52 protein-coding genes (2 of these 52 only partly in view) are annotated in these 57671 nt (G+C 56.7%); 43 read left to right on the top strand and 9 right to left on the bottom strand.

Going from position 1 to position 57671, the window contains the following annotated elements:
- From gyrA to AC07SI_RS15600, 10 genes are all read left to right on the top strand, one after another.
- Positions 1-1731 carry the 3' portion of a DNA gyrase subunit A gene (gene gyrA / locus AC07SI_RS15645; protein ID WP_028619469.1) on the top strand. It extends 924 nt beyond the left edge of the window, so only the last 1731 of its 2655 coding nucleotides appear in the window; its start codon lies beyond the left edge, outside the window; the stop codon is at positions 1729-1731.
- 243 nt (positions 1732-1974) lie between these two features.
- On the top strand, positions 1975-3060 hold the full coding sequence (gene serC / locus AC07SI_RS15640) for a 3-phosphoserine/phosphohydroxythreonine transaminase (RefSeq protein ID WP_065901837.1): 1086 nt from the start codon (positions 1975-1977) through the stop codon (positions 3058-3060).
- Positions 3060-4154, top strand: coding sequence for a prephenate dehydratase (gene pheA / locus AC07SI_RS15635; RefSeq protein WP_034096534.1), 1095 nt, complete (start codon positions 3060-3062; stop codon positions 4152-4154). The genes serC and pheA overlap by 1 nt, the downstream gene beginning before the upstream one ends.
- 9 nt (positions 4155-4163) lie before the next feature.
- Positions 4164-5276: a histidinol-phosphate transaminase gene (gene hisC / locus AC07SI_RS15630; protein WP_106804783.1), complete on the top strand. Its 1113-nt coding sequence runs from the start codon at positions 4164-4166 to the stop codon at positions 5274-5276.
- Between the two features lie 28 nt (positions 5277-5304).
- Positions 5305-7515 (top strand): bifunctional prephenate dehydrogenase/3-phosphoshikimate 1-carboxyvinyltransferase, encoded by a 2211-nt coding sequence (locus tag AC07SI_RS15625; protein WP_495006026.1) that lies wholly within the window; start codon positions 5305-5307, stop codon positions 7513-7515.
- Positions 7512-8201, top strand: a complete 690-nt coding sequence (gene cmk / locus AC07SI_RS15620; RefSeq protein WP_003172653.1) for a (d)CMP kinase — start codon at positions 7512-7514, stop codon at positions 8199-8201. The genes AC07SI_RS15625 and cmk overlap by 4 nt, the downstream gene beginning before the upstream one ends.
- Positions 8202-8320: 119 nt before the next feature.
- On the top strand, positions 8321-10012 hold the full coding sequence (gene rpsA, locus AC07SI_RS15615; protein ID WP_065901832.1) for a 30S ribosomal protein S1: 1692 nt from the start codon (positions 8321-8323) through the stop codon (positions 10010-10012).
- A 160-nt stretch (positions 10013-10172) separates the two neighbouring features.
- The gene (locus AC07SI_RS15610; protein ID WP_065901830.1) at positions 10173-10460 is read left to right on the top strand and encodes a hypothetical protein; all 288 of its coding nucleotides are present in this window, start codon (positions 10173-10175) and stop codon (positions 10458-10460) included.
- 132 nt (positions 10461-10592) lie between these two features.
- Positions 10593-10889, top strand: coding sequence for an integration host factor subunit beta (gene ihfB / locus AC07SI_RS15605; RefSeq protein WP_008437689.1), 297 nt, complete (start codon positions 10593-10595; stop codon positions 10887-10889).
- Between the two features lie 29 nt (positions 10890-10918).
- Entirely contained in the window at positions 10919-11161 is a 243-nt protein-coding gene (locus tag AC07SI_RS15600; RefSeq protein WP_495006025.1) for a LapA family protein, read from the top strand.
- Here the strand turns inward: AC07SI_RS15600 and AC07SI_RS15595 are convergent.
- On the bottom strand, positions 11076-11405 hold the full coding sequence (locus AC07SI_RS15595; RefSeq protein WP_495006079.1) for a hypothetical protein: 330 nt from the start codon (positions 11403-11405) through the stop codon (positions 11076-11078). The two genes, AC07SI_RS15600 and AC07SI_RS15595, sit on opposite strands and share 86 nt — an antisense overlap.
- A gap of 834 nt (positions 11406-12239) precedes the next feature.
- Between AC07SI_RS15595 and wbpA the strand changes: the two genes are divergently transcribed.
- The 19 genes from wbpA to AC07SI_RS15500 all read left to right on the top strand — a co-directional run bounded on the left by wbpA (position 12240) and on the right by AC07SI_RS15500 (position 34321).
- Positions 12240-13553, top strand: a complete 1314-nt coding sequence (wbpA, locus tag AC07SI_RS15590) for a UDP-N-acetyl-D-glucosamine 6-dehydrogenase (RefSeq protein ID WP_495006024.1) — start codon at positions 12240-12242, stop codon at positions 13551-13553.
- A gap of 80 nt (positions 13554-13633) precedes the next feature.
- Positions 13634-14584: a Gfo/Idh/MocA family protein gene (locus AC07SI_RS15585; protein ID WP_201143774.1), complete on the top strand. Its 951-nt coding sequence runs from the start codon at positions 13634-13636 to the stop codon at positions 14582-14584.
- Positions 14585-14651: 67 nt separating this feature from the next.
- Positions 14652-16538 carry an acyltransferase family protein gene (locus tag AC07SI_RS15580; RefSeq protein WP_495006023.1) on the top strand — a complete coding sequence of 629 codons (1887 nt, stop codon included), beginning with the start codon at positions 14652-14654 and terminating at the stop codon, positions 16536-16538.
- Positions 16539-16699: 161 nt separating this feature from the next.
- Positions 16700-17317, top strand: a complete 618-nt coding sequence (locus AC07SI_RS15575; protein ID WP_495006022.1) for an acetyltransferase — start codon at positions 16700-16702, stop codon at positions 17315-17317.
- Positions 17318-17371: 54 nt separating this feature from the next.
- Positions 17372-18550 (top strand): DegT/DnrJ/EryC1/StrS family aminotransferase, encoded by a 1179-nt coding sequence (locus tag AC07SI_RS15570; RefSeq protein ID WP_495006021.1) that lies wholly within the window; start codon positions 17372-17374, stop codon positions 18548-18550.
- A 125-nt stretch (positions 18551-18675) separates the two neighbouring features.
- Positions 18676-20670: a polysaccharide biosynthesis protein gene (locus AC07SI_RS15565; protein ID WP_495006076.1), complete on the top strand. Its 1995-nt coding sequence runs from the start codon at positions 18676-18678 to the stop codon at positions 20668-20670.
- A 123-nt stretch (positions 20671-20793) separates the two neighbouring features.
- Entirely contained in the window at positions 20794-21876 is a 1083-nt protein-coding gene (locus AC07SI_RS15560) for a glycosyltransferase family 4 protein (protein WP_495006075.1), read from the top strand.
- A 13-nt stretch (positions 21877-21889) separates the two neighbouring features.
- Complete coding sequence (gene wecB / locus AC07SI_RS15555; RefSeq protein WP_495006020.1) at positions 21890-22954, top strand: non-hydrolyzing UDP-N-acetylglucosamine 2-epimerase; 1065 nt, start codon at positions 21890-21892, stop codon at positions 22952-22954.
- 361 nt (positions 22955-23315) lie between these two features.
- Positions 23316-23897, top strand: coding sequence for an acyltransferase (locus AC07SI_RS15550; RefSeq protein ID WP_201143779.1), 582 nt, complete (start codon positions 23316-23318; stop codon positions 23895-23897).
- Positions 23898-24980, top strand: coding sequence for a DegT/DnrJ/EryC1/StrS family aminotransferase (locus AC07SI_RS15545; protein WP_495006019.1), 1083 nt, complete (start codon positions 23898-23900; stop codon positions 24978-24980).
- Between the two features lie 105 nt (positions 24981-25085).
- Positions 25086-26333, top strand: a complete 1248-nt coding sequence (locus tag AC07SI_RS15540; protein ID WP_495006018.1) for a lipopolysaccharide biosynthesis protein — start codon at positions 25086-25088, stop codon at positions 26331-26333.
- A complete protein-coding gene (hisH, locus tag AC07SI_RS15535) occupies positions 26330-26941 on the top strand; it encodes an imidazole glycerol phosphate synthase subunit HisH (RefSeq protein ID WP_495006017.1) in 612 nt (203 codons plus the stop codon). Before AC07SI_RS15540 ends, hisH begins: the two co-directional genes overlap by 4 nt.
- Positions 26942-27688 (top strand): AglZ/HisF2 family acetamidino modification protein, encoded by a 747-nt coding sequence (locus tag AC07SI_RS15530; protein ID WP_495006016.1) that lies wholly within the window; start codon positions 26942-26944, stop codon positions 27686-27688. It abuts the gene before it with no gap.
- Positions 27689-27690: 2 nt separating this feature from the next.
- Positions 27691-28971, top strand: coding sequence for a hypothetical protein (locus AC07SI_RS15525; protein WP_495006015.1), 1281 nt, complete (start codon positions 27691-27693; stop codon positions 28969-28971).
- The gene (locus tag AC07SI_RS15520) at positions 28964-30115 is read left to right on the top strand and encodes an N-acetyl sugar amidotransferase (RefSeq protein WP_201143785.1); all 1152 of its coding nucleotides are present in this window, start codon (positions 28964-28966) and stop codon (positions 30113-30115) included. Before AC07SI_RS15525 ends, AC07SI_RS15520 begins: the two co-directional genes overlap by 8 nt.
- 79 nt (positions 30116-30194) lie before the next feature.
- The gene (locus AC07SI_RS15515) at positions 30195-32018 is read left to right on the top strand and encodes a hypothetical protein (protein WP_495006014.1); all 1824 of its coding nucleotides are present in this window, start codon (positions 30195-30197) and stop codon (positions 32016-32018) included.
- Positions 32019-32038: 20 nt separating this feature from the next.
- On the top strand, positions 32039-33268 hold the full coding sequence (locus AC07SI_RS15510; protein WP_495006013.1) for a glycosyltransferase family 4 protein: 1230 nt from the start codon (positions 32039-32041) through the stop codon (positions 33266-33268).
- 8 nt (positions 33269-33276) lie between these two features.
- Positions 33277-33870 carry a sugar transferase gene (locus AC07SI_RS15505; protein ID WP_495006074.1) on the top strand — a complete coding sequence of 198 codons (594 nt, stop codon included), beginning with the start codon at positions 33277-33279 and terminating at the stop codon, positions 33868-33870.
- Between the two features lie 118 nt (positions 33871-33988).
- Positions 33989-34321: a ComEA family DNA-binding protein gene (locus tag AC07SI_RS15500; RefSeq protein WP_495006012.1), complete on the top strand. Its 333-nt coding sequence runs from the start codon at positions 33989-33991 to the stop codon at positions 34319-34321.
- Between the two features lie 16 nt (positions 34322-34337).
- On the opposite strand, the gene AC07SI_RS15495 is transcribed toward AC07SI_RS15500, so the two are convergent.
- Positions 34338-34916: a TetR/AcrR family transcriptional regulator gene (locus AC07SI_RS15495; protein ID WP_495006011.1), complete on the bottom strand. Its 579-nt coding sequence runs from the start codon at positions 34914-34916 to the stop codon at positions 34338-34340.
- 132 nt (positions 34917-35048) lie between these two features.
- Here AC07SI_RS15495 and AC07SI_RS15490 point away from each other — a divergent pair, with 132 nt between their 5' ends.
- Together AC07SI_RS15490 and AC07SI_RS15485 are read left to right on the top strand one after the other, a co-directional pair.
- Entirely contained in the window at positions 35049-35693 is a 645-nt protein-coding gene (locus tag AC07SI_RS15490) for a GntR family transcriptional regulator (RefSeq protein ID WP_495006073.1), read from the top strand.
- Between the two features lie 15 nt (positions 35694-35708).
- Positions 35709-36557 carry an urea carboxylase-associated family protein gene (locus AC07SI_RS15485; RefSeq protein ID WP_495006010.1) on the top strand — a complete coding sequence of 283 codons (849 nt, stop codon included), beginning with the start codon at positions 35709-35711 and terminating at the stop codon, positions 36555-36557.
- Between the two features lie 9 nt (positions 36558-36566).
- Here AC07SI_RS15485 and AC07SI_RS15480 read toward each other — a convergent pair whose 3' ends face one another.
- Both AC07SI_RS15480 and eat read right to left on the bottom strand, forming a co-directional pair.
- Positions 36567-36734 carry a DUF2897 family protein gene (locus tag AC07SI_RS15480; protein WP_012722955.1) on the bottom strand — a complete coding sequence of 56 codons (168 nt, stop codon included), beginning with the start codon at positions 36732-36734 and terminating at the stop codon, positions 36567-36569.
- A 111-nt stretch (positions 36735-36845) separates the two neighbouring features.
- Positions 36846-38210: an ethanolamine permease gene (gene eat / locus AC07SI_RS15475; RefSeq protein WP_495006009.1), complete on the bottom strand. Its 1365-nt coding sequence runs from the start codon at positions 38208-38210 to the stop codon at positions 36846-36848.
- A 442-nt stretch (positions 38211-38652) separates the two neighbouring features.
- Here eat and kdpF point away from each other — a divergent pair, with 442 nt between their 5' ends.
- From kdpF to AC07SI_RS15445, 6 genes are all read left to right on the top strand, one after another.
- On the top strand, positions 38653-38742 hold the full coding sequence (gene kdpF, locus AC07SI_RS15470; RefSeq protein WP_003218754.1) for a K(+)-transporting ATPase subunit F: 90 nt from the start codon (positions 38653-38655) through the stop codon (positions 38740-38742).
- A 10-nt stretch (positions 38743-38752) separates the two neighbouring features.
- Positions 38753-40447 (top strand): potassium-transporting ATPase subunit KdpA, encoded by a 1695-nt coding sequence (gene kdpA / locus AC07SI_RS15465; protein WP_106804759.1) that lies wholly within the window; start codon positions 38753-38755, stop codon positions 40445-40447.
- Positions 40448-40459: 12 nt separating this feature from the next.
- Complete coding sequence (kdpB, locus tag AC07SI_RS15460) at positions 40460-42517, top strand: potassium-transporting ATPase subunit KdpB (RefSeq protein WP_371920680.1); 2058 nt, start codon at positions 40460-40462, stop codon at positions 42515-42517.
- A gap of 133 nt (positions 42518-42650) precedes the next feature.
- Complete coding sequence (kdpC, locus tag AC07SI_RS15455) at positions 42651-43196, top strand: potassium-transporting ATPase subunit KdpC (protein WP_065901764.1); 546 nt, start codon at positions 42651-42653, stop codon at positions 43194-43196.
- Positions 43197-43321: 125 nt separating this feature from the next.
- Positions 43322-45973: a DUF4118 domain-containing protein gene (locus AC07SI_RS15450; protein ID WP_065901761.1), complete on the top strand. Its 2652-nt coding sequence runs from the start codon at positions 43322-43324 to the stop codon at positions 45971-45973.
- Between the two features lie 37 nt (positions 45974-46010).
- A complete protein-coding gene (locus tag AC07SI_RS15445) occupies positions 46011-46700 on the top strand; it encodes a response regulator (RefSeq protein WP_106805704.1) in 690 nt (229 codons plus the stop codon).
- Between the two features lie 232 nt (positions 46701-46932).
- On the opposite strand, the gene AC07SI_RS15440 is transcribed toward AC07SI_RS15445, so the two are convergent.
- On the bottom strand, positions 46933-47970 hold the full coding sequence (locus AC07SI_RS15440; RefSeq protein WP_065901760.1) for a patatin-like phospholipase family protein: 1038 nt from the start codon (positions 47968-47970) through the stop codon (positions 46933-46935).
- Positions 47971-48187: 217 nt separating this feature from the next.
- Between AC07SI_RS15440 and AC07SI_RS15435 the strand changes: the two genes are divergently transcribed.
- The 3 genes from AC07SI_RS15435 to AC07SI_RS15425 all read left to right on the top strand — a co-directional run bounded on the left by AC07SI_RS15435 (position 48188) and on the right by AC07SI_RS15425 (position 50169).
- Positions 48188-48466, top strand: coding sequence for a hypothetical protein (locus AC07SI_RS15435; protein ID WP_010176194.1), 279 nt, complete (start codon positions 48188-48190; stop codon positions 48464-48466).
- A gap of 53 nt (positions 48467-48519) precedes the next feature.
- Complete coding sequence (locus AC07SI_RS15430) at positions 48520-49281, top strand: CHAD domain-containing protein (protein ID WP_495006008.1); 762 nt, start codon at positions 48520-48522, stop codon at positions 49279-49281.
- Between the two features lie 90 nt (positions 49282-49371).
- Complete coding sequence (locus tag AC07SI_RS15425; RefSeq protein ID WP_495006007.1) at positions 49372-50169, top strand: acyl-CoA thioesterase; 798 nt, start codon at positions 49372-49374, stop codon at positions 50167-50169.
- Positions 50170-50171: 2 nt separating this feature from the next.
- Here the strand turns inward: AC07SI_RS15425 and AC07SI_RS15420 are convergent, their stop codons facing one another.
- The 3 genes from AC07SI_RS15420 to AC07SI_RS15410 form a co-directional block, all read right to left on the bottom strand.
- Complete coding sequence (locus AC07SI_RS15420; RefSeq protein ID WP_065901754.1) at positions 50172-50534, bottom strand: Mpo1-like protein; 363 nt, start codon at positions 50532-50534, stop codon at positions 50172-50174.
- 271 nt (positions 50535-50805) lie between these two features.
- Positions 50806-52287 (bottom strand): methyl-accepting chemotaxis protein, encoded by a 1482-nt coding sequence (locus AC07SI_RS15415; protein ID WP_495006006.1) that lies wholly within the window; start codon positions 52285-52287, stop codon positions 50806-50808.
- A gap of 96 nt (positions 52288-52383) precedes the next feature.
- On the bottom strand, positions 52384-53190 hold the full coding sequence (locus AC07SI_RS15410) for a TatD family hydrolase (protein ID WP_495006005.1): 807 nt from the start codon (positions 53188-53190) through the stop codon (positions 52384-52386).
- A 236-nt stretch (positions 53191-53426) separates the two neighbouring features.
- On the opposite strand from AC07SI_RS15410, the gene AC07SI_RS15405 reads away from it, so the two are divergent.
- The 3 genes from AC07SI_RS15405 (at position 53427) to AC07SI_RS15395 (ending at position 55956) form a co-directional block, all read left to right on the top strand.
- The gene (locus AC07SI_RS15405) at positions 53427-54848 is read left to right on the top strand and encodes a transglycosylase SLT domain-containing protein (RefSeq protein ID WP_213550959.1); all 1422 of its coding nucleotides are present in this window, start codon (positions 53427-53429) and stop codon (positions 54846-54848) included.
- Positions 54849-54951: 103 nt separating this feature from the next.
- Entirely contained in the window at positions 54952-55386 is a 435-nt protein-coding gene (locus AC07SI_RS15400) for a DoxX family protein (protein WP_065901747.1), read from the top strand.
- A 261-nt stretch (positions 55387-55647) separates the two neighbouring features.
- On the top strand, positions 55648-55956 hold the full coding sequence (locus tag AC07SI_RS15395; protein WP_065901740.1) for a hypothetical protein: 309 nt from the start codon (positions 55648-55650) through the stop codon (positions 55954-55956).
- 3 nt (positions 55957-55959) lie between these two features.
- On the opposite strand, the gene AC07SI_RS15390 is transcribed toward AC07SI_RS15395, so the two are convergent.
- Positions 55960-57671 carry the 3' portion of a Gldg family protein gene (locus AC07SI_RS15390; protein WP_495006004.1) on the bottom strand. The gene runs 34 nt beyond the window's last position, so only the last 1712 of its 1746 coding nucleotides appear in the window; its start codon lies beyond the right edge, outside the window; it ends in the stop codon at positions 55960-55962.

The raw sequence follows: 57671 nt of genomic DNA, 5'->3' as shown, positions 1-57671 counted from the left end.
CGTCGTGGCGAAGTGCCTGAGGTTATCCTCAACAACCTCTACGCCCAGACCCAGCTGCAAAGCGTGTTTGGTATCAACGTGGTAGCACTGATCGACGGCCGCCCGCGCATCCTGAACCTCAAGGATCTGCTCGAAGCCTTCGTTCGTCACCGCCGCGAAGTGGTTACCCGCCGTACCGTATTCGAGCTGCGCAAGGCCCGCGAGCGCGGCCACATCCTGGAAGGCCAGGCAGTTGCGCTGTCGAATATCGACCCGGTGATCGCCCTGATCAAGGCCTCGCCAACCCCGTCGGAAGCCAAGGAAGCGCTGATCAGCACCCCTTGGGAATCCAGCGCCGTGGTGGCCATGGTTGAACGCGCCGGCGCCGACTCGTGCCGTCCGGAGACCCTGGACCCGCAATACGGTCTGCGCGAAGGCAAGTACTTCCTGTCGCCGGAACAGGCCCAGGCCATCCTGGAGCTGCGCCTGCACCGCCTGACCGGCCTGGAGCACGAGAAGCTGCTGGCCGAGTACCAGGAGATCCTCAACCAGATCGGTGAGTTGATCCGCATCCTCAGCAGCGCCGTGCGCCTGATGGAAGTGATCCGCGAAGAACTGGAAGTGATCCGCGCCGAATATGGCGACGTGCGCCGCACCGAAATCCTCGATGCGCGTCTCGACCTGACCCTGGGTGACATGATCCCGGAAGAAGAGCGCGTCGTGACCATTTCCCACGGTGGTTATGCCAAGACCCAGCCCCTGGCTGCGTACCAGGCCCAGCGTCGTGGTGGTAAAGGTAAATCGGCTACCGGCGTGAAGGATGAGGACTACATCGCTCACCTGCTGGTCGCCAACAGCCACACCACGCTGCTGCTGTTCTCCAGCAAGGGCAAGGTGTACTGGCTCAAGACCTACGAGATCCCGGAAGCCTCGCGTGCCGCCCGTGGTCGTCCGTTGGTCAACCTGCTGCCGCTGGACAGTGATGAGTACATCACCACCATGCTGCCGGTCGAGGAATACACCGAAGGTCACTTCATCTTCATGGCGACCGCCAAAGGCACCGTGAAGAAGACCCCGCTGGAATCCTTCAGCCGTCAACGCAGCGTGGGCCTGATCGCCCTGGAGCTGGACGAAGGCGACGTACTGATCTCCGCCGCCATTACCGATGGCGAGCGTGAAGTCATGCTGTTCTCCGACGGCGGCAAGGTCACGCGCTTCAAGGAATCCGACGTCCGCGCCATGGGCCGTACCGCCCGCGGTGTGCGTGGCATGCGCCTGCCGGAAGGGCAGAAGCTGATTTCGATGCTGATCCCGGAAGAAGGCAGCCAGATCCTCACGGCTTCCGAGCGTGGTTATGGCAAGCGCACCGCCATCAGCGAGTTCCCGGAGTACAAGCGTGGCGGCCAGGGCGTGATCGCCATGGTCAGCAACGATCGCAACGGCCGTCTGGTCGGCGCGGTCCAGGTGCTCGACGGCGAGGAGATCATGCTGATTTCCGACCAGGGCACACTGGTACGTACCCGTGTGGCTGAAGTGTCGAGCCTGGGCCGTAACACCCAGGGCGTGACGCTGATCAAGCTGGCCAAAGACGAAAAACTGGTGGGCCTGGAGCGTGTGCAGGAACCATCGGAAGTCGAAGGCGAAGAGCTGGAAGGTGAAGAATTCGACGGCGAGGTGATCGCAGCAGGCGATGACAACGTCGACGAGCCAACCCTCGATGCTGCCGCAGACGAAGAAGAACCGCAGGAATAAGCGGACACACAGGGGGCGGATGAAGATTCGCCCCCTTGTTGTTTGTCCCTTGTGAAATAACACGTCCTTTGGCTGGACGCGCTCAATGTGGGAGCTGGCTTGCCCGCGATGGCAGCGCCACGGTATCACTGCGCTACCGAGGTGCCCTTATCGCAGGCAAGCCAGCTCCCACAAGGGTTCGCTCCAGAGAAAGGTTGTTGCCGAACATGATTGCAGCCCCACCAGATCAGAGTGAGATTGGATGTGAGCAAGAGAGCCTATAACTTCTGTGCCGGTCCCGCGGCGCTTCCTGAAGCAGTCCTGCAGCGTGCGCAGGGTGAACTCCTCGACTGGCATGGAAAAGGCCTCTCCGTGATGGAAATGAGCCATCGCAGCGATGAGTTCGTGTCCATTGCCACCAAGGCCGAGCAGGATCTGCGCGACTTGCTGGACATCCCATCCAACTACAAAGTGTTGTTCCTGCAGGGCGGCGCCAGCCAGCAGTTCGCCCAGCTGCCCCTGAACCTGCTGCCGGAAGACGGCACCGCCGACTACATCGACACCGGTATCTGGGGCCAGAAGGCCATTGAAGAGGCTTCGCGCTACGGTCACGTCAACGTTGCCGGTACCGCCAAGCCCTACGACTACTTCGCCATTCCCGGCCAGAACGAGTGGAAGCTGTCGAAGGACGCGGCCTACGTGCACTACGTCGCGAACGAAACCATCGGCGGCCTGGAATTCGACTGGGTACCGGAAGTAGGCGACGTCCCGCTGGTGTGCGACATGTCCTCGGACATCCTCTCGCGCCCGATCGATGTGTCCAGGTACGGCATGATCTACGCCGGCGCGCAGAAGAACATCGGCCCGAGCGGCATCCTGGTCAACATCATCCGCGAAGACCTGCTGGGTCGTGCCCGTTCGCTGTGCCCGACCATGCTCAACTACAAGGTCGCGGCCGATAACGGCTCGATGTACAACACCCCGCCGGCGTTCGCCTGGTACCTGTCCGGCCTGGTCTTCGAGTGGCTCAAGGAGCAGGGCGGCGTGGCTGCCATGGGCAAGCTGAACGAAGAGAAGAAGCGCACCCTGTACGACTTCATCGACGCCAGCGGCCTGTACAGCAACCCGATCAACCTGACCGACCGCTCGTGGATGAACGTGCCGTTCCGCCTGGCCGATGACCGCCTGGACAAGCCGTTCCTGGCCGGTGCCGACGCGCGCGGCCTGCTGAACCTCAAGGGCCACCGTTCGGTCGGTGGCATGCGCGCCTCCATCTACAACGCTGTCGACATCCACGCCATCAACGCGTTGGTGGCCTACATGGCAGAGTTCGAAAAGGAACACGGCTAATGTCTGAGCAAGAACTCAAGGCCCTGCGCGTGCGCATTGACAGCCTGGACGAGAAAGTCCTGGAGCTGATCAGTGAGCGCGCGCGGTGCGCCCAGGAAGTGGCACGGGTAAAGATGGCCTCCCTGGCTGAAGGCGAAGTGCCAGTGTTCTACCGGCCTGAGCGTGAAGCCCAGGTGCTCAAGCGCGTGATGGAGCGCAACAAGGGCCCATTGGGCAATGAAGAGATGGCGCGGTTGTTCCGTGAAATCATGTCTTCCTGCCTGGCGCTGGAGCAGCCACTGAAAGTGGCTTACCTCGGGCCTGAAGGCACCTTCACCCAGGCGGCGGCCATGAAGCACTTCGGCCACGCGGTGATCAGCAAGCCAATGGCGGCGATCGACGAAGTGTTTCGTGAAGTGGCGGCCGGTGCCGTGAACTTTGGCGTGGTGCCGGTGGAAAACTCCACCGAAGGCGCGGTCAACCACACGCTGGACAGCTTCCTCGAGCACGACATGGTGATCTGTGGCGAAGTCGAGCTGCGCATCCACCATCACCTGCTGGTGGGCGAGAACACCAAGACCGACAGCATCAGCCGTATCTACTCCCACGCCCAGTCGCTGGCCCAGTGCCGCAAGTGGCTGGACGCGCATTATCCGAATGTCGAGCGCGTGGCGGTGTCCAGCAATGCCGAGGCGGCCAAGCGGGTCAAGGGTGAGTGGAATTCGGCGGCCATTGCCGGTGACATGGCGGCGGGCCTGTATGGCCTGACGCGCCTGGCCGAGAAAATCGAGGATCGCCCGGACAACTCCACGCGGTTCCTGATGATCGGCAACCAGGAAGTGCCGCCGACCGGCGACGACAAGACGTCGATCATCGTCTCCATGAGCAACAAGCCCGGCGCGCTGCATGAGCTGCTGGTGCCGTTCCACGACAACGGGATTGACCTGACGCGTATCGAGACTCGTCCTTCGCGCAGCGGTAAATGGACTTACGTGTTCTTTATCGACTTCGTCGGCCATCACCGCGACCCACTGGTCAAGGGTGTGCTCGAGAAAATCAGTCAGGAAGCCGTGGCACTCAAAGTGCTGGGCTCTTACCCGAAAGCGGTTTTGTGAGGCTTTAACATGAGTGGCAACTTCCTCGCCCTGGCTCAGCCGGGCGTGCAACAACTGTCGCCTTACGTTCCAGGCAAGCCTGTGGACGAGCTGGCGCGTGAGTTGAACCTGGATCCTTCGAAGATCGTCAAGTTGGCCAGTAACGAAAACCCGCTGGGCCCAAGCCCCAAGGTGTTGGCGGCCATTCGGGAGGAGCTGGCCGAGCTGACCCGCTACCCCGATGGCAACGGCTTTGCGCTCAAGTCCCTGCTGGCGCAGAAGTGCCGGGTCGAGCTGAGCCAGGTGACCTTGGGCAACGGTTCCAACGACATTCTCGAGCTGGTCGGCCGTGCCTACCTGGCGCCGGGCCTCAACGCGGTGTTCAGCGAACACGCGTTTGCGGTTTATCCGATCGTGACCCAGGCGGTCGGCGCTGATGCACGCATCATTCCTGCGAAGGAGTGGGGCCACGACCTGCCGGCCATGCTGGCAGCCATCGACGCCCAGACCCGTGTGGTGTTCATCGCCAACCCGAACAACCCGACGGGCACCTGGTTCGACGCGCAGGCGCTGAACGACTTCCTGCAGGATGTGCCGGAGCACGTGCTGGTGGTGCTGGACGAGGCCTACATCGAGTACGCCGAAGGCAGCGACCTGCCGGACGGCCTCGACTTCCTGGCGGCCTACCCGAACCTGCTGGTCTCGCGCACCTTTTCCAAGGCCTATGGCCTGGCGTCGTTGCGGGTGGGCTACGGCCTCTCCACGGCGGTCGTCGCGGACGTGCTGAACCGCGTGCGCCAACCGTTCAACGTCAACAGCCTCGCGCTGGCGGCGGCCTGTGCCGCCGTGCAGGATGCCGAATACCTGGAAGAGGGCCGGCGCATCAACGAAAGCGGCATGTTGCAGTTGCAGGCAGGCTTTCGCGAACTGGGCCTGGGCTGGATTCCGTCCAAGGGCAACTTCATCTGTGTCGACCTCGGCCAAGTGGCTGCGCCGGTATTCCAGGGCCTGCTGCGCGAAGGCGTGATCGTGCGTCCGGTGGCTAACTACGGTATGCCGAACCACCTGCGTATCACCATTGGCTTGCCGGCAGAAAACAGCCGCTTCCTGGAGGCGTTGGCCAAGGTTCTGGCTCGTGGTTGATGTCACTGCATTGCAACCTGTTGTGCCTATGATCGGTCGCCTGGTGGTGGTCGGTCTGGGGTTGATCGGCGGCTCCTTCGCCAAAGGCCTGCGTGAGAGTGGGTTGTGTGGCGAAGTGGTCGGTGTGGACCTGGACCCGCAATCGCGCAAGCTGGCGGTCGAGTTGGGCGTGGTGGATCGCTGCGAGGCGAACCTGGCACTCGCATGCCAGGGCGCTGACGTGATCCAGTTGGCGGTGCCGATCCTGGCCATGGAGAAATTGCTGGCGGTATTGGCGGGCATGGACCTGGGGCAGGCGATCCTGACGGACGTCGGCAGCGCCAAGGGCAACGTAGTGCGCGCGGCGCAACAGGCGTTTGGCGGCATGCCCGCGCGCTTCGTGCCGGGCCATCCGATTGCCGGTTCCGAGCAGAGTGGTGTGGAGGCATCGAATGCGCAGCTGTTCCGGCGCCATAAGGTGATCCTGACGCCGCTCGAGCAGACCGATCCTGCGGCGTTGGCCGTGGTTGACCGGCTGTGGCGTGAGCTGGGCGCTGACGTGGAGCATATGCAGGTCGAGCGCCACGACGAAGTGCTGGCGGCGACCAGTCACTTGCCGCATCTGCTGGCATTTGGCCTGGTGGACTCGCTGGCCAAGCGCAATGAAAACCTCGAGATTTTCCGTTACGCCGCCGGTGGCTTTCGCGATTTCACGCGGATTGCCGGCAGCGACCCCGTGATGTGGCACGACATCTTCCTCGCTAACCGCGAAGCGGTGTTGCGCACCCTGGACACCTTTCGCAGCGACCTCGACGCCCTGCGCGACGCGGTTGATGCCGGGGATGGCCATCAGTTGTTGGGCGTGTTCACCCGTGCGCGGGTGGCGCGTGAGCATTTCAGCAAGATCCTGGCGCGCCGGGCCTATATGGAAACTGCCGTGAACGCCGATGACCTGACCTTCCTCGCCAGCCCGGGCGGCCGCTTGAGCGGACGTATCCGGGTGCCGGGTGACAAGTCGATCTCGCATCGCTCGATCATGCTCGGCTCTTTGGCTGAGGGTGTGACAGAGGTCGAAGGTTTCCTCGAAGGTGAAGACGCCCTGGCGACGTTGCAGGCTTTTCGTGACATGGGGGTCGTCATCGAAGGTCCGCACCATGGGCGCGTGACCATTCATGGCGTGGGCTTGCATGGCTTGAAAGCCGCGCCGGGGCCGATCTACCTGGGTAACTCCGGCACATCCATGCGGCTGCTGTCGGGGTTGTTGGCGGCGCAAAGCTTCGACAGCGTGTTGACTGGCGATGCGTCCTTGTCCAAGCGCCCGATGAGCCGCGTGGCCAAGCCGCTGCGGGAAATGGGCGCGGTGATCGAGACCGGTCCGGAAGGGCGTCCGCCATTGACCATCCGCGGCGGCCAAGTGTTGAAAGGCCTGGCCTATTCGATGCCGATGGCCAGTGCACAGGTCAAATCCTGCCTGTTACTGGCCGGGTTGTACGCCGAGGGCGAGACTTCGGTGACCGAGCCCGCGCCGACCCGTGACCATACCGAGCGCATGTTGCGCGGTTTTGGCTACCCGGTGGCGGTGAGTGGCGCGACCGCGTCGGTGCAATCGGGTCATGCACTGACCGCTACCCATATAGAAGTGCCGGGGGATATTTCCTCGTCGGCGTTTTTCCTGGTGGCGGCGTCGATTGCCGAGGGTTCCGAATTGTTGCTGGAGCATGTCGGCGTCAACCCGACGCGGACCGGGGTGATCGATATCCTGCGGCTCATGGGCGCAGATATCACCTTGGAAAACCCGCGTGAAGTAGGCGGCGAGCCTGTCGCGGACCTGCGTGTGCGTGCTGCGGCCCTGAACGGTATCGAGATCCCCGAAGCTTTGGTGCCGTTGGCGATCGATGAGTTTCCGGTGCTGTTTGTCGCGGCGGCCTGTGCCAAGGGCCGCACTGTGTTGCGCGGGGCGCAGGAGCTGCGCGTGAAGGAATCCGACCGTATCCAGGTCATGGCCGACGGTCTGTTGGCGCTGGGCGTGAAGTGTGAACCGACTCCCGATGGGATTATCATTGACGGTGGCCTGATGGGCGGTGGTGAAGTGCACGCCCAGGGTGATCACCGGATTGCCATGGCGTTCAGTGTGGCTTCCCTGCGGGCGACGGCACCTATTCGTATCCGTGACTGCGCCAATGTTGCTACGTCTTTTCCGAACTTTCTTACACTGTGTGCCCACGTCGGCATCCGTGTTGCCCAAGAGGCTCAATTGTGAATATCAAAGCACCGGTGATTACCATCGACGGGCCAAGTGGCTCGGGCAAAGGCACGATCGCCGGCATCCTGGCCAAGCGCCTGGGCTGGTGTCTGCTCGATTCCGGCGCGCTGTACCGCCTGCTGGCGTTTGCCGCACGCAACCATGGCGTCGACCTGACCAACGAAGAATCGCTGAAGCTGCTGGCGGCGCATCTTGATGTGCAGTTTGTCGGGGCGACGGAAGGTCATCCCCAGCGCATCATCCTTGAAGGCGATGATGTGACCGATGACCTGCGCAATGAACAAGTCGGTTCCTGGGCCTCCCAGGTTGCCGCGCTGCCGGCCGTGCGCGATGCCTTGCTGCAGCGTCAGCGGGCGTTTCAGGAGCCGCCGGGCCTGGTCGCCGATGGTCGCGACATGGGCACGGTGGTGTTTCCGGAGGCGCCGCTGAAGATTTTCCTCACCGCCAGTGCCGAGGAGCGGGCGCGCCGCCGCTACTTGCAGTTGAAGGGCAAAGTCGATGGTGTTAGTCTGTCGAGTCTGCTAGATGAGATCCGTGCACGCGATGAGCGTGATACCCAGCGCGCAGTAGCCCCGCTAAAGCCGGCGGCTGATGCCATACAGCTGGATTCCACGGAGTTGTCCATCGAGCAGGTGCTGGAACGCATCTTGAGCGAAATCGCCATTCGCGATATCGCCGGGTGACCAAGAAGGCCGCAGGGGACCAGTCATAGTCCTGGGGCGCTTCTTCTAATTGAAACTAACCCACACCGTCTGGGGTGTGGAGATGGGCGTATTCTTCGCCCTTATCAACAGGAATTAAAATGAGCGAAAGCTTTGCGGAACTCTTTGAAGAAAGCCTAAAAACCCTGAACCTTCAGGCAGGCTCCATCATCACCGGTGTTATCGTTGATATCGATTACCAAGCTCGCTGGGTAACCGTTCACGCTGGTCTGAAGTCTGAAGCTCTGATCCCGCTGGAACAGTTCTACAACGATGCTGGCGACCTGACTATCAATGTCGGTGACGAAGTTCACGTTGCTCTGGACTCGGTTGAAGACGGTTTCGGTGAAACCAAGCTGTCCCGTGAAAAAGCCAAGCGCGCTGAATGCTGGATTGTTCTCGAAGCAGCCTTCGCAGCTGAAGAAGTGGTCAAGGGCGTTATCAACGGTAAGGTTAAAGGCGGCTTCACTGTCGACGTTAACGGCATCCGTGCGTTCCTGCCAGGTTCTTTGGTCGACGTTCGTCCAGTGCGCGACACCACGCACCTGGAAGGCAAAGAACTCGAATTCAAGGTCATCAAACTCGACCAGAAACGCAACAACGTTGTCGTTTCCCGTCGCAGCGTCCTGGAAGCAGAAAACTCCGCCGAGCGTGAAGCTCTGCTGGAATCCCTGCAGGAAGGCCAGCAAGTCAAAGGTATCGTCAAGAACCTCACCGATTACGGCGCATTCGTCGATCTGGGTGGCGTCGATGGCCTGCTGCACATTACCGACATGGCTTGGAAGCGTATCAAGCATCCTTCCGAAATCGTCAACGTTGGCGACGAGATCGATGTCAAGGTTCTGAAATACGATCGCGAGCGCAACCGTGTTTCCCTGGGCCTGAAGCAGCTGGGTGAAGATCCATGGGTTGCTATCAAAGCCCGTTACCCAGAAAGCACTCGCGTGACCGCGCGCGTTACCAACCTGACCGACTACGGCTGCTTCGCAGAGCTGGAAGAAGGCGTGGAAGGCCTGGTACACGTTTCCGAAATGGACTGGACCAACAAGAACATCCACCCTTCGAAAGTCGTACAAGTCGGCGACGAAGTGGAAGTTATGGTTCTGGACATCGACGAAGAGCGTCGTCGTATCTCCCTGGGCATCAAGCAGTGCAAATCTAACCCATGGGAAGATTTCTCTGGCCAGTTCAACAAGGGCGATAAAATCTCCGGCACCATCAAGTCGATCACCGATTTCGGTATCTTCATTGGTCTGGACGGCGGCATCGACGGCCTGGTTCACCTGTCCGATATCTCCTGGAACGAAGTGGGCGAAGAAGCTGTTCGTCGTTTCAAGAAGGGCGACGAGCTGGACACCGTTATCCTGTCGGTTGACCCAGAGCGCGAGCGTATCTCCCTGGGTATCAAGCAGCTGGAAAGCGATCCGTTCTCCGAGTACGTTCAAGAGAACGACAAAGGCGCAATCGTTAAGGGCACTGTGAAAGAAGTTGACGCTAAAGGCGCCATCATCACTCTGGCCGACGATATCGAAGCGACTCTGAAAGCCTCCGAAATCAGCCGTGACCGCGTTGAAGACGCGCGCAACGTTCTGAAAGAAGGCCAGGAAGTAGAAGCCAAGATCATCAGCGTTGACCGCAAGAGCCGCGTAATCCAACTCTCCATCAAGTCGAAAGACGAGATCGAAGAGAAAGAAGCCATCCAGAGCCTGCGCGACAAGCCAGCCTCGTCGGATGCTCCAGTTGACACCACTCTTGGTGCTCTGCTGCGTGCGCAAATGGAAAAACAGAACTAAGTTCTGTCAGACCATAGAAAAAGGGCGACTTCGGTCGCCCTTTTTTGTGCCTGAAATTCGTTGAATCAACATCGAGAACCAAGACGCGCAGCTCACTGTCAGAACTGACTATAGTCTTCATGAAAGCTGTTCCAGCGTGGTTGTTTTGATAAGGATTTAAATGAACAGGCTTATCGTGCTATTTGCAGTGCTAGTAGTGCTTGCAGGTTGCTCCAGTACCAGCGCCAAGACCCACGCCAAGCGTGGAGTCAGCGGCATCGAGATCGATTGCTCGGGCTTGGGCAACAAATGGGAGAAGTGCGAGAAGCGCGCCGCCCGCGAGTGCAAGATGCAGGGCTACAAGGTGATCACCCGTTCCAGTGATGCCAAGGACGAAGAGGGCGACTACCTGTTCGGCTGGAACCCTGCTGGCGCCGTAACCCGTACCATGCTGGTGATCTGCAATTGATGGCGTCGCGCCGGCCATAAAGGCTTCCATCTATCCCGCAGATAAGTTGCTGCGCGGGCTGTTCAAATTCATCAAGTCATGCTAAAACCTTCGAAGCGCTTTTCCTAGCTGCTTGAAAAAGAAGGGAAAAATATGACGAAGTCGGAGTTGATCGAACGAATTGTCACCCATCAAGGGCTGCTCTCATCCAAGGATGTCGAGCTGGCCATCAAGACCATGCTCGAGCAAATGTCCCAGTGCCTGGCTACCGGGGATCGGATTGAGATCCGTGGGTTTGGCAGCTTCTCCCTGCACTACCGCGCACCGCGTGTGGGGCGGAACCCCAAGACTGGGCAGTCGGTGAGTCTGGATGGGAAGTTTGTGCCTCATTTCAAGCCGGGGAAGGAGTTGCGGGATCGGGTGAATGAGGATGAGGAAGAAAGCGTCTGAGTGTTTTTAAGAGAGGGAGGGTCAAAAGTATGCGCGGAATTAAGCGTATTGTTGCGGTATTGACAGTGTTGCTCATAGCCTTGATGGTTTTGGCATTCATACTTGAGAACCAGCAGAAGACGACGCTTTCGGTGTTGGGCTGGTCCACATCGCAAATGCCTGTTTCAGTCTTTGTAGTATTAGCGCTTATCGTTGGTTTGCTTGCTGGTCCCGTATTGGTTTTATTGTTTCGCCGAAAATCGCATAAGCAGTCTTTTTCGTCCGCGAGTTAGTTGTGGGGCGTGTGTTGAAGGCGGCGTGGTCTGTCGCAAGGCGATATGCAGTCTGCCTGGTTTCCGGTGTGGTGCCGGTGTCAGTGTAGGTGTGATCATTGCCGGATAAGTAGCCTTCGACGAGAGTGGCTGTCCATCCAAAAAATGAATCTGATCTCGCTTTGCTTTCTGCAGGGCATTCAGGTTCTTCAGCTTTGATGAATAGGCTGGAGTTCATCAATTTATCAATGCCACTGTCTTGCATGCGCTATATTTTTAGCCGGGATGGTGAGTTGATTTAGATATAAAGCCCCTAGTCTGAGTTTCTATCGAGTGCGCGGCGCTTTCTTTCGGGAGAACTATGCTCTCGGTGTTGGCGATCGCCGAGTTCTCTTCGTCCTTCTCTGCATGTCATGAGGTTTGTTGCCGCGCTTTCCGTGAGGAAGAGATCTTTAGCTGTTGTTAGGGAGGGCTTGGTGTGTTTATTAGAGTGTGTATAAATATTAAAATGCCGCGTCTATATTAAGGGGTCACTGGCAAGTTATAGGTATTACAACTATTTCGGAGTGTGTTGGCCGTGTTCGTTCCTGTACGCGATGGATGTAGCGCCTTCATGTGATGAGGGGAGTTCAGTGGATGTATCGAAAAATGCGATAGGCTTTACAGTTCGCTCGATGCTGTCCATTTTCAGAATGGGAGCAGGTCAACTAGGAATGGATTGGCCGCAGATTTTTCTCGACCCCGAAAAGCACCTTCGGTGAACCCCGAAGCGAACCGGGGCAGGTGCTGCCGTGAGGGCGGCTGCCGGCATCGGTGAGTGAAGGCTCCGACATATCTATCACGGTGCCGGGCCCTCACGCCGGAATCTTTATGCGGATTTTGGGGCGAAGCTATGATTTAATTCGTGCCATGTCTGATACGAAGCGACTCGCTTTCGGAAAGCTACCCTTGGTACACCATGCACCATGATTGTCTGTCCGCAAAAAGGATAGGTGTGTATCCGGTCGCCGTCGGGCGGTGGACCGATTTGAGGGAGGTCGCCATTTGAAGGGCCACAAGCTGACTTTCAAATTTATATAGTTTAATTGGAGCGTTACTGATGCACCTGCAGAAGCTGGCCAGTGTTACCAAGTTCAAAAATAAGGAAGCGTTGATCGGGATTGTTGGCCTTGGGTATGTCGGTCTGCCTTTAATGCTTCGTTACAATGCGATTGGCTTTCGCGTGCTTGGCATTGATATCGACGTGGAGAAGGTCGACGACCTTAACGCCGGTAAGAGTTATATCGAACATATTTCTTCCGCCAAGATTGCCGCAGCGCGTAATTCGGGGTTTGAAGCAACAGTTGATTTTGCCCGAGTGGCAGAGTGTGATGCGTTGATCTTGTGCGTACCCACGCCCTTGAACAAGTATCGCGAACCTGACATGAGCTTCGTCATCAACACCACTGATGCGATCAAGCCTTATCTGCGTGCTGGTCAAATCGTATCGCTTGAGAGTACCACTTACCCGGGTACGACCGTTGAGGAGCTGCTGCCCCGCGTTCAGGAAGGCGGTCTTGTAGTGGGCGAGGATATCTTCCTGGTGTATTCACCAGAGCGCGAAGACCCGGGGAATCCAAATTTCGAAACCCGTACGATCCCGAAAATTATCGGCGGTGACACAGCAGCATGCCTGGAAGTTGGGACGGCGCTTTATGAGCAGGCGATCGATCAGGTTGTGCCTGTCAGCTCAACCAAGGCAGCAGAAATGACCAAGCTGCTGGAAAATATTCATCGCGCCGTCAACATTGGCCTTGTCAACGAGATGAAAGTCGTTGCCGACCGCATGGGGATCGACATTTTTGAAGTGGTGGATGCCGCAGCCACGAAGCCATTCGGCTTCACCGCTTATTACCCAGGCCCGGGCCTGGGGGGGCACTGCATTCCGATCGACCCGTTTTATCTGACGTGGAAGGCGCGTGAGTATGGCTTGCATACCCGCTTCATTGAGCTGTCCGGGGAAGTCAACCAGGCAATGCCTGAGTATGTTGTCAGTAAGCTTGCAGATGGCCTCAATGAGCGTGGTAAGCCGCTCAAGGGCAGTAAAATCCTGGTGCTCGGGATCGCCTACAAGAAAAACGTGGACGATATGCGTGAGTCGCCATCGGTGGAAATTATGGAGATGCTCCAGGCTAAAGGCTGCACCATTGCCTACAGCGATCCGCATGTTCCGGTTTTCCCCAAGATGCGTGAACACCATTTTGATCTCGGGAGCGTAGAGCTGACGTCAGAAACGTTGGCAGGCTTTGATGCGGTTGTGTTGGCAACTGATCATGAGAAGTTCGATTACGAGCTGATCAAGACGTCCGCCCAGCTGATTGTGGACAGTCGCGGCAAGTACCGTGAAGCAGCGCCTCATATTGTGAAGGCATAATCTGCCATCTTGATTGATACGCCCTCCCAGCCCCCCGACAAGGGTGTGCTGGGACTCCTCGAATGCTTTAGGAAGACTCAATGAAAAATTTCGCTCTTATCGGTGCTGCCGGATATATCGCGCCCCGCCACATGCGCGCGATCAAAGACACTGGCAACGTGCTGGCTTCGGCGTATGACATCAATGACTCGGTCGGTATCATCGACAGCCTATCCCCAAACAGCGAATTCTTTACCGAGTTTGAGCGTTTTCAAGAACATGCTTTTCGCCTGAAGCGGGATCCAAATACCGCACTCGATTACGTCGCTATCTGCTCGCCAAATTATTTGCATCACGCACACATTGTTGCCGGCTTGCGTCTTGGGTGCGATGTCATTTGCGAGAAGCCGCTTGTACCGACCACTGAGATCCTTGATGAGCTTGCTCGTGTAGAGGTGGAGACCGGTAAGCGCGTATTTAATATTCTTCAGCTTCGTCACCATCAAGCCATTCTCGACTTGAAAGCAAAGGTTGCCAGCGAAAAGAGAGAAGATAAGTACGAAGTAGAGCTTACCTACATGACATCGCGTGGCAAGTGGTATATGGAAAGCTGGAAGGGCGATCCACGCAAGTCATTTGGTGTTGCGACCAATATCGGTGTCCACTTTTATGACATGTTGCACTTCGTTTTTGGCAAGCTGGAACGCAACGTCGTGCACTTTGTTAGTGAATACAAGGCCGCAGGTTACCTGGAGTACGAAAAGGCAAAAGTACGTTGGTTCTTGACCATTGACGCTAATGATTTGCCGGCCTCCGTTAAAGGCAAAAAATCGACCTATCGCTCTATCACCGTAGAGGGTGAAGAGTTGGAGTTCTCGGAGGGGTTCACCGATCTTCATACCACGAGTTATCAGGAAATATTGGCCGGTCGTGGTTATGGAATAGAAGACGCTCGCCATTGCGTACAGACAGTCGAGGCGATTCGTGCTGCCACCGTTGTGAGGCCCGAAAATGGAGAGGGTCATCCGATCCTTTCTGAATTACTAAAATAACATCGACCTGATGGATGGCTGGTGAAGCCATCCACTTCTACTCCTGTTGAGAAGTTGAGCAAGCTTAGTGAACCTGATTGGAACAAGAAATGCGCCTGGTTTCGTTGCTGAAGCAGGACTCTCTGACGCGAAGCTCAAATTCCGCGGTGATGTGCAGGGACTGCGAGCCATTGCGGTCCTTGCAGTAATAATTTTCCATGCGCAAAGAAGTTGGCTCCCTGCTGGCTTTATAGGCGTAGATATTTTTTTTGTAATTTCCGGTTTCTTGATTTCTTCTATCATTATTGAACGTGAAAAAGCTTTTAGTTGGGGCGGTTTTTACTGGCAACGGGTCAAGCGCATCGTGCCCGTGTATATCGTCATGCTTGTGGTCGTGACCTGTATCTCTTCGATTTTATTTATTCATAGTGATTTCTCCTACTTTAAGAAATCTTTGGTTTCTGCCTTTTTCTTTCTGAGTAATCAATATTTTTCCGGTTTTGGCAGCTATTTCGCTCCGGGGGCACATGAGCTCCCCTTACTGCATACATGGTCGTTGGCTATTGAAATGCAGTTCTATGTTTTCTTGCCGGCCTTGATTTTGTGGACACCACGCAAGTGGCTGGGTCCGTTGTTGGGTGGGATGTGTGTTGCTTTTTTTGTTTACGCAGAATGGGCGCTGAGCCTTCCGGAAAACTCAAAGCACGTCTATTTCTCGCTTGCGGCGCGAGTGCCTGAGTTTCTGGTAGGTGCGTTCATTGCCGTTGCAGGTGTTGGTAATCGTTGGTCATCCCAGGTTGCCTCCGTGGTTTCGGTTGCCGGTTTAGCCTTGCTGGGTGCTTGCTTCGTTTACATAGACGAAAAGCATTTCCCTGGGGTTTCTGCTGTCTTGCCGTGCTTGGCAACCGGCATGCTGATTGCGGCAAAAGGCAGTTTCGTTAGCCAATTTATTTCCACGCGGGCTTTTGTGTGGTTGGGGGCCCTCTCTTATTCGCTTTATCTCTGGCATTGGCCGGTCTTGGCGTTCATGCGTTATTACCTGGGTCATGATGAGTTACCGGGTGTGTGGTTGTTCAGTTTTGTCGTCATCACTTACTTGCTTTCTTGGATGTCCTTCCGGTGGGTGGAAGAGCCTGCGCGAAGAGGGCGTGGAATGTGGGGGCGTGCCTTGGGAGCGGGGGTTATTATGCTTGTCGCCACGCTCGTCTACATTTTGAGTTCGCGGCTCAATGGTTCTGTTGAAACACCCCTGCCCGTGGAGATGACCCGTTATGCATCCGGCGCGGAAATATGCCACGGGCAGATCGTGGGTGACTGTGTGCGAGGAGATCATGCCGAAAAGCCAAGTGTGCTGGTGCTTGGTGACAGCCACGCTGCACAATTGAATGAGTTTTTTGACGTCGTCGGCGAGAAAAACAAATTTTCTGCGAGAGTTATTACCGGAAGCAGTTGCGTACCGATTCCTGGGTTTGATGTTGAGCGGTTACCCGAGTTTGCCCAGGCCTCTTGTCGCTCCCAGATCTCTGCGCTGGCGCCTTATGTGGAGCAGGCCCGAGTTATTGTTGTCGCTGCAATGTGGCAATGGCAGGCCCCAAACCCGGCATTCATGACTGCGTTTTCGAATTTTCTGGAACAGACAACTAAACGCAATGTGCGTGTCATTGTCCTTGCTCAAGTGCCGATGTTTGATGTCAGTTTGCTTCGGGTGCGACGTTTTGAAGCGCTTGGCTTGCCTACTCGCGTCAGTGAAGACAAGGATTGGCGGCAGGAGAATGCGAAGGTCGCCGCTGTTGTCGGCCACTACAAGGGGGCTGAGTTCTTAGATTTATCCCGCAGCGAGTTTTTTGCAGACGCTCCTTATCATCAAGGCCAACTTATTTACATGGATAATAGTCATCTCAATGAAATAGGTGCTCGCGCGTATGGCGTATTTGCTACGCCGCTGATCGAAACATTGTTAATGCCTCGGCTCTGAATGGACTATCAGGTATGGCTTATGTTTTCTGATCGTGATTTTTCACTTATCGGATACGTTCCGGAGAGGCCTGAGCGCATTATTTGCGGTTGTGCCGTCGTTGCCTTTCGAGGCACAAGGGACAGCGAAATCAGGCTATCAAATCGGAAAGGAGGCGCGCATTGAAGCGGCTAGCCATTTTGGGAGCGGGGGGGCATGGAAAGGTAGTGGCTGACACTGCCGAGTCTTGTGGTTGGCAGTGCATAGAGTTCTTCGCAGATGACTGGCCCGCGCGCACGCTAAATGGCTATTGGCCGATCACCGGTGACACGGCCTCGCTGCTAAGTAGAGTCGGGGAGTTTGATGCGGTCATAGTTGCGATCGGAAACAACAGCGTGCGCCTTGCTAAAGTAGAGGCCTTGGAGGCGGCGGGAGCGCAGTTGGCTACCTTGGTACACCCTTCGGCAGTGATCAGCCCTCGTGCATTGGTTGGTGCCGGCTCAGTCGTGTTCGCGGGCGTCGTGATAAATGTGGATGCGCGGGTGGGTCGAGGGACTATCCTTAACACCGGATGCAGTGTTGATCATGACTGTCAGTTGGGAAACTTTACTCACATAAGCCCTGGCGCCAGACTCGCCGGTGGTGTTCAGGTGGGTGATCTGAGTTGGGTTGGTATCGGCGCGAGCGTGAAACAATCGATACAGATTGGTCAAAAAGTAATTGTCGGTGCTGGCTCTGTAGTGGTGAGCGACATCACTGACTCACTCACCGTGGTCGGAGTGCCTGCAAAGGCCTTGTAAATGGGGGCGCACGTACAGCGTCTTAACTTTTTCGGATTTCATAGGTGCTGCGTTGTGCTGAATACTTCTTTCTCCCCCTGGCCTTCTTTTACCGTAGAAGAGGCTGACGCCGTACGAGACGTGATTCTCTCGAATAAAGTCAACTACTGGACCGGCACCGAGTGCCGGGAGTTCGAGAAAGAGTTTGCCGCCTGGGTGGGGACTGAATATGCAATCGCACTTGCTAACGGCACCGTGGCGTTGGATCTGGCGTTGCAGGCCCTGGGCATTGGGGCCGGAGATGAGGTGATTGTCACGTCGCGGACCTTCCTTGCTTCGGTTTCCAGCATCGTCAACGCGGGGGCCATCCCTGTGTTCGCTGACGTGGATCCGGACTCGCAGAACATCACGGCTCAGACCATCGAGGCGGTATTGACTCCTCGAACACGTGCGGTCGTTTGCGTACACCTCGCCGGCTGGCCGTGCGATATGGACCCCATCATGGCGCTGGCTCAACAACATGGCCTGAAAGTGATTGAGGACTGCGCCCAAGCTCATGGTGCTACCTACAAAGGGCGTGCTGTCGGCTCTATTGGCGACATTGGCGCATGGTCGTTCTGCCAGGACAAAATCATGACCACGGGAGGCGAGGGTGGCATGGTCACTACCAGTGACCGTAAACTTTGGCTGGCAATGTGGGCGTTCAAAGATCATGGCAAGAGCTGGGAGGCCGTTTATGAGCGCGAGCACCCACCGGGGTTTCGATGGGTGCATGAGGGGTTCGGGACCAACTGGCGCATGCTGGAGGTCCAAGGCGTCGTGGGGCGAATCCAGCTACGACGGATGCCTGCCTGGCGCGAGCGTCGCGTAGCTAATGCGCAACGCATCTGGGAGTGTGCAGCGGGTTTGAAAGGGGTGCGAGTTCCTGTTGTACCGTCGGATTACGTTCACGCTGCCTATAAATGCTATGTTTTCATTGAACCTGCACAACTTCGACCCGACTGGAGTCGTGATCGAATCCTATCGGAAATGGCTGCGCTCGGCGTGCCGTGTTTTTCTGGCTCCTGCTCAGAGGTGTACCTTGAGAAAGCTTTCGATGGTACAGGCTGGCGGCCTGCTGAACGCCTACCTGTCGCAAAGGTACTCGGTGAAACCAGTTTGATGTTTCTGGTTCATCCCACGCTCAGCTCGGCGGAAATAGATAAGACCTGCGCTGTATTGAAAAAGGTAATCGAGGCGGCGACAGGCGCCTGAGCCTTGCTTCTCTTATAGGCCGCATTCTCGGTTCAAGTTTGAAGACACATAATGGTGCGTAGTCCATTGGCACGTACCGTCAATGATGTAGGTTGCAGGAGCAGCAAAAGGTGTTCGAAGGGGTTATGGGGAGATTAAGAACGTTGCTGCTGGCGTTGCCACGCCATCAGAAACGTCTGATTCAAGTGACTACAGACGTCGTGCTGGTCTGGATAGCGCTTTGGATGTCGTTTTTGGTACGGCTGGGTATTGACGATATTGCCAACCCGATCATCTCGCATCCCTGGTTGTTCTTCAGCGCTCCCTTGGTCGCCATTCCACTGTTTATCCGGTTTGGGATGTACCGAGCAGTCATGCGTTATTTCGGTAACGACGCCCTGATCGCGATCATAAAGGCCGTGAGCCTGTCATCCTTGATTCTGGGAATTATTGTTTACTGGTACGGCACTCAACAAAGTGTGGTGCCACGCTCCATCATTTTCAATTATTGGTGGCTAAGCCTCATCATGATTGGCGGGCTAAGACTTGCCATGCGCCAATACTTTCTCGGGGATTGGTTCGAAGCATCTCAGCATGTGCCTTTTACAAATCGTGAAGATGGCCTTCCCCGCGTGGCCATCTACGGTGCCGGCGCGGCCGGAAACCAATTGGTCGCTGCACTGCGTATGGGCCGTTTGATGCGTCCGGTCGCGTTTATCGATGATGATGTCGGCATTTCTGACCGAGTGATCTCTGGCTTGATGGTTTATAAGCCAAAAAATATCCAGCGAATGATCGATTTAACCGGTGCGCAAGAGATTCTCCTCGCGATCCCGTCATCCAACCGTGCGCGCCGCCGGGAAATTCTCGGATTCCTCGAGGGGTTTCCGCTGCACGTGCGCAGCGTACCTGGTTTCATGGACCTCGCGAGTGGGCGAGTGAAGGTCGACGACATTCAGGAAGTTGACATTGCCGACCTGCTGGGGCGAGATCCCGTCCCCGCTCAGAGCGAGTTGCTTGAGCGCTGTATCAAAGGCAAAAGCGTCATGGTGACCGGCGCAGGGGGATCGATTGGTTCCGAATTATGCCGCCAGATACTGTCGTTGCAGCCAACCACGGTGTTGTTGTTCGATCACAGCGAATTCAATCTTTACACCATACTGTCGGAACTGGAGCAACGTATCAGCCACGAGTCCTTGCCGGTTCGACTGCTGCCGATACTGGGCTCAGTGCGCAATCAAGGTAAGCTCCTTGATGTTATGAAAACCTGGCGCGTAGACACGGTATATCACGCGGCGGCTTATAAACACGTGCCTATGGTCGAGCACAACATAGCTGAAGGCGTATTGAACAACGTCATGGGGACACTCAATACCGCTCAAGCAGCACTGCAGGCCGGTGTTTCCAATTTCGTACTGATTTCCACAGATAAAGCGGTGCGCCCAACCAATGTGATGGGAAGTACTAAAAGACTTGCGGAGTTGACGCTTCAGGGCCTCAGTCGCGAAATTGCACCTGTGTTGTTCGGCGAGAAGTCGAATATTTCCCGTGTCAATAAAACCCGCTTCACCATGGTTCGGTTTGGCAATGTCCTGGGGTCCTCTGGATCCGTCATTCCCTTGTTCCATCGGCAAATTAAGTCCGGGGGGCCGCTCACCGTCACCCATCCGAAAATCACTCGTTATTTCATGACAATTCCCGAGGCTGCGCAGTTGGTAATCCAGGCGGGGTCCATGGGGCAGGGCGGAGACGTTTTTGTTCTTGATATGGGCGAGCCGGTCAGGATTGTCGAGCTGGCCGAAAAGATGATTCACCTGTCAGGCCTGAGTGTGCGATCCGAAAAAAATCCCCAAGGGGATATTGCTATTGAGTTCACAGGATTGCGCCCAGGAGAAAAGCTGTACGAAGAGCTGCTGATCGGCGATAACGTCGTTGCGACGCAGCACCCCATGATCATGAGTGCCAATGAAGATCATCTGGACTGGGAAGTTCTGAAGTCCAAGCTGGTGGAACTCATCGCCGCTGTGGATCAGGATGACTACTCCCGTGTCAGGCAGTTGCTGCGTGACACTGTCAGTGGTTATGCCCCTGACGGTGAAATCGTTGATTGGATCTACCTGCAGCGCCGTCTCGAACCCTAGGCGTGCCTCCCGTGCATTTCCCATTAGGGATTGACGGCTCCTGGCGACTAGGCGCGTAACCACGGTTTAAACTTTAGTAAATCACTACAATTACCTGGAGGTAATTTGTTAAAAGTAGCTCATGTGACCTCGGCGCATCCGCGATACGACATACGCATTTTTCGAAAGGAATGCAGGACGTTGGCAGAACACGGATACGATGTCTCCTTGATTGTTGCTGATGGCAAGGGAGATGAATGTATCGAGGCTGTACGCATCGTTGATGCGGGGTTACTTCCAGGGCGTTTGAATCGAATCTTTCGCACGACTCGCAATGTCTTTAAAAAAGCATTGGACATCAATGCCGATATATATCATCTGCATGACCCGGAGTTGTTGCCGATTGGCCTGAAGTTAAAAAGACAAGGTAAAATCGTCATCTTTGACTCGCACGAAGATGTTCCAAGGCAATTGCTCAGCAAACCTTACCTTCATCCTGTGTTTCGACGATTGATATCAGGTGTTTTTTCCATTTACGAGCGTTATGTCTGTTCGAAGCTCGACGGCATTGTCACGGCGACACCCTTTATCCGTGATAAGTTTCTCACGATGAATTCGGTAGTGCTTGACATCAATAATTATCCGATGATTGGTGAGCTTGATGCTGAAGTTCCGTGGGAAAACAAACAGCATGAAGTCTGCTATGTAGGCGGCATTGCTTCCATCCGCGGAATAAGCGAAGTCATCAAGTCCTTGTCGTTAATAAAAAGTGCCGTGCGCCTCAATCTGGTCGGCGAATTTTCCGAGAGTGCGGTCGAAACGGAAGTAAAAAAACTCGCGGGCTGGACATCTGTCAACGCCTGCGGGCAGCTAGGCAGAAGTGAAGTGCGAGAGGTGCTGGGGCGCTCAGTCGCGGGGCTGGTCACGTTTCATCCGCTTCCGAACCACATAGATGCGCAGCCTAATAAAATGTTCGAATACATGTCCTCGGGCATTCCCGTCATTGCCTCAAATTTTCCGTTATGGCGGGATCTCATAGAAGGCAGTGACTGCGGCGTGTGTGTCGATCCGTTGAATCCACAGGCTGTCGCTGACGGAATTGATTATCTCATCAATAACCCTGAACGCGCCAAACAGATGGGGCGGAACGGCCAGCAGGCGGTTTATACACGTTATAATTGGGATGTTGAAAGTAAAAAGTTGATCGAGTTTTATGAAAAATTCTAGCGTGGGGTGACAGTTGAAAATTTTTACTATTATTGGTGCGCGCCCACAGTTTATCAAAGCCAGCGTGGTTTCAATGGCAATTGCGCAACGCTCGGAGTTGGACGAGGTTGTCGTACACACGGGGCAGCACTTCGACTCGAACATGTCTGATATCTTTTTTGAGCAGTTGGGTATCCCGCGGCCTGACTATCAATTGGATATCCATGGCGGTTCGCATGGTGAAATGACCGGGCGAATGATGATCGAGATCGAGCAAGCCATGATTAAGGAAAAACCTGATCGGGTCTTGGTTTATGGCGATACCAATTCGACGTTGGCAGGTGCCTTGGTTGCTGCAAAGCTCCATGTGCCCGTTGCGCATATTGAGGCGGGATTGCGCAGTTATAATATGCGCATGCCCGAAGAAATAAACAGGATTGTTACCGATCAGGTAAGCGATATATTATTTTGCCCGACGCAGACTGCTGTCGACAATCTGGCGCGGGAGGGGTTCTCCAACAAGCCCGTCCACGTATTGAATGTAGGTGACGTTATGCAGGACAGCGCGCTGTTTTTTGCGCAACGAGCCTGCTCGCCAAAAAACTTCACACACAGTAGCGGCTTCGTACTTGCGACCTTGCACAGGGCAGAAAATACCGATGACCCTGAGAGACTTACCGCCCTTGTCACCGCGTTGAATGCCGTGCATCGAACCATTGCGCCGGTAGTGATGCCGTTGCATCCGCGTACACGGGCTGCCATTCAAAAGGCTGGTTTGACGCTGGAAGTGAGTTTGATTGATCCAGTTGGCTACCTGGAAATGATCTGGCTTCTACAACGGGCGGGCCTGGTACTCACAGATAGCGGTGGTGTCCAAAAGGAAGCGTTTTTCTTCAATAAAGCATGTGTCACGGTACGTGAGCAAACAGAATGGGTCGAGCTTGTCGACCTGGGTGCCAACGTGTTGGTGAGTGCAAATGAGGAAGCCATCGTCCACGCCGTTTCCAGCCACCTTAACAGGGTCGTGACCGACAGCGATCAGCTTTACGGTGGAGGGACAGCATCCTTCAGAATCGCGGAGTACCTCGCGAAGTCTTGAAAGGTTGGCGTTGCCTTGTTGAGCGCAATGCTGATTCCCCCCGCAAGCGTTCGCGAGACGTTCGGCTTCTGAGGCGTGCTGGACGTCTCGCGAACCCGGTGAGTGTCCCCCCGTGTACGAAATCGGGCACGCCTCGTTGGATTTCCTGAAGAAGCGGCGTGCTCTTGAGCCCAGCGCGCATTTTCCATGGGGCCGCGAATCCTGTACCTTAGGCATCTTATTTATCTAATCAGCATGTGTTTGCAGGGGCTTGCAGGTCCCGCTGTCAGATAACCGCTTTAGAACGGACGGTGGAAGACGGGTTACTGAGGCGCTATCCTAAATTTTCCGTGTTATTGATGACTATTTATTGAGTAAGACGATGGAATATACCGCTCACCCAAGTGCTGTCATAGATGATGGTGCCAAAATTGGTCGTGGATCGCGCGTTTGGCATTTTGTGCATGTCTGTGCGGGGGCTGTTATCGGCGAAAACGTATCGCTGGGTCAAAATGTATTCGTGGGTAACAGTGTAATTATCGGCGATAAGTGCAAGATTCAGAATAATGTTTCTGTATATGACAACGTGACATTGGAAGACGGTGTTTTTTGCGGTCCCAGCATGGTGTTCACAAATGTCTATAATCCGCGCTCGTTTGTTGAGCGTAAAAATGAATACCGTAATACGCTTGTTAAAAAAGGCGCAACGCTGGGTGCGAATTGCACGATTGTCTGTGGTGTAACGATTGGTGAATTTGCCTTTGTCGGCGCAGGTGCTGTCGTCAATAAAGATGTGCCGGCATATGCACTGATGGTTGGTGTTCCTGCGCAGCAAATTGGCTGGATGAGTGAGTATGGAGAGCGGCTCGATCTGCCGTTGAGCGGCGAAGCCGTGGCTCGCTGTCAGCATACGAATGTGAGCTATGTATTGTCTGGTAATCAATTAAGGCACGTGGGAATTTAAATGATTGAATTCATTGATTTGAAGTCTCAGCAAGCGCGGATAAAAGACAAGATCGATGCGGGTATCCAACGGGTTCTCGCGCATGGGCAATATATACTTGGGCCCGAGGTCGTTGAGCTTGAAGGCAAGCTCGCGGAGTTTGTAGGCGCAAGGTTTTGCATTACCTGTGCCAATGGAACAGACGCCCTGCAGATTGCGCTGATGGCCTTGGGCGTTGGTCAAGGAGACGAAGTTATTATCCCCGGGTTCACCTATATTGCAACGGCTGAGACGACAGCATTATTGGGTGCCAAGCCGATCTACATAGACGTTGATCCCAAGACTTACAATCTAGATCCCAAGCAACTTGAAGCGGCAATCACTCCTCGTACAAAGGCAATTATTCCTGTTTCTCTTTATGGTCAATGCGCCGACTTTGACGAGATTAATAGTATCGCGGAAAAATATGGCATCCCGGTAATCGAAGATGCTGCGCAGAGCTTTGGTGCCGTCTATAAGGGGCGGCGTTCGTGCAACTTGAGTACCATTGCATGCACCAGTTTCTTTCCAAGTAAGCCGTTGGGCTGCTATGGGGATGGCGGAGCGATCTTTACCAATGATGAAACCCTGGCGCTGATAATCAGGCAAATATCGAGGCACGGTCAAGACCGGCGCTACCATCATGTTCGTGTGGGCGTCAACAGCCGGCTGGATACGTTGCAGGCGGCTATCTTACTTCCGAAACTCGAGATTTTTGTAGAAGAGCTGGCGATGCGTGACCGCGTTGCAAAGAGATACGACGAGCTATTCGCTGCCAGTGGTGCATTCATGACACCTTATATAGAGCCTTTCAATAGCAGCGCTTGGGCTCAATATACAGTGTGCGTTGACGCGCGTGACCATTTGCAAGAGAAGCTCAAGGCGGCTGAAATTCCCACTGCGATTCACTATCCAATACCGCTCAACAAACAGCCTGCGGTAGCTGATCATAGTGTGCATTTACCCGTGGGTGATCGGCTTGCAGAGCAAGTCATAAGTTTGCCGATGGGGCCCTATTTGAGTGCGGAAGATCAAGAAAGAATTGTCGAAGTTGCCACGGGTTGAGGGCTGTGGGTCAACGCGTGTGAGGCGTGACGATAATTCGTCAATGAAAATTATTGGTCTTCATATGATTCAGGTAGGTGAGAGTGACGTGGTGAATTTCTTATAATGAGGGTGAATATCAGGAACAACTACTGGAAGAGCATTGCCTCCGTACTGACCGGGTCGGCAGTGGCTCAAGCCATTCCAATCCTCGGCGCGCTAGTTCTCGCGAGGATATTCTCGCCTGGTGAATTTGGTGTGTATGCGTCGTGGTTGGGTGTAGTTGTTTTCATTAGTGTCATCATCACCGGAAGATTTGAAACTTCGCTGGCTATTGAGGCTGATGGTGATCCTCGAAGGTTGGCGTTTGTATCAACGCTGCTGGCTGCTGGTATCGCGTCATTATCCCTCTTGGTTCTGTTGTTGATTGCGTCGATCGTGTTTCCTGCAATGCTGCAAAAAATAGCCCTCCCGCTATTGCTTTGTGCTCTGCCCACGGCGTTGACCATTGCCATTGTTCAGGCCTGGCAATCCTGGGCGGCGGCAGAGGGGGCCTATAGAAAGCTCACGACCATCAGGATTGCCAATGCCGGTGCCATAACGGTTTCACAAATTATCATTGGGTTTTTTCAACCGAGTGCATCTGTGTTAGCGCTTGGGTATTTAGTGGGAGGTATAATTGCATGTGCCTTATGTACTACGCTGATGCCGCTCGGAAAGCTACCGGTTGAATATAGAAACTTCCAATCGGTTAAACACTTTTGGTACAGGCAGCGTCGGTTTCCCTTGCTTTCTCTACCTGCCGATGCAATCAACACGGCCGCCGCGCAATTACCGATCATCATTGTCGCTAGTCGTTTTGGTGCTGAAGTGGCGGGTCTGCTTGCAATGACCCTCCGTATCCTCGGGGCACCATTGGGGTTGCTGGGCAAGTCCGTACTTGATGTCTTCAAGCGCCATGCTGCCACTCGTTATCGTGAGTATGGCGAGTGTCGCGATATCTACCTTCAGACATTCAAGGTGTTATCAGGTGGTTCGATTGTGTTTGTCGTTGCGATGTTCTTTCTGAGTGAAACGCTATTCGTTATTGCTTTCGGAGAGCAGTGGCGCTTTTCAGGTACTATTGCAATATGGATGTTGCCCTATTTCGCGTTGGCCTTCATTGCAAGCCCATTGAGCTACATGGTGTACATCGCGGGAAGGCAGCACGTGGATCTGTGTTGGCAGATAGCGCTATTAACAATGACGTTTTTATGTTTGACAGCACCCACTCATTACGAGAGTGCGCTGAAATTTTATAGCGCTGGGTATGCCTTGCTTTACGTCGTCTATATAATCATGTCCTATCGCTTTAGCTTAGGGGCAAAAAAATGATCGCCATCGTTGACTATGACATTGGTAATATCGCCGCCGTGTCTAACATGTTGATGCGTTTGGGGATCCGCTCCGTGGTGACTTCAAGCGCGCAGGAGATCGAGCAGGCCCACAAGATCATTCTGCCGGGGAACGGCTCCTTCGATGCATGCATGAAAAATCTGCGCGAGAGTGGCCTGGTGCCCGTTTTGGAGGAAAAGGTACTGCGCCAAAAGACACCCCTCCTGGGCATTTGTGTAGGTGCGCAGATGTTGGGTGCCAAAAGTGCCGAGGGTGAGGAATCGGGTTTGGGTTGGCTGGATATGCAAGTGAATAAGTTTCCTGATATGGACGGCCTGCGTGTACCGCACATGGGGTGGAATGAGGTATGGGCAGATAATAGTGCGAATCCGTTACTTCAGAATATGGAGGAAGACGCGCGTTTTTATTTTGTGCATAGCTACTATATGGAGCCTCACGATCCAGAGGATATTATGCTAAGCGCTAAATATGGCATTGAATTTGCTGCTGGGGTCTGCAGGGGTAATATTGCAGGTGTACAATTCCACCCAGAAAAAAGCCATCGTTTCGGTAAACAATTGCTGAACTCTTTTGCCCGAGGTCTTTAAATGCATCGCGCGCGCATTATTCCTTGCCTGCTGATTCGGGGGAACGGGTTAGTCAAAACTAAAAAATTCAAGGACGCCGTTTATATTGGTGATCCTGTCAATGCAGTGAGAATATTCAGCGACAAGGAAGCAGATGAAATTGTCGTGTTGGATATAGATGTTTCAAAAAATGGCGGCGATATCAACTATCAATTGATTGAAGAAATGGCCGGTGAAGCATTTATGCCCATGGCCTACGGCGGTGGGGTAAAGACGCTTGCCCAGATCAGACAGCTCATCCGGCTTGGTATCGAGAAAGTTGTCATCAATACAGCGGCTGCAGAGTCCAGTAATATTATACGTGAAGCTGCCGATGTGTTTGGTAGTCAAGCTATTGTCGGTGCGGTTGATATAAGAAAGAACTTGTTTGGCGCCTACAAGGTGTGCGTGAAGTCAGCGACCGTCGATGTCAAGCGAAGCCTTGATGATCACATAGGTGATTTGGTTGCCGCCGGTGCCGGTGAGATATTTATAAATAATGTTGATCGTGATGGGACCATGATTGGCTATGATTTAAAACCCATACTCAATATCACCGGCAATGTTAATGTTCCTGTAGTGATTTGCGGCGGTGCTGGCTCAATGGATGACTTGTCATACGCTATCCGTGAAGGTAAGGTGTCTGGCGTCGCGGCGGGAAGTATGTTTGTTTTTCATGGGAAACATCGCGCAGTGTTAATAAATTATCCGACAGACATTCGGCTGTAATAATGAATAGCCGCCAGGGAGTTAAAAAGAACTTGCGACGTTCGCTGCTGTTGCTGACAGTCGCTTTTTTTATAATGCTCTCTTATGTTGTGCAGCTGCAGGGGGCGAATGCTTATGTAGGCTATGTTCCCATTTCGTTGGATGTCAGTTTTGTAATTTGTTTTGCAATAGGGTTTTTGCTTGTTGCAATGATGGTGCCTGTTAAAATAAATAAACCTTCAGATTTTTTTTGTTTTTTCTACGGGTTTTTTGTACTGCTTCCTTATTCGCTATTATATTCGATAAGGGGTGAGCTTGGGGTCGAAAGTTTTGCGATTTACTTTGTGGTTTTATTTTTTCCTTTATTGCTTGTTAAAGTGATCCTGTTGAGACTGCCTGTTTTTCGCTTTCCGGGATTTGTCAGTCAAAGCAGTGTCATACTGCTCTTATGTGTTTTGATTGTAGTGGGGGTCGTTATGGTACTTCTGAATCCAACGCCTTCTGCCGGTTTTGACTTGTCTACATCGTATGATCGGCGATTGGAAGGCCGCGAAATATTTGTCTCGGGGTCTTTCTTCTCTTACTTTAGCACCGCGATTATTAATGGCTTTGCTCCATTAGTCGCTTTTTGGGCATGCTGGAAGAGAAAGACATGGTTGATAGTTGTTCCATTTTTATGTTGGTTGGCTTTTTATTATCTTCTCGGCGTCAAGGCACCTATACTATTTATCACGGTTGCCGCACTGCTGGGTTATGCAGCGCGGAGTCGAAGGATTGAATTCTTCCTCGGCTACATATACCTACTGCTAATTTTAGCATTTGTAGTGTTTGTTTTTGAATATGCCACAACAAGCTATTCTTACGTAGCAGATTATTTTTTGCGGAGAACATTTACAGTTCCTTCCTGGGTGAACGCCTCATTTTTCGAATTTATGAGTTCAGAGTCGATGAATTGGTCGGCGTTGACGGGGATACATGAGAGTAAGCCGATTAGCTTTGTGGTGGGGGAGGATTATCTAGGCTTTGAAGGTCTGAATGCCAATACGAATGCATTTATGTATGCACTTGGCTCTGGTGGGGTTGTTCTCTACCTGTTGACGATTTTCTTGGTTTCTGCGGTGTTTTTTATTTTAGATTCTGCTTATGTCAGAAAGAATAATCCAATTTTTATTTATATAGGCTTCTCTTACTCTGTTCTAATAATAGAACAGGCTGCGACTACCGCCTTGCTGTCATCGGGTATCGGGTTGCTTATCGGACTCATGGTCTGCGCCAGGAAAAACCAGGACAATAGTTATGTTTGAAAAAAGCGCTGAATACAAGATCTGCACTAAATGTGTAATGGATACGTCAGATGAGCAGATTGAGTTTAACGCTGAAGGCGTGTGCAATCATTGTCTGAAATTCGAACGTGTCGCCAAGACAAGCTGGTTTCCTGGTGAAGAAGGGAAGGAGAAGTGGCAAGCGATAGTCCAGCGGATTAAAGCCTCTGGTGAGGGTAAGGAATACGACTGTATTTTGGGGCTCAGTGGCGGCGTCGATAGTTCGTATTTAGCTATTAAACTTAAAGAGTGGGGCTTGCGCCCGCTTGTGGTACATGTGGACGCAGGATGGAACAGTGAATTGGCCGTGGCTAATATTGAAGCTATCGTCAAGTACTGCGGTTATGACTTGCATACCCACGTGGTAGATTGGGAAGAGATGCGTGACTTGCATTTATCCTACCTTCGTGCGGGCATTTCCAATCAGGACGTACCACAAGATCATATTTTCTTTTCCAGTCTCTATCATTTTGCAATAAAAAATGGAATCGATTGCATTTTGTCAGGTGGTAATCTCGCGACTGAAGGCGTGTTTCCTGATTCTTGGCACGGCACGGCGATGGACGCGATAAACTTGAAAGCCATTCACAAGAAATATGGCACGAGTAAGATTAAAAACTACAAAACTATCAGCTTCTTTCAATATTATATTTGGTATCCGTTGTTCAAAAAGATGCGGACGGTAAGGCCGCTGAACTACATGCCTTATGATAAGGAACTGGCGCTGGAAGAGTTGAAGAAGACCGTCGGTTATAAACCCTATGCGCGAAAGCATGGTGAGTCTCAGTTTACCAAGTTGTTCCAGAATTATTACTTGCCGGTCAAGTTTGGGTATGACAAACGTCGGCCACACTACGCGAGTTTGATTGTATCGGGTCAGATGACGAGGGAGGCGGCACTCGAGAAGCTCAATGAACCTCTTTACGACGCCGATCAGTTGGAGTTGGACATCTCATACTTTTGTAAAAAATTGAGGATTTCGCGTGCCGAGTTCGATGGCTTCATGAGTGCTCCCATTCATCATTACACTGATTTTCCGAACTGGGAAGGGCGGTATCGCGTTCTGAAGTGGTTGCAGAGTTTTGTGGCTCGCATCACGGGAAAACGCTTGAGCGTCTATTCCTGAATGGGCATTGGTTAAACAGGATTCCGATCACAAGGCCGTTTAGGCCTTGATGGTTTCAGATTACACAGGATTTATTATTATGTGCGGTATATTCGGTCTCATCTCTTCATCTGCTGTCGTCAAAAGTGACCTGGAATATTTGGCAAGACATGCAATGCAGCGCGGCAAAGACTCCAGCGGTTTGCTGACCTATGACACGGCGCGCTACAGCGTAGTTCGGGCTGACTACGACGTGGTAAAGCTTTTAAAGCGTACGCCTATCGCCAACGCTACGCTTGTCGTAGGCCACAGTCGGCTAATTACCAACGGGCTTTCGGATAATCAGCCTGTTGTACGTGAGGGTATCTGTGTTTTTCATAATGGCATCATCGTCAATGATGCGGAAATCTGGAGTGAGATAAAACCCAAGCGACAGCTTGAAATTGACAGCGAAGTGATTGCTGCCATTACCGAACAGTATCTACAAGAGAATGCCGACGATTTACAAGGACTGGCCGGTCATGTTCTTGCGTTGTGTAAAGGCGTTGTCGCTTGTGCGATAATCATTCCGCGTCTGAGTAAGGCTATTATTTTTTCAAATAACGGTAGCTTATATTTGGGGCGAACCAATAACAGCACTTGTTTCTCTTCGGAAAGTTACCCGTTGTCTCAAATTGGCTGTGCTGACATTGTTCAGGTCAGGGAAGAGGCGGTTATTCTTGATGTACCACAGTGCACAAATATTGCCATTGCTGATGACAATAAGCGTTCTCATAACATCATTCCTCCTTTTAAATACAACCAGGCCGAAGAGAAATTACTGACTTACTATACGCCTGACATTCGTCGTTGCACTAAATGCATCCTTCCTGAAACGATGCCGTTTATCTCTTTCGATGCAAGTGGTGTGTGCAACTACTGCCATACCTACAAGCCACGTAATATTCCAAAGCCAAAAGAAGAGCTTTTCAAGCTGGTTGAACCTTATCGTCGTAATGGCGCGCTTGACTGTATCGTTCCATTTTCGGGTGGGCGAGACAGTTGTTATGGTCTGCACCTCATTGTCAAAGAGCTGGAGATGAATCCAGTGACGTACACTTACGATTGGGGCATGGTCACTGACTTGGGGCGCCGCAACATCAGTAGAATGTGTGCAGAGTTAGGCGTCGAGAACATTATTGTTGCTGATGATATTGATAAAAAACGCCGCAATATTGCCGTAAATTTGGAAGCATGGCTTAAATCTCCACACCTCGGGATGATCAGTATCTTGACGGCGGGCGACAAGCATTTTTTCCGTCACGTCGAAACGGTGAAGCAACAAACAGGTGTTGGTTTGAATCTGTGGGGCGTCAATCCGCTGGAAGTAACGCATTTTAAGGCCGGTTTTTTAGGTATTGCACCGGATTTTGAAGAAAAACGCGTTTACATGCACGGCTGGCAGAAACAGCTCGAGTATCAAAGCCTACGTTTCAAAGCAATGTTGAAGAGCCCTGGGTACTTCAACTCGTCACTCTGGGATACGCTGTCCGGCGAGTACTATCGCAGTTTTACCGAGAAAAAAGACTATTACCACATCTTTGATTACTGGTGCTGGGATGAACAGGTCATCGACGACACATTGATTAATCAATATGATTGGGAAACAGCTGTCGATACCAGCACCACTTGGCGCATCGGTGATGGTACAGCGGCGTTTTACAATTATATTTATTACACCGTTGCTGGTTTCTCTGAACATGACACTTTTCGGAGTAATCAGATTCGCGAAGGCGCGATGACGCGCGAGAAAGCGCTGGAACTGGTAAAAAATGAAAACCAGCCACGGTACCAGAATATTCGATGGTATTTGGATGCTCTGGGCATGGATTTCGATAGAGTGATAAAAGTGGTTAATTCGATTCCAAAACTTTATAAAATCTGAAGAGGTTGGATTGCTTTCAGATGAAAAAGACTATTTGGTATATTACGAAATATTTTTCACCCAAGACCGCGTCCAGCCCTGGTGGGCGCGGCTGGTTTCTTATCGAGGAAATGAGCAAGGCCGGCTGTGAGACCGTTGTCATTACCTCTGACTCCAATAATCTGGTTGATGTACCTGATTTGGAGCGTCGAGTCACAGAGCAGACGGTCTCTGGTGTAAAGATTATCTGGCTGAAAACACTAAAGTATTCCGTTGCGAAGTCCGTCACGCGAATTTTAAGTTGGTTTCACTTTGAGTGGAATCTGTTTTTTCTGAATAAGAAATCCTTGCCGCGCCCGGACGTAATTATTGTTTCAAGCCTTTCGTTGCTGACCATCATCAATGGGTTGTTGTTGAAACGTAAATACAAATGTCGCCTGGTTTTCGAGGTACGGGATATATGGCCACTTACAATTGTGGAAGAGGGTGGATTCAGTAACGGGAATCTGTTCGTGAAGGCGTTATCTGTTCTCGAGAAGCTCGCCTACAAAAGGTCGGATTTGATCGTGGGCACTATGCCTAACCTTGCAGAGCATGTGCGTACTGAGACGGGCGTGAGTCGTCCAGTATTCTGCATCCCCATGGGCGTCAGCGACGAGCATCTGAGCGAAGCCAAAGAGCTGCCAGATGAGTACGTGCAACAGTATTTTTCGACGCCTAAGTTTAGGGTTGTTCATGCCGGTACGATTGGTATCACCAATGCGTTGGAGGTTTTTTTTGAAGCCGCTGCGTTGATGCGTGATCACACCGACATCGAGTTTTTGATGATTGGCGACGGTGCGTTGAAAGAGCACTACCAAACGAAGTACGGTCACTTGGCTAACCTCACTTTCGCCCCTAAAATTTCGCGGGACAGGGTCCAGTCAGCGCTTGCCAAGTCTGATCTGCTGTACTTTTCGGTCTATGCATCCAAGGTCTGGCACTACGGGCAGTCCCTCAACAAAGTGATCGACTACATGCTTGCTGGTAAGCCAGTTATTGCATCCTATAGCGGTTATCCATCGATGATAAACGAGGCCGAGTGTGGGGTTTATGTGCCTGCCGGTGATGTCGAGGCGCTGGTAGCTGGAATATTGGAAATGAAGTCCAAGAGCGCTGAGGAGCGTGCGCAAATGGGCGCGCGTGGCCGAGAGTGGCTGCTGGCTAACAGGAACTATCCAAAGTTGGCGCAAGACTATATGGCGTTATTGTTCGAGGATGCCGGTCGTTGAAACGATTGATGGATATTCTCCTTTCCGCACTGGCGTTGATTTTACTTTCTCCGGTCATCGCGTGGACGTCTTGGAAAGTCCGTAAGCATCTTGGTGCTCCTGTTGTGTTTCGGCAGTCGCGTCCCGGTTTGAACGCGAAGCCCTTCGAACTGGTCAAGTTTCGCAGCATGCGTGACGCCACAGACTCCGCGGGTAACCCGTTGCCCGACGCCGAGCGTATGACACCCTTTGGTCATTTTCTACGGGCCAGTAGCTTGGATGAACTTCCGGAACTTTGGAGCGTTCTCAAAGGCGACATGAGCCTGGTGGGCCCACGTCCATTATTAAACGAGTACTTACCACTTTATAGTGCGGAGCAAGCGCGACGTCATGACGTCAGGCCGGGTATTACCGGCTGGGCGCAGGTGAATGGACGAAACTCTTTAAGCTGGGAGGAGAAATTTAAACTGGATGTCTGGTATGTGGATAACCATTCTGTTTGGCTGGATATCAAGATACTTTTCATGACCGTCAAGAAAGTTTTGATTCGAGAGGGTATCAGTGCTGATGGTGAAGTGACGATGTCAAAATTCTCCGGATCGAAAAAGTCTGATACAAACTAAGTTCTTATTCACACTCTGTAACTTTCCCATTTTTGACTCTTTCCAGACATCGCCTAAGTTAGAAAGGCAGCTTCGGAAAAGCTGCTTTTTTCTCTTACGCATGTCATGGAGCGTCAAAATGCAAAACACCTACCTTACTTCCCTGATCTTCGCTTTCCTCACCACCCTTTCCGTCACCACTACTGCAGCCCCGTCCATCAAGGCCGAAGCTCCAGCCCCCATCACTGCTCAAGTCATCAATGCCGAGCAAGCCGCCAAGGTCAATCTGAACGCCGCCGACGCTGAAACCCTGCGTCGCGACCTCTTTGGCATCGGTGCAGCAAAGGCGAAAGCGATCATCGCTTACCGTGACAGCAACGGCCCGTTTACGGCGGTGGATGAGCTGCTGGAAGTGAAGGGGATTGGCAAGGCGCTGATGGAGAAGAATCGCGACAGGTTGGTAATCAACTAAGCCACAAAGAGGCCGGTCATTGACCGGCCTTTTTATCGTCCAGGAGGAGCGTCTTCAGGCTTTCTCGCACGACTTCCATAATCCGCAAGCCCAACGCTGAATCTTCGACACTCCTGGCCAGCACCAATGCTCCCACCAGTGTCGACATTACCATCAGGCCAGCAGCATCGCCGCGCCCGTCACCCAGGGCCGTTTCAATCTGCTTGACCCTTGCTCCGAGTACCGCATCCGTCGTCGCACTCGGTTGGCCTCTCAGCCCGAGTTCGGCCGACATCGTCGGCAGCGGGCATCCTTCTCCGGGTGAGGTCTGGTGCCACGGCGACAGATAATTATCAATGAAGGCTTCCAGCGGGCGCTCCTGGCTGAACAGCATCTCGCAATGGGCATCCAGCTGAGCCCCTGCGGCCTGCAGCGCCTTCTCCACCAGTTCGTCCTTGGACGTGAAGTGGGCGTAAAACCCGCCGTGCGTGAGGCTCAGCGCGTTCATCAGTGGCTGCAGTCCGGTCGCGCCGATGCCGTCGCGGCGAAAGCGTACCGAGGCTTCCTTGATGATGCGCTGTCGGGTCTGGGCTTTGTGGTCTGGTGAATAGCGCATAGGACTGCCTCGTGGTCAGGTCGGTATTTAACCATCTCACACGGCTTTACACACTTACCCCCACGTTTGAAGGGTTGGCATGAAACGTGATTACGTCTACAGCAAAGATTGTTCAACAATCGTGAGGTGTTGATGGTACTCAGCCTGTCTTTAGCCGACCAGATTGCCCTCGAACTGCGCGCCGACATTATCGGTGGGCGGCTGTTGCCAGGTGTTGCGCTGGTCGAGGGGGAGTTGGTGAAGCACTACAACGCATCGCGCAATACCATTCGTGAAGCGCTGCATCGCTTGGGCCAGGAAGGGCTCACCCGTTACGTGCGCAATAAAGGCGTGATGGTCCGGCGGCTTGAACGCGATGAGGTGCGCGATTTGTTTGTCGTGCGTCGCACCCTGGAGTTGCAGGCCATTGCCCAGAGCAGTGCGCTTGCCCGGGATCAATCCGTACGTATGCAGGACGCGATCGACGCCACCACCTTGGCCCGCGAACGCGAGGATTGGCGTGCGGTGGCGACCCACAGCCTGGTGTTCCATCAGCAGATTGTTGGGTTGATGCGCAGCCCGTTGTTCGATGAGTTTTTTGCCCAAGTGATTGCCCAGTTGCGCCTGGTGTTTTGCGCGGCGCCGGATGAGCAGCGTTTCCAGTCGCCCTGGTTGGAGCGCGATCGCGAGATTTACTCCTTATTGGCCCGAGGAGACAAGCCGGCGGCAGGGGAGGCGATGAGTCTTTACCTGGATGATTCGGAGCGTCTGTCCCTGGCCCTGTTCGACCACTCCTGATTGAGGATCCGCATCATGTACAAAGACTATCCGGCCGCTTATCAGGTCAGCAAAGGTTCAGCACTGCAGGTCGACACTGCATTCTATGAGCGGATTCGCGATAAGGTGAACCAGCGCACGCTGGTCGAGCAGTTCGAGGTGCCGATCCGAACGGGCAGGGCGTGGAAAGTAACGGCCGGGCATGTGTTTCGAGTGACTACGCCGGTCGGCCCGCAGGTCGGCGACTTCAACGTGTGGAACGCCAACGACCCTCGCGAGCGCCTATGGGCGGCGCGCACTCGTCAATTGCAGGGCGCCCATGTCAGCACTCATGACCGCCTGTGGTCGAACCTGCCATTTTTGAGGCCTTTGGTGACAATCACAGACGACAGCCTCGCCAGTTACGGCATCGATGAACACGGCGGGCGCCTGCACGATTTGCTTGGTACGCGATGCGATCCCTACGTCAACCGCATGCTCACCGGTGAGGACTTTCACCACCATTGCCATTCGAACCTGACCCGCGCGGTTTTACCCCACGGTCTTACGGAGTTCGATGTGCATGACGTGCTGAATATTTTCCAGTGTACGGGCCTGAATCATGACGACATGTATTTCATGAAGGCGTGCCCGGCGCAGAAGGGCGACTACCTGGAGTTCTTTGCCGAGATTGATTTGCTGTGTGCGCTGTCGACGTGCCCGGGCGGGGATTTATCGCTGCCGATGTGGGGCCCGCAGGCACAGGATCCGCTGACGGTGTGCCGTCCGCTGGGGGTGGAGATCTATAAGCTGGAGGATGAGCTGCTGAACGGCTGGAGCCAGCCGGAGCGTGCTGCCTACAAGGGGCAGCACGGTTTGCATATTGCCAAGGCGCCTTGGGAGTAATCCCAAGGTTCAGCGATCCTGCGCGTCCTTGGCATCCGCCTGGGCGTTGCGCTCGGCGACGCGCTTGCGTTGTTCGTCGGTGAGTTCCACCTTGTTGGCGCTGTCACGCAGCATCATCAACCCACCGACGATCGACCCGATCGCTACCACTAAAATCAACCATGCATACCACGGCATAAGGCTCTCCTTGAGGCAGATTGCCGTGGGAGAGTTTTCCCACGGTAATAACTGCTTTGAGTGACGGGCTTTCTTACTAGTTCAGTGTAGGCCCGTTCTGCCTCCAGTAGATCAGAGCCCGGTCAACATCGCATCCGCCGGTGCATCCGCGCGGTCCTGCGCGGTCAGTTGGAAGTAGATGAAGCCCGCCAGCATGAAGCCCAGGAAAATCAGGCCGATCAGCGCGTTGAACCAGGCCATGGCCACCAGGCAGACCACCGCCAGCACCAATGCAATACCCGGCACGATCGGGTAGCCCGGCGCGCGGAAGGTGCGATCCAGCAACGGTTCGGTCTTACGCAATTTGAACAGGCTGAGCATGCTCATGATGTACATCACGATGGCGCCGAACACGGCCATGGTGATCATCGCTGCGGTCAGCGTCATGCCACCGAGGTTGATCAGGCCGTCGCTGTAGATTGCGGCGATGCCCACCACGCCACCGGCAATGATTGCCCGGTGAGGTGTCTGAAAGCGCGACAGTTTGGCGAGGAAAGACGGCAGGTACCCGGCGCGGGCGAGGGCAAAGAACTGGCGCGAGTAGCCGAGGATGATCCCGTGGAAACTGGCGACCAGACCAAACAGGCCGATCCACACCAACATGTGCAGCCAGCCGGAGCTGTCGCCCACCACGGTTTTCATCGCCTGCGGCAACGGATCGTTGATGTTCGACAGGGTGCGCCAGTCGCCCACGCCGCCCGCAAAGAACATCACGCCCATGGCCAGGATCACCAGGGTGAGGATGCCGCTGATGTAGGCTTTTGGAATGGTGCGCTTCGGATCTTTCGCTTCCTCGGCTGCCATGGCCGCGCCTTCGATGGCGAGGAAGAACCAGATGGCGAACGGAATCGCGGCAAACATCCCGGCAATCGCCGGGGCGCCGAAGGTGTCGGAACCGGCCCAGCCGTTCAGGGCGAAGTTGCTGAAGCTGAAGGCGGGGGCGACCACGCCCATGAACACCAGCAGTTCGGCGACGGCGAGTACGCACACCACCAGCTCGAAGGTGGCGGCGAGTTTCACGCCGAGGATATTCAGGCCCATGAACACGATATAGGCGCCGACGGCGGCGTGTTTCGGGTCGAGTGCGGGAAATTGTACGTTGAGGTAGGCGCCGATGGCCAAGGCGATGGCGGGTGGCGCAAAAACAAACTCGATCAAGGTGGCGAGGCCGGCGATTAATCCGCCTTTCTCACCAAAGGCACGACGGCTGTAGGCAAATGGGCCACCGGCGTGAGGAATTGCGGTAGTCAGCTCGGTGAAACTGAAGATGAAGCAGGTGTACATCGCCGCGACCATCAATGAGGTCACCAGGAAGCCCAGGGTCCCGGCAACACCCCAGCCATAGCTCCAGCCGAAGTACTCGCCGGAAATCACCAGCCCGACCGCGATGCCCCATAAGTGCAGGGTGCCCAAGGTGGGTTTGAGTTGTGTGTTCATGATGTTGCTCTCCCTGAACCGTTTGGAATGATTCAAGGTGTTGCAGCGGCCATGCCAGCGTGAGGATCGTTGTCGTAAAGCCACGTTACTGTCGCGTGGGAGATGGTTTGGCGTTTGAATTTTGCCGGTGTCGCACCAGATAAGTGCGGTGGTGCTTGAGCTGCCGCCATCGCGGGCAAGCCCGTTCCCGCAGGGGATCGTGTCTTTTTCTGCTTAAACACAGGGGACCGAGTCTTTCCAGATCAAGCGCGGTCGAGTGTGGGAGTGGGCTTGCCCGCGATGAGGCCCTCAAATTCCCCACAAATCCCCCTGTAAACCCCGCATAAACCCACTCTTTACGCCGTCTTTACGCCCCAGCCACACCCTCGCTCTCGTTCCTTTACGCCCCTCCTGCCGACAATTGCCCCACACGCGGCACTCGCCGCTAAACGGAGAGACTTCCATGAGCGTTCTGGACGGGGTGTCACTGCTATTGGCCGTGGCGCTGTTCATTTATCTGCTGGTTGCGCTGTTACGCGCGGATCGGAACTAGGAGCAGGGCTATGCACAGTTATGACTATTGGCTGATCATCGCCTTCTTTGCCGTGGTGCTGGTGCCGGCACCGTTCCTGGGGCGGTTCTACTACAAGGTGATGGAAGGCCAGCGCACCTGGCTCACGCCGGTGTTCGGCCCCGTCGAGCGCGCGTGTTATCGCCTGTCGGGCGTTGACGAGCATCAGGAACAGAGCTGGCAGAAATACACGCTGGCCTTGCTCGCGTTCAACCTCGCAGGTTTCTTGCTGTTGTTCGCGATCCTGTTGTTCCAGGACTATCTCCCGCTGAACCCGCAGAAATTGCCGGGTCAGGAATGGACCCTGGCCTTCAACACTGCGGTCAGTTTCATGACCAACACCAACTGGCAGTCCTACAGCGGTGAGGCGTCCCTGAGTTATCTCAGCCAGATGGTGGGCCTGACCGTGCAGAACTTCGTCAGTGCGGCCACCGGTTTGGCAGTCCTGGTCGCTCTGTGCCGTGGGATCGGTCGCAAATCCACCAAGACATTGGGTAACTTCTGGGTCGATATGACGCGGGCCACCCTCTACGGCCTGCTCCCGCTGTGCCTGGTGCTGGCATTGTTCCTGGTGTGGCAGGGCGTGCCGCAAACCTTCGCGCATTATGTGGATGCCGTGACCATGCAAGGCGTGGATCAAGTGATCCCCCTGGGTCCGGCCGCCAGCCAGATTGCGATCAAGCAATTGGGCACCAATGGTGGCGGCTTCTTCGGCGTCAACTCGGCGCACCCGTTTGAAGACCCGACTGCCTGGGCCAACCTGTTCGAGTTGGCGTCGATCATCCTGATCCCGGTGGCGCTGGTCTTCACCTTCGGCCATTACGTGAAGGACCTGCGTCAGAGCCGCGCGATTCTCGGCTGCATGCTGGCGTTGTTCATCATCGGCGGCGCGACCTCGCTGTGGGCCGAATACCAGCCTAACCCAACCCTCAACAACCCGGCCGTGGAGCAAACCGCACCACTGGAAGGTAAAGAGGCACGCTTCGGCACCACCGGTACCGTGCTGTGGTCGGTGACGACGACGGCGGCGTCCAACGGCTCGGTCAACGGCATGCAGGACAGTCTCAACCCCCTCAGTGGGATGGTGGCGCTGGTCAACATGATGGTCGGCGAAGTGATCTTCGGCGGCGTCGGTGCTGGCATGTACGGCATGTTGCTCAACGTCTTGATCGCGGTGTTCCTGGCCGGCCTGATGATCGGCCGTACTCCGGAATACCTCGGCAAGAAACTCCAGGCCAAGGAAGTGCAATTGCTGGTGGTGACCCTGCTGGTGATGCCGGTCGGCGTGCTTGTGCTGGGCGCTATCGCCGCCAGCCTGCCGGGTCCGGCCGGTGCCATCAGCAACCCCGGGCCCCACGGTTTCAGTCAGTTGCTCTACGCCTACACCTCGGCCAGCGCCAACAACGGCTCGGCATTTGGCGGCTTCAGCGCCAACACCGCGTTCCATAACTTGATGCTGGGCCTGGGCATGTTGATCGGCCGCTTCGGCTACATCCTCCCGGTACTGGCCCTGGCCGGCAGCCTGGCGATGAAGAAGACCGCACCGATCGGCCAGAACAGCTTCCCGACCCATGGCCCGCTGTTCGTGACCCTGTTGACCGTGACCATTTTGCTGGTGGGCGGCCTGACCTTCCTGCCGACGCTGGCACTGGGCCCTATCGCTGAACACTTGAGCATGGGCTTCTAAGGGGAAATGAAAATGAATATGCCTGCAAAAAACGCGGCTCCGGTGAACACCCAGGAACCGCCAAAAACCGCGATGTCCGCCCTGTGGCGCCCGGCGCTGGTCCAGGCCTTCGTCAAGCTGGACCCGCGCCAGCTGCAACGCTCGCCAGTGATGCTGGTGGTCGAGTTGACCGCCATCCTCACCACCGTGTTGTGCTTTGTGCCCGACACGGCAGTGCCGACCTTCGTCGCCGTGCAGATTGCCGTGTGGCTGTGGTTCACCGTGCTGTTCGCCAACTTCGCCGAGGCCTTGGCCGAAGGTCGTGGCAAGGCCCGCGCTGACAGCCTGAAGGCCGGCAGCGAAGGCCTCAGCGCACGCCGCAAGGAGGCCGATGGCAGCTTCAAGGTCGTGCCGGCCGCCAGCCTGCGCAAAGGCGATGTCGTGCGCGTCACCGCCGGGGAAATGATCCCCGGTGACGGCGAGGTCATCGAAGGCATCGCCGCGGTCAACGAGGCGGCGATCACCGGCGAATCCGCACCGGTGATCCGCGAGTCCGGCGGCGACCGCTCGGCCGTTACCGGCAATACGCGTCTGGTGTCGGACTGGCTGCTGATCCGCATCACTGTCAACCCTGGCGAGTCGACCCTGGACCGCATGATTGCGTTGGTGGAAGGCGCAAAACGCCAGAAAACCCCCAATGAAGTCGCGCTGGATATCCTGCTGATCGGCCTGACCTTGATCTTCCTGTTGGTGGTGGTGACCCTGCAGCCGTTCGCCCACTTTGCCAATGGCAGCTTGCCGCTGGTGTTCTTGGTCGCACTGCTGGTGACGCTGATTCCTACCACCATCGGCGGTTTGTTGTCGGCCATCGGCATCGCCGGCATGGACCGCCTGGTGCGCCTCAACGTGATCGCCAAGTCTGGCCGCGCCGTGGAAGCGGCGGGCGACGTGCATGTGTTGCTGCTCGACAAGACCGGCACCATCACCTTCGGTAACCGTCGTTGCGCGGCGGTGGTCGCGGCGCCTGGCGTCAGCGGCCGGGACTTGGCCGAAGGCGCGCTGCTGGCGTCACTTGCGGACGACACGGCAGAAGGTAAATCCATCGTCGAATACCTGCGTGCCTTGCACCCCCAGGCCGAGCCGTCCCTGGATGAGCTGACCGCCGTACCGTTCAGTGCTGAAACCCGCTTGTCCGGTGTCGACTACCAGGGCCGCGTGTTCCGCAAAGGCGCAGTGGACTCGCTGCTGGCGTTTATCGGCCAGCAACGTCGCGACCTTGCCCCTGCGCTGTCGCGGGAAATCGACAAGATCGCCCAGAGCGGCGGCACCCCGTTGCTGGTGTGTGCCGATGGCAAGCTGCTGGGCGCGATCCACCTCAAAGACGTGGTCAAGCCCGGCATTCGCGAGCGTTTCGCCGAGCTGCGCAAGCTGGGCATCCGCACCGTGATGGTCACCGGTGACAACCCGCTGACCGCCGCCGCGATTGCCGCCGAAGCGGGCGTGGATGACGTGCTGGCCGAGGCTACTCCGGAGAAAAAACTCGCGCGCATCCGCCACGAACAGAATGACGGTCGCCTGGTCGCGATGTGCGGCGACGGTGCCAACGATGCCCCGGCGCTGGCCCAGGCTGACGTCGGCATGGCGATGAACGACGGCACCCAGGCCGCACGCGAGGCGGCCAACATGGTCGACCTCGACAGCGACCCGACCAAGCTGCTCGACGTGGTGCAGATCGGCAAAGAGTTGCTGGTGACGCGCGGTGCGCTGACCACGTTCTCTATCGCCAACGACGTGGCCAAGTACTTCGCGATCCTGCCGGCGCTGTTCGCCTCGATCTACCCGCAACTGGGCGTGCTCAACGTGATGCACCTGCAGAGCCCGCAGAGCGCGATTCTGTCGGCGATTGTGTTCAACGCCTTGATCATCGTGGTGCTGATTCCCCTGGCCCTGCGAGGTGTGCGTGTGCAGGCGGCGAGTGCCGCGGCGTTGCTGCGCCGCAACCTGTTGATCTATGGGCTGGGCGGGATCCTGGTGCCGTTCGTGGGCATCAAGGCGATCGACATGCTGCTGACTGCGCTGCACCTGGTGTAACCCCAACCCTGGTAGGAGCCGGCTTGCCGGCGATGGGTCCGATGCGGTCCGACTGACCCTTCGTCATCACCGGCAAGGACCAAGCGTCCTCCGGCTCCTACAGGTCGTGATGATTCAATGTGAGGAATGTGCAATGTCTAACATGATCCGTCCGGCCCTGAGCCTGCTGGTGCTCATGACCCTGATCACTGGCGTCGCTTACCCGCTGGTAGTGACTGGCGTCGCCCAAGTGGCGTTCCCGGACCAGGCCAATGGCAGCCTGGTGCGCGACGACAGCGGCAAAGTGCGTGGCTCCAGTCTGATCGCCCAGGATTTTACCGGCGACAACTGGTTCCACCCACGCCCATCGGCCGGCGCGTTTGCCACGGTTTCCAGCAGCGCCAGTAACCTGGGCCCAAGCAATCCGGCATTGGCCACCCGTGTGTTCGACGACGCGAATAAACAGTTGGTGCCAGCCCAGGGCCCTGTGCCTCTGGCTTCGCTGACTACCTCTGGCAGCGGTCTTGATCCACACTTGCCACCTGCGGCAATTGCCTATCAACTGGCGCGAGTGGCGGCGGCGCGGAATGTGCCGGTGTCGACCTTGCAGCGCTTGCTCGATGAACACATCGAAAGCCCGCTGGTAGGCCCGCCGGTGGTGAATGTGCTGGCGCTGAACATGGCCCTGGAAAAATTGTAAGCGGTGGTGCCGTCATCGCGGACAAGCCCGCGCCCACAGGGGGATGCATGCCTAATGTGGGAGCGGGCTTGCCCGCGATGACGGCGTGACAGACTCCCTATGAATACCTGAAGGAACCCTCGCGCATGAGCGACTCCGGCCGCGCCGACGCCCTCTTAGCCGATCTGCCCCGGGATGGCCGTGGCCGGCTCAAAGTCTTCCTCGGCGCCGCGCCGGGAGTGGGCAAGACCTACGCCATGCTCCAGGCGGCCCACACGCAGTTGCGTCAGGGGGTGCGGCTGATCGCCGGCGTGGTCGAGACCCACGGGCGCGCCGAGACTGAAGCCTTGCTCAGCGGCCTGCCGCAGCAGCCATTGTTGCGCACGGAATACCGCGGCGTGATGCTCGAGGAAATGGATCTCGATGGCCTGCTCGCCGCCAAGCCCAAGCTGGTGCTGGTCGACGAACTGGCCCACAGCAATGCCCCCGGCAGCCGGCATGAAAAACGCTGGCAGGACATCCAGGAACTACTCGCCGCGGGCATCAACGTGTTTACCACGGTCAACGTCCAGCACCTGGAAAGCCTGAACGATCAGGTGCGTGGCATCACTGGCGTGCAGGTGCGCGAAACCCTGCCGGACTGGGTGCTGCAAGAGGCGGATGAACTGCTGCTGATCGACCTGCCATCGCGCGAACTGCTGGAGCGCCTGCGCGACGGCAAAGTCTATGTGCCGGAGCAGGCTCGCGCGGCCATCGATGCGTTTTTTACCCAGACCAACCTGATGGCGCTGCGCGAGCTGGCGATGCAGACCGCCGCCGCCCACGTCGATGACGATTTGGCCCAGGGCTATCGCCAACTGGGCCAGGCTGCGCCAGCGGTGCGCGGTCGTTTGCTGGTCGGCGTGGATGGCGATGCGCAGGCCGAGCGCCTGGTGCGTCATGCCAGCCGCGTGGCCCAGCGCCGGCATTTGCCGTGGAGCCTGGTGCATATCGATAACGGCCGCGCGCGCGATGAACAATCGCGCCTGCGTCTGCAAAACGCCCAGCAACTGGCCGAGCGCCTGGGCGGGGAAGTGGTGCTGCTGCGTGCGGGGGAGGTGGCCAAGACCTTGATCCAGCATGCCGCCGAACGCCGTGCCAGCCTGGTATTGGTTGGGCAATCGCGGATGCGCTGGCGCCGCCGCGTGTTCGGTGGTGGCCTGGCCGCACGCCTGTTGCGCAATGCGCGGGGCCTGGAAATCAACGTGCTCGACAGCGACGACATCCCCGCACCGCCGCGTCTGCCGGATGTGCGCGGCTTGGTGTGGTTTGACTACGCCTTGGCGGTGCTCGCCACCGTGGTGGCTGCGGCTGTGGCCTGGGCGGTGTCCAGTGTGTTGCCGCTGCCGAATATTTCCCTGGTGTTTCTCGCCGCCGTGTTGCTGGTGGCGGTGCGCAGCAGTCTCGGGCCGTCGCTGGTGTGTGCCGCGCTGTCGTTCCTGACGTACGACTTTCTGTTTATCCCGCCGAATTTTTCCTTCGCCATCCAGCGCGAAGAGGACGTGCTGACCCTGCTGTTCTTCCTGCTCATGGCCGCGCTCACCGGTAACCTGGCTGCCCGCCAGCGCCGGCAGCTGCAGGCGTTGCGCGATACCCAGGAAGAAACCAGTGAATTGCTCGACCTGTCGCGCAAACTCACGGCCGCCACCGATCGGCAGGCGGTGATCAGTGCGGCGGCGCATCATCTGGAAGGTTGGAGCGACCTGGACCTGTGCCTGGTCAATCGCGATGGCCAGGGCGGCTGGAAGGTCGAGACCGGTGGCCCATTGACCCTCACCGAAGCCGAACGCGCTGCCGCGGATTGGGCCTGGCAGCATGACCAGCCAGCAGGCATGGGCACCGGCACCTTGCCGTTCGGTCGTTGGTGGTGGTGGCCGCTGTCGAGTGAGGAGGGGCCCTTGGGCTTGCTCGGGGTGAGTGCCAAGCCCGGCCGGGAATTGAGTGGCCAACGCCGCCGCTTGCTCACTGCGCTGAGCCAGCCGCTGGCCCAGGCGCTGGCGCGGGCGCAACTGGCGCAGGAGCTGGAATCGGCGCGCCTGCACGGCGAAACCGAGCAACTGCGCAGCGCGTTGCTGGCCTCGGTGTCGCATGATTTGCGCACGCCGTTGACGTCCATGCGCGGCAGTATCGACAGCCTGCTGGCGCTCGGTGAGGCGATCCCGCTGGAGGATCGCCGCGAATTGCTCGAAGGTACCCGCGATGAGGCCGAGCGCCTCGACCGTTACATCCAGAACCTGCTCGACATGACGCGCCTCGGCCACGGCGCCCTGAAGCTGGCGCGCGATTGGGTGTCGCCGGGCGACATCGTCGGCAGCGCACTCGGGCGTTTGCGTGCCGTATTGGCGCCGCTGCAGGTCAGCACCCAGGTGCCGGCGGAGTTGCCGTTGCTGTATGTGCATGCCGCGTTGATCGAGCAGGCGCTGGTCAATGTGCTGGAAAACGCCGCCCGCTTTTCGCCGCCCCAGGGCCGTTTGCAGCTCAGCGCCGGTGTCTCTGACAACCAGCTGTTTTTTGCGGTGGCCGATGAGGGCCCGGGGATTCCCGAGGAGGAGCGTGCGAAGATTTTCGATATGTTCTACACCGCCGCCCGAGGCGATCGCGGCGGGCAGGGCACGGGGCTGGGCCTGGCGATCTGCCAGGGCATGGTTGGTGCCCATGGTGGGCATATCAGCGTGGCCGATGGCATCGACGGGCGCGGCACCTGCATCACTTTATTCCTGCCGCTGCCGACCCAGCCTGGCCTGGAAGGCGAGCCGTGAGCTACCCTCTTTTCTCCACGGAATTTGATTGGACACCATGAGCCAGACCGCGACGATTTTGGTCATTGATGACGAACCGCAGATCCGCAAGTTCTTGCGCATCAGCCTGGCCTCCCAAGGCTACAAAGTGATCGAGGCCGGCACCGGCAACGAGGGCTTGGCCCAGGCGGCGTTGAGCAAGCCGGACTTGCTGGTGCTCGACCTCGGCCTGCCTGACATGGACGGCCAGCAGGTGCTGCGCGAGTTTCGCGAATGGTCGATGGTGCCGGTGCTGGTGTTGTCGGTGCGGGCCAGCGAAGGGCAAAAGGTCGAGGCACTCGACGGTGGCGCCAATGACTACGTGACCAAACCTTTCGGCATCCAGGAATTCCTCGCCCGCGTGCGCGCGCTACTGCGCCAGGCCCCGGCGGGGGAAGCCCAGGAAGCGGCGTTGCGGTTTGGCCCCTTGACCGTCGACCTGGCCTACCGCCGCGTGCTGCTGGACGGCGTCGAAGTGGCGCTGACCCGCAAGGAATACGCGGTGCTCGCGCAACTGGCGCGGCATCCGGGGCGGGTGATTACCCAGCAGCAACTGCTCAAGGATATCTGGGGCCCGACCCATACCGATGACAGCCACTACCTGCGCATCGTGGTGGGCCATCTGCGCCAGAAACTGGCGGATGACCCGACCCAGCCGCGATTTATCGTGACCGAGGCGGGGGTGGGTTACCGGTTGTTGAATGCTTGAGTTTATCGGCGCCTGGACGGGCGTCATCGCAGGCAAGCCAGCGCCTGCATTCGTCCGCATTCCAGGGGGCGAACTCGATTGAATGTGGGGCCAGGGCTTGTCTGGTTTTTGTGACGGGGGACGACATTTTTGCAGGCCAGTTCCTGCATTCGTCCGCATTCCAGAGGGCGAACTCGATTGAATGTGGGAGCCGGGCTTGCCCGCGATGAGGCTCTCAGCTACTACCCCCCTGTCAGCGCTGCTCACTCTCATACCGATCCAGCGTGTCACTGGCAATTTCCCGCCCCAGCGCGATCAACTCCGGCGCCTTGTAGAACTCGAAAAACCGGCACACCCGCTTCGGCACGTTGATCAGGATATCCGGCGGGTAGCCCGCGATCTTGTACTGCGCCAGCGACGTCTGCATCACCTCGAAGCTTTGGTTGATCAGGTCCAGCAATGACGCCGGGCCGACGTTGTCGATGATGAACGAGCCAGTCGCCGACTTCGGTGCCCCGGCCTTTTCCGGCGCGGCGGCAGGTTGCTGGGATTCCGGCTCGGCCGACTCCAGCCACGGGTTGATCTCAGCCGCCTGGGCCTGCAGGGCTTCCTGCTCCAGCTTCAACAACTGCTCGGCCTGTTTGCGGCGAAACGGCAAGTGTGAGCCGAGGGACTTCACCAGGCTGTCGAAACGGCTCTTGAACGCCGGCGGACGCTGGATCACCGGCAACTGGTAGTGCTTCTGATTGGTGGCGTTGAGGTTGACCGCAATGATCAAGTCGCAATGGCTCGACACCACCGGCACGATAGGCAGCGGGTTGAGCAGGCCGCCGTCCACCAGCATGCGGTTGCCTTGCATCACCGGGGTGAACAGGCTTGGAATCGCCGCCGAGGCACGCATGGCCTGGTGCAGGCAGCCCTCCTGGAACCAGATCTCCTGCTGGTTGGTCAGGTCAGTGGCGACGGCGGTGTAAGGGATGCGCAGCGCTTCGATATTGATCTCGCCGACGATCTTGCGGATCTGCCCGAAGACTTTCTCGCCGCGAATCGCCCCGAGGCGAAAGCTCACGTCCACCAGGCGCAATACATCGAGGTAGTCGAGGCTCTCAATCCAGTTGCGATATTCATCCAGCTTGCCGGCGGCGTAGATCCCGCCGACCACGGCGCCCATGGAGCAGCCGGCGATACAGGCAATGTCGTAGCCGCGCCGTTCGATTTCCTCGATCACCCCGATATGGGCGTAGCCCCGCGCCCCACCGGAGCCCAGCACCAAGGCAACACGCTTTTTCATGGTCGATGTCCTCCCCTAGGCAAGCACCCACAATGCACCTTTTGAGGGGGTGGCTTCAATCTTCGTGCGGGCATGCAGTATTTTTCCAGGAAAGCCATGCAGCTCGGGTATGCTCTGGCAATAGGCGAGTTCGATTTCAGGTTGACTGATAAGGCACTTTTCCTTGTAGGAAACGTCTACAGCGTACGACTGTTTTTCTTTATTTGAGGTGTCATCAATGAAAGCCTGGATGTGTGTGCCTGTGATCGTGTTGGCCCTGGCCGGTTGTGCCGGGAAAACCGCGTACCGCGACAGCTGCGGCACGCAACTGGATGCAGCGTGGCACGAACTGGACTTGGCCAAGGCCGAAGGTTTTGCCGGCACCGTGAGCTACTCCAAGGCCCTGTCTTTGTTGACCGGCGCCAAGACCCAACAGCAATTCGAAGCGTTTGAAGGCTGCTCCAACAAGGCCGAGAAAGCGCGGTTCTATATTCGTGAGTCGCGCGCCGGCCGCTAAGCCGTCTACGCTGGCGTGAGCCAGCCGGGATTTTCATCGTCAAGGGGGAAGGGATGTCAGCTTTGGTCGATCAGTTAGTCGCTCAGGTCATTGGCCTGGAAGTAGGGTTACTGAGCTGCCAGGCTCGCCTCGCTGCCGTCACCGACGATGAAGCCCTGCATGACCTGCGCACTACTGTGCGCCGCCTGCGCAGCCTGTTGCGCCCCTTGCGCGGGCTGCCCGGGGTGGAACAGGTTGAGGCGGCCGCCCGCGCGGTCGGCCAATTGACTACGCCGCTGCGTGACCGTGAGGTGTTGGCGGCGTATTTGCACGCACATGGCCACCACGAGGCCGCTGATCGGCGCATGCGCCTGCAACCCGATGCGTATCGCCATGTGGCGCAAGGCTTAGAACTTGCGCATTTGCTGCTGATCCTCGATGCATTTCCACGGTTTATCCGCGCCAGCGAACATCAGAAATTGCTCAAGGGCCTGCGTCCGCGAATCCAGAAACGACTGGCCAAGCAATGGCACCAACTTGATCAAGCCCTGAAGGATCCTGAGCACGATCGCCACCGCCTGCGCTTGTTGATCAAGCGCGTGCGTTACGCCGCCGAGGCTTATCCCGAGTTGGACAAGCTGCCCGCCAACGCCATGTCGCGCCTGAAAAAGGCCCAGGGCGCGCTGGGCGATTGGCATGACTGCTGGCAGTGGCTGGCCCAGGCTGAACACCAGGCGGATTTGCAGCCGTGTGTTGCCGTGTGGCATCGCACCATGGCCAAGGCGCAAGGGCAGGCGGACCGCGTGCTGGACAAGCTCAGCGCCGATTGTTTCTAAAACGGTCCGGGTTTTGGCCGGAATAAGCGCTGTACGTTGCTGGCTCGATGGTTAAGATCCTTCATCTGTTTCTTTTGATGTGAGGTCGCCATGCGCTTTAGTGATTTGCTCGACGCCGCCCGAAACCACCCGCTGGACGTCACCATTCCCGCCGATTGGGCCCAGGGCCGCGCCACGTTTGGCGGCCTGGTCGCCGCCTTGCAGTACGAAGCGTTACGCGCCAAGGTGCCGGCTGATCGCCCATTACGCTCGCTGGCAATCACTTTCGTCGGCCCGGTTGCGCCTGACGTAGCGGCCAGTTATGAAGTCGAAGTCTTGCGCGAAGGCAAGGCGGTCAGCCAATTGCTTGGCCGTGTGGTGCAGAACGGTGAAGTGGCGACACTGGTCCAGGCCAGTTTCGGCGGGTCTCGCGCGTCGGAAATCGATGTGGCGAGCGAGCCAGCGCCGGTGTTCAAACACTGGGATGAGTGCCAGGAGTTGCCCTATATCAAGGGGGTCACCCCTGAATTCATGCGCCACCTGGCGATGCGCTGGAGTGTCGGCGGCTTGCCGTTCACCGGCAATAAGTCCCGCGACATGGGCGGTTGGGTGCGATTGCGTGGGGATGTCAAAGAAGAACCGCTGACCGAGGCGCATATTCTCGCCCTGGTCGATGCCTGGCCGCCGGCCTTGCTGCCGCACCTCAAGAAGCCAGCGCCAGGCAGCACCTTGACGTGGACCATCGAATTTATCCAGCCGCTGCAGAACCTGACGACCCTGGACTGGTGCCAATACCACGTTAACATCGAACACGCGCGTGACGGCTATGGCCATGCCGCTGCCGCACTGTGGGGCCCGACCGGCGAGCTGATCGCCCTGAGCCGCCAGACTGTGGTGGTCTTCGCCTGACCTCAATGCCGGTGGCGCTGGCGCCAGGCACGCCACCAGCCGCCGCTCAGCACAAAGCGCGGGAAGGTCACGAACTGCTCGACCACCAGGCGTTGCACTGCGTCTTTACGATCACTGAATGGCTCACTGGCCTGGGCTTCCAGGCTATGCCCATGACGCTGCAGCGCCAGGCCGGCGAGAATGCCGACAACGCCAATGGCGAAACTGGCCAGGCTCAGGCTGAACACCCCCGACACAATCAACAGAAACCCGATGATGAACAGCGGCACCGCAATCAGGTGCAACGCCAGGTTGGTCGGGTGTTGATGGTTCTGCGGGTAGTTACGCCATTGCCAGGCGGGGAGATTGGGATGACGTTTGCCCATGGTGGTGAATCCTCTGTCCGTTGAAACAACATGCAGAGAGTCTAGGTGGGGTTGGGTGAGGGGGCGAATTGGGGCTGGCTATGGGGGTCATAGAGGGCAATTTTTGACAGGTTACCGTCATGTCAAAATAGCGCAGTCAGGGTCGTCCCTGTGCATCAGATACCTAAGAATAGGTATGCGTTCGTAGGACCGCTGCAATACCTTTGCATCGTGCAGAACCTCAGGTTCACCGAGGCCTAGTTGTAGGGTGGGGACTACAGGTTGAACAGTCCTACAGTTTCAACTGCCCGATCGCCTTACTCAGTTCCCCAGCCAGCGTCGCCAGTTCATTGCTGGTCGTCGCGGAGTCCACGGTCTGTTGCACGGTGTTCTCGGTCACATCACGGATGCTTACCACCGCGCGGTTCATCTCTTCGGCGACGTGGCTTTGCTGTTCGGCGGCGACGGCGATCTGGGTGTTGCTTTCGCGCATTTGCGCCACGGCGCCGGTGATTTCGGCGAGTGCGGCGCCGGCCTCCTGGGCTTGTTGCACGCAGTCGTCAGCCTTGAACGAGCTTTCCTGCATGAAGTCCACTGCGTCGCGAGTGCCGGCTTGCAGCGCCGAGACCATGCGGGTGATTTCGTCGGTGGAGCTCTGCACGCGCTTGGCCAGGTTGCGCACTTCGTCGGCAACCACGGCGAACCCCCGGCCCATTTCGCCGGCGCGGGCCGCTTCGATGGCGGCGTTGAGCGCGAGCAGGTTGGTCTGTTCGGCGATGCTGTGGATCACGCTGACCACACCGTTGATTTTCTGGCTGTCCTCGGCCAGTTTCTGGATCATTTCGGCGGTCTGTTGCACGCCGGTGGACAGCCCGGCGATTGAGCGCTGCACGCGGGTGACCACTTCCTGGCCGCTGCCGGCGAGGGTGTCGGCGGTCTGGGACAGGTCGCGCGTGGCACCGGCATGTTGAGCAATGTGGTAGACGGTGGCGGTCATCTCGTTGATAGCAGTGGCGGCCTGGTCGGTCTCGCTTTGCTGGCCGAGCATGCCGTGCTGCACTTCGTTCATGCTGCTGGCCAGCCGCGCGGCACCCTCGTCGAGTTGCCGGGCGGTGCGTGCCACCGTATTGACCACCCGCTGGTAGCCGGCTTGCATGGCGTTGAAGGCGCTGGCCATCTGGCCGACCTCGTCCTTGCAGGCCAAGGGCACACGGGCCGACAGGTCGCCGGTTTTCTCCACGTGCAGCATCACGTCCTTGAGGGTATTGAGCTGGCTGAGCAGGAAGCGGATCAATAGCTGCGAAGCGCCGAGCATCGCCAGCATCAGAATCAATACGGCCACCGCATAGTTGGCGAAGCGTTCGCCGAACACTTGGCTCAGGCTGGGGGCATAGGCCAACACGGCGACCTGTTGGCCGTCGGGGCGCGCGATCACTTCGGCGCCCATCAGCGGGTTCTCGCCAAACAGCGGCATACGGTTGAGGTCGATCCAGCCGTTGGCGCCGCTCAGGGCTGAAAGATCCTGGTCAGCTCGTTGTGGGATTTGGCCTTGTGCATATGTCAGCCAGTGCTCATCTGTGGGCAGGGCCTTTTCCGCCGGCCAGGCACTGAGCAATCGCGCCTGGGCCTGCGCCGAGGCCTGGGACGCATCGCTGCGCGCCTGTTGTTCAAGCTGCACGGCGTACAGCACCAGCAGCAGGGTGGTGATGAAAGCGACCGCGTTGACGGCCCAGAATTTGTACTTCAGCGAGATATTGCTAAGCCAGGCACCCATGGAAGGTTTTCTCTGATAGCGGAAACAGCATTGGCAAGGTGCCATTATTGTGCCGCTACTCAGGAAGGCGGTTTTGACATGGGTCAATGCGCCGCATCAATCCACGGCAGGCAAGCCAAAAAACGCGCGCGCGCTGGCGGTGCTGTGCGCGGCCAGGTCTTCCACGCTTTCGTTGCGGTGCAGCGCGACTTCGCGCAGTACTTCCGGCAAGTAGGCCGGTTCGTTGCGGCCGTTTTTTGGTTTGGGCCGCAGGGTGCGCGGCAGCAGGTAGGGGGCGTCGCTTTCCAGCATCAGACGGCCACGGGGAATTTCCCTCACAAGCGGGTGCAAGTGTGTCCCACGGCGTTCGTCGCAGATCCAACCGGTGATGCCGATGTGCAAGTCGAGGTCGAGGTAGCTGAACAATGCCGACTGTTCGCCGGTAAAGCAGTGCACCACGGCGGCGGTGAGGTGGTCGCGGTAGTCCTTGAGGATTTCCAGCAGGCGCTGGTTGGCGTCGCGTTCATGCAGAAATACCGGGAGTTTCAACTCGACGGCCAGGGCCAAGTGCTCTTCCAGGACTTTCTCCTGCTGCGGGCGTGGGGAAAAGTCGCGATTGAAGTCCAGCCCGCATTCGCCCACGGCACGCACGCGGCTTTCACTGAGCAGGCCGCGCAAACGCTGGGCGCTGTCGCCGTTCCAGTCACTGGCGGAATGCGGGTGGATGCCGGCCGTACTGAACAGGCGCTGGCCGCTTTCATCGAGTTTCAAACACAGTTCCAGGGCCAACTCACTGCCGTCGACGCTGGTGCCGGTGAGTACCAATTGCTGTACGCCAGCGGCATAGGCTCGCTCGAGAACGGCCAGGTGCTTCTCGTCGAAACTGGGGTTGGTCAGGTTGACGCCGATATCAATGAGTTGCATGGTGCTATCTCCGCCTGCGGCCGGAAAGCATATCAGAGCTGTAGATTTATAAGAAAATCGAAGAACTACAACGAGTTATAGCTGTCTTTGAACGTCGCAAGTGACATTGTGGTCGGCCGACCGCCTGACCCAGTGTCGCCGTTGCGTACCTTGCCAGCGCATAAAGCGCTCTGTTTCTGACGCCCACCGCCTCGTTTTTCGCGAGAGCGTTGGCCAGTATTCTTTCCGGAGAGCGGATGATCCGACCCTCGGCGTTGTTTATGTTGTGCCTGACGTTATTGCTGCCCATGGCGGCGGTTGCGCGTCTGGACGGGCCGCTGGAAGTGACCAAGCCCAGCAAGGTGCGCGACCTGGCGGAGATCCGCTCCAGCCGCACCTTGCGCGTATTGGTCAACCAAAGCCGCAATAGCTCTGGTGAAGTGCAGGGCCAGGCTATAGGGGTGGAATATCACCGCCTGCGCGCCTTCGAGCAGTACCTCAATGGCCACGCCCGTGATGGCCAGGAAATCAACCTCAAGATCATTCCCAAAGCCAAGGACCAACTCCTTGGCGCGCTGGCCCGTGGCGAAGGCGACCTGGTGGCCCCTGGTGAACTGCTGGATGTGAAGGCCGCACACAAGATCAGCACCAGTGACCCGATCGCCAGCGGTGTGCCGTTGTGGCTGGTGGGGGTCAAGGGCGAGCGGCGGTTTACCAAGTTGGAGCAACTGTCTGGCCGGACCGTGGCGCTGACCACTGGCAGCGCGGCGGCGGATGCCATCAGCCAGGTCAATCAGAAGCTGGCGCTGCACAAGCAGCCGTCGATCAAGGTGGAATGGGTCGACCCGACGCTCGCGGTGGAGGACGTGCTGGAGATGGTCCAGGCGGGGATTTTTCACCTGACCATCGTCGAGAAGCCGATTGCCGAGCGCTGGTCGAAAATCTTGCCCAAATTGCGCTTCGATAAGCAGGTGGCGATCAGCGAACCAGGTGACGAGTACTGGTTCGTGCGCCAGGACGCGTCGATGCTGCGGGCCAGCATCGATCGATTTCTCAAGACCTATCGGACGCCCTCCGACCAGGATGTCGCGTTCCAGCGTATCTATCGGCGCCTGTACCAAGTGCGCAATCCGCTGGCCCGGGTCGACCGCCAGCGCCTGGAGAAGCTGCGCCCGGTCCTGCAAAAACATGCGCGCGAGCAAGGCATGGACTGGCTGAACCTTGCGGCATTGGCCTTCAAGGAGTCGGCACTCGACCCCGGCGCGCGCAACAGCGGCGGGCCCACCGGCCTGATGCAGATCACGCCGTCGGCGGCGCAGCGGGTGGGGGTCAACAATATCGAGAACCTCGACAGCAATGTGCAGGCCGGTGCGCGCTATCTGGCGATGATCCGCCGCAAGTTTTTCGCCAGCCCCAAGCTCAATGAGCGCGAGCGCATGGCCTTTGTACTGGCGGCCTACAACATGGGCCCGGAGCGCGTCCAGGGCATGCGCACCGAGGCCAGGCGCCGGGGGCTCAACCCCAACCAGTGGTTCTTCCAGGTTGAACGCATTGCCATGGAGCAGGTGGGCATGAGCGGCGTCAGCTATGTTAATAGCGTTAACAAGTACTACTTGGCGTTCGATCGGGAGCGAGAGTCCCTGGAGCCGCCAGCGCCGAAAATTGCCTCACGGAAGTAATCGATTAATTCGATATTGATAAGGCATTTTTTGCGCTTTTAACATTGCTTAAACTGATTAATATGGCGGCCAACCAACCCCTGTTTCGAAAAGGATTACAAGCATGAGCCCACTGATCAAAAGCCTCCTGACCACCCGTGCCGGTTATGGCCTGACTGTCCTGCGCATTGTTGTCGGCATTATCTTCGCGGCCCACGGCTCGCAAAAACTCTTTGGCTGGTTCGGTGGCTACGGCCTGGCCGGCACGGCGCAGTGGATGGAAAGCATCGGCCTCGCACCGGGTACCCTGATGGCACTGTTGTCGGGCGGGACCGAGTTCTTCGCCGGCCTGGCACTGATCATCGGTTTGCTCGCTCGCCCGGCGGCACTGGGCTTGACCATCCTGTCGCTGGTGGCGATCTTCTCGGTGCATATCCATAACGGTCTGTTCATGGCCAATAACGGGTATGAGTTCGCATTGGCGCTGCTCGGTGGCGCACTGGCAGTGCTGCTGGAAGGTGCCGGCAAATTGTCTGCAGATCGCGCCATCGCTCGCTGATCGACGTCTGGAAAACCGACAAGGCCCGCCCATGTGCGGGCCTTTTCGTTGCCCGCCATTCTTGACATCGCCCCTGCGGCTTCTCTAGGATGCCGCTCATGCGCCGATTTAAACAGCTAATTGCGGGGCGCCACCGGGACTCTATGCAGCCCGACAGAAGCTTGTTCTCCCATGCCGAGACAGCTTTGAAATTCCGCTAAAGCGCTGGTTCGGTGTTGCCTCTCACCTGCCCGCAGACTTTTGAGGCAGAGACACGACACGATGAATGCACTACGCCCCCTGATACGCCTGGCCCCGATCACCGCGGACCTGACTCAACGCAATCCGAAAATTCTCCTGGGCGGCAAGCACCAGCCGACGCTGTTGCGTTACCTGGATGGCTGGCCGCGTCGTACCGGGCGGCCATCGGCGTTCCTGATCCAGTTTGTGGAAGACGGCGACTCTCTCGCCCGTTTTGCCAACAACAGCTTTGACCTCGCGGTCATCCAGGCTCCGAGCGCCGTCAATGCAGCTGAAGTGATCGGCCATCTGACCCGCATTGCCCGGCAAGGGCTGATTGCCCGGCGCTGAGGTTCAGCGACGTGCGGCCTCGCCGTTCAAGCGTCGTCGACGATGGCCGAGAAACACCAGCCAGGCAACCAGGCACAACATCAGCGGGATCGCGAAGGTCACGCCCAGTTTTATCGCCAGCTCCAGGCGATTGATCTGCGCGTATGCCTCGGCCTTCAAGGCGTGCAACTCCATGGGCAAACGCAGGCGCTCCTTATTGAGGGCCTGCAATTGCGTCCTGGTGTCCACTGCCTGGGTGCCCAGGTTGATCACTTGTGGCGTCAACTGCCGCCATTCCTGTTCCGTTCGCTGCAGGCGTCGTTCCACCTCATAGGCCTTGCCGCGATAGACCTGTTCGGCGGCGTTGCGCATGGCCTCCAGCAGGGGCGGTGAGTTGCTCGCTGGCGTACGCGGCCGAACGTTGGCCAGTGCTTCAAGGGCGGACAGGTTATCCAGTGTATTCAAGATAAACAGTGCGTTGCTGTCAGGCGTCGCGGGGCTGAGCTGATCGGTGAGCATGTCGGTGTCGGCGACCACCACGACATGGATCTGTGTCGCTTTTTGCACGCCCGGCGGTTGACCCTTGATGCCTTCCGGAAATGCCGAATAAGCCGGCCCCTCGATACGGGCCGCAATTACGTGGCGTTTGCCTTGCTTGGGCAGCACGTCAGCCAATGCGTCACGCGCGGTGACGTCCACGAAACGCTCGGTATCCATCAGCTCGGCGTGCTCGGAGCTGTACAGCAGGGGGGTAAACGTCGTGCGACTTTTAGCCAGGCGAGAGACGGCGCCGCTGCTGGATACGATCACGGTGTTCAATTTCCAGGTGCTCACATCCTGCGTGTTCATCGCCTGCCGTGGCAGGTTTAACCGGGCCGGGTACCGCTCCGCGTTTCTTCCGGGGCCCGGCTCAGTCCACGACGAATAGAGGCCGTCGACCAGCAGCTTATCCGCTGGCATCTGGATACCCCAGGCGGCCAGCAGTTCGTGCAATCGAGTATTGGCTGGCGCACGGCCTGAGCGTTGCTCGCCCAGGGGGTCGATAAACATCATCAACCTGCCGCCCTTCAATACAAATTGTTCAATGCCATACAGAGTCTGCTCGGACAACGCGGCGGGCTGCACCACCATCAGTGCCTGGACATATTCCGGGATGCGCACGGTCGTCGACTCCAGCAGCGCGAGGTTAAAGTGCTGCTGCACGGTCTTGAGCAGCCGCCCTGCGGATTCCTCCATCGCTTGCCCTGAGATCAGACCGACAATGGGGCGCTCAGGGTGTTGCAACTTATAGATCAAGTGGCTGATTTCGTAGTCGAGCAAGGGCTCACGATCAAGGCTGAATGATTCGATGCGTTGCGCACCGTGACCGGCACGGGTACCGATAAGGCCCAGAAAACCGGCCTCATCGTCGAGGCCAAATAGCTCCGCTTTGTAGGCATCCTCTGAAAAACGTGCAGGTTCGATAAGGTGCAGGTTGAGCATGCCTCGGGCGGCTTTTTCATATTCCTTGAGCCGGTCTTCGATACGCTTGCCATAGCGTTTCATCGCGGGACTTCTTGCTGGGGTGTTGTTGGCGTTGAAGTAATACAAGTCTACCGGGCTTTCCAGGGCATTCAGGAAGTGCCGTACGGTGGGGGATAAAGTGTGGATCTGTGAACGGGAATAGTCCCAGCGAATGTCGGGAAGTTTAACTATCCAGACCAGGTTGAACGCGAGAAATAGTAAAAGCAAGACAA

The organism is Pseudomonas sp. GW821-FHT05D12, from assembly GCF_059419825.1.
This window is presented reverse-complemented; position numbering and strand designations above follow the sequence as displayed.

Bases quoted from the DNA above. Each gene is read 5' to 3' on its own strand.
- pheA (WP_034096534.1), top strand. From the start codon at position 3,060: ATGTCTGAGCAAGAACTCAAGGCCCTGCGCGTGCGCATTGACAGCCTG.
- hisC (WP_106804783.1), top strand. From the start codon at position 4,164: ATGAGTGGCAACTTCCTCGCCCTGGCTCAGCCGGGCGTGCAACAACTG.
- AC07SI_RS15625 (WP_495006026.1), top strand. From the start codon at position 5,305: ATGATCGGTCGCCTGGTGGTGGTCGGTCTGGGGTTGATCGGCGGCTCC.
- rpsA (WP_065901832.1), top strand. From the start codon at position 8,321: ATGAGCGAAAGCTTTGCGGAACTCTTTGAAGAAAGCCTAAAAACCCTG.
- AC07SI_RS15610 (WP_065901830.1), top strand. From the start codon at position 10,173: ATGAACAGGCTTATCGTGCTATTTGCAGTGCTAGTAGTGCTTGCAGGT.
- ihfB (WP_008437689.1), top strand. From the start codon at position 10,593: ATGACGAAGTCGGAGTTGATCGAACGAATTGTCACCCATCAAGGGCTG.
- AC07SI_RS15600 (WP_495006025.1), top strand. From the start codon at position 10,919: ATGCGCGGAATTAAGCGTATTGTTGCGGTATTGACAGTGTTGCTCATA.
- AC07SI_RS15595 (WP_495006079.1), bottom strand. From the start codon at position 11,405: ATGCAAGACAGTGGCATTGATAAATTGATGAACTCCAGCCTATTCATC.
- wbpA (WP_495006024.1), top strand. From the start codon at position 12,240: ATGCACCTGCAGAAGCTGGCCAGTGTTACCAAGTTCAAAAATAAGGAA.
- AC07SI_RS15585 (WP_201143774.1), top strand. From the start codon at position 13,634: ATGAAAAATTTCGCTCTTATCGGTGCTGCCGGATATATCGCGCCCCGC.
- AC07SI_RS15565 (WP_495006076.1), top strand. From the start codon at position 18,676: ATGGGGAGATTAAGAACGTTGCTGCTGGCGTTGCCACGCCATCAGAAA.
- AC07SI_RS15550 (WP_201143779.1), top strand. From the start codon at position 23,316: ATGGAATATACCGCTCACCCAAGTGCTGTCATAGATGATGGTGCCAAA.
- AC07SI_RS15545 (WP_495006019.1), top strand. From the start codon at position 23,898: ATGATTGAATTCATTGATTTGAAGTCTCAGCAAGCGCGGATAAAAGAC.
- AC07SI_RS15540 (WP_495006018.1), top strand. From the start codon at position 25,086: ATGAGGGTGAATATCAGGAACAACTACTGGAAGAGCATTGCCTCCGTA.
- hisH (WP_495006017.1), top strand. From the start codon at position 26,330: ATGATCGCCATCGTTGACTATGACATTGGTAATATCGCCGCCGTGTCT.
- AC07SI_RS15530 (WP_495006016.1), top strand. From the start codon at position 26,942: ATGCATCGCGCGCGCATTATTCCTTGCCTGCTGATTCGGGGGAACGGG.
- AC07SI_RS15525 (WP_495006015.1), top strand. From the start codon at position 27,691: ATGAATAGCCGCCAGGGAGTTAAAAAGAACTTGCGACGTTCGCTGCTG.
- AC07SI_RS15520 (WP_201143785.1), top strand. From the start codon at position 28,964: ATGTTTGAAAAAAGCGCTGAATACAAGATCTGCACTAAATGTGTAATG.
- AC07SI_RS15515 (WP_495006014.1), top strand. From the start codon at position 30,195: ATGTGCGGTATATTCGGTCTCATCTCTTCATCTGCTGTCGTCAAAAGT.
- AC07SI_RS15510 (WP_495006013.1), top strand. From the start codon at position 32,039: ATGAAAAAGACTATTTGGTATATTACGAAATATTTTTCACCCAAGACC.
- AC07SI_RS15505 (WP_495006074.1), top strand. From the start codon at position 33,277: ATGGATATTCTCCTTTCCGCACTGGCGTTGATTTTACTTTCTCCGGTC.
- AC07SI_RS15500 (WP_495006012.1), top strand. From the start codon at position 33,989: ATGCAAAACACCTACCTTACTTCCCTGATCTTCGCTTTCCTCACCACC.
- AC07SI_RS15495 (WP_495006011.1), bottom strand. From the start codon at position 34,916: ATGCGCTATTCACCAGACCACAAAGCCCAGACCCGACAGCGCATCATC.
- AC07SI_RS15490 (WP_495006073.1), top strand. From the start codon at position 35,049: ATGGTACTCAGCCTGTCTTTAGCCGACCAGATTGCCCTCGAACTGCGC.
- AC07SI_RS15485 (WP_495006010.1), top strand. From the start codon at position 35,709: ATGTACAAAGACTATCCGGCCGCTTATCAGGTCAGCAAAGGTTCAGCA.
- AC07SI_RS15480 (WP_012722955.1), bottom strand. From the start codon at position 36,734: ATGCCGTGGTATGCATGGTTGATTTTAGTGGTAGCGATCGGGTCGATC.
- eat (WP_495006009.1), bottom strand. From the start codon at position 38,210: ATGAACACACAACTCAAACCCACCTTGGGCACCCTGCACTTATGGGGC.
- kdpF (WP_003218754.1), top strand. From the start codon at position 38,653: ATGAGCGTTCTGGACGGGGTGTCACTGCTATTGGCCGTGGCGCTGTTC.
- kdpA (WP_106804759.1), top strand. From the start codon at position 38,753: ATGCACAGTTATGACTATTGGCTGATCATCGCCTTCTTTGCCGTGGTG.
- kdpB (WP_371920680.1), top strand. From the start codon at position 40,460: ATGAATATGCCTGCAAAAAACGCGGCTCCGGTGAACACCCAGGAACCG.
- kdpC (WP_065901764.1), top strand. From the start codon at position 42,651: ATGTCTAACATGATCCGTCCGGCCCTGAGCCTGCTGGTGCTCATGACC.
- AC07SI_RS15450 (WP_065901761.1), top strand. From the start codon at position 43,322: ATGAGCGACTCCGGCCGCGCCGACGCCCTCTTAGCCGATCTGCCCCGG.
- AC07SI_RS15445 (WP_106805704.1), top strand. From the start codon at position 46,011: ATGAGCCAGACCGCGACGATTTTGGTCATTGATGACGAACCGCAGATC.
- AC07SI_RS15440 (WP_065901760.1), bottom strand. From the start codon at position 47,970: ATGAAAAAGCGTGTTGCCTTGGTGCTGGGCTCCGGTGGGGCGCGGGGC.
- AC07SI_RS15435 (WP_010176194.1), top strand. From the start codon at position 48,188: ATGAAAGCCTGGATGTGTGTGCCTGTGATCGTGTTGGCCCTGGCCGGT.
- AC07SI_RS15430 (WP_495006008.1), top strand. From the start codon at position 48,520: ATGTCAGCTTTGGTCGATCAGTTAGTCGCTCAGGTCATTGGCCTGGAA.
- AC07SI_RS15425 (WP_495006007.1), top strand. From the start codon at position 49,372: ATGCGCTTTAGTGATTTGCTCGACGCCGCCCGAAACCACCCGCTGGAC.
- AC07SI_RS15420 (WP_065901754.1), bottom strand. From the start codon at position 50,534: ATGGGCAAACGTCATCCCAATCTCCCCGCCTGGCAATGGCGTAACTAC.
- AC07SI_RS15415 (WP_495006006.1), bottom strand. From the start codon at position 52,287: ATGGGTGCCTGGCTTAGCAATATCTCGCTGAAGTACAAATTCTGGGCC.
- AC07SI_RS15410 (WP_495006005.1), bottom strand. From the start codon at position 53,190: ATGCAACTCATTGATATCGGCGTCAACCTGACCAACCCCAGTTTCGAC.
- AC07SI_RS15405 (WP_213550959.1), top strand. From the start codon at position 53,427: ATGATCCGACCCTCGGCGTTGTTTATGTTGTGCCTGACGTTATTGCTG.
- AC07SI_RS15400 (WP_065901747.1), top strand. From the start codon at position 54,952: ATGAGCCCACTGATCAAAAGCCTCCTGACCACCCGTGCCGGTTATGGC.
- AC07SI_RS15395 (WP_065901740.1), top strand. From the start codon at position 55,648: ATGAATGCACTACGCCCCCTGATACGCCTGGCCCCGATCACCGCGGAC.